Origin of the sequence: Shinella sp. BE166, assembly GCF_051201095.1 — a bacterium.
Lineage (GTDB): Bacteria > Pseudomonadota > Alphaproteobacteria > Rhizobiales > Rhizobiaceae > Shinella > Shinella lacus.
Genome location: NZ_JBPEHL010000006.1, coordinates 1 through 54,121 on the forward strand (window position 1 = coordinate 1; position 54,121 = coordinate 54,121).

Annotated in this window: 55 protein-coding genes, 1 tRNA gene and 2 pseudogenes (1 of these 58 cut by a window edge); 33 read left to right on the forward strand and 25 right to left on the reverse strand. The window is 63.9% G+C overall.

Annotated elements, in window-relative coordinates; translation table 11 throughout:
* Positions 1-464, reverse strand: a pseudogene (locus J2Y63_RS16340) (IS21 family transposase); the annotation flags it as partial.
* A 366-nt stretch (positions 465-830) separates the two neighbouring features.
* Between J2Y63_RS16340 and thyA the strand changes: the two are divergent.
* From thyA to J2Y63_RS16370, 6 genes and pseudogenes are all read left to right on the forward strand, one after another.
* Positions 831-1,112, forward strand: a pseudogene (thyA, locus tag J2Y63_RS16345) (thymidylate synthase); the annotation flags it as partial.
* A gap of 15 nt (positions 1,113-1,127) precedes the next feature.
* Positions 1,128-1,649, forward strand: coding sequence for a dihydrofolate reductase (locus tag J2Y63_RS16350; protein ID WP_435266956.1), 522 nt, complete (start codon positions 1,128-1,130; stop codon positions 1,647-1,649).
* A 267-nt stretch (positions 1,650-1,916) separates the two neighbouring features.
* Positions 1,917-3,053: an FtsH protease activity modulator HflK gene (gene hflK, locus J2Y63_RS16355; protein WP_256117045.1), complete on the forward strand. Its 1,137-nt coding sequence runs from the start codon at positions 1,917-1,919 to the stop codon at positions 3,051-3,053.
* The gene (hflC, locus tag J2Y63_RS16360; RefSeq protein ID WP_435266957.1) at positions 3,053-4,006 is read left to right on the forward strand and encodes a protease modulator HflC; all 954 of its coding nucleotides are present in this window, start codon (positions 3,053-3,055) and stop codon (positions 4,004-4,006) included. Before hflK ends, hflC begins: the two co-directional genes overlap by 1 nt.
* 4 nt (positions 4,007-4,010) lie before the next feature.
* Positions 4,011-4,199 carry a DUF2065 domain-containing protein gene (locus J2Y63_RS16365; RefSeq protein ID WP_327508263.1) on the forward strand — a complete coding sequence of 63 codons (189 nt, stop codon included), beginning with the start codon at positions 4,011-4,013 and terminating at the stop codon, positions 4,197-4,199.
* 178 nt (positions 4,200-4,377) lie between these two features.
* The gene (locus tag J2Y63_RS16370) at positions 4,378-5,859 is read left to right on the forward strand and encodes a DegQ family serine endoprotease (protein ID WP_435267199.1); all 1,482 of its coding nucleotides are present in this window, start codon (positions 4,378-4,380) and stop codon (positions 5,857-5,859) included.
* 246 nt (positions 5,860-6,105) lie between these two features.
* Here J2Y63_RS16370 and serB read toward each other — a convergent pair whose 3' ends face one another.
* Positions 6,106-6,996: a phosphoserine phosphatase SerB gene (gene serB, locus J2Y63_RS16375; RefSeq protein ID WP_435266958.1), complete on the reverse strand. Its 891-nt coding sequence runs from the start codon at positions 6,994-6,996 to the stop codon at positions 6,106-6,108.
* Here serB and miaA point away from each other — a divergent pair.
* Positions 6,995-7,906 carry a tRNA (adenosine(37)-N6)-dimethylallyltransferase MiaA gene (gene miaA / locus J2Y63_RS16380; protein WP_435266959.1) on the forward strand — a complete coding sequence of 304 codons (912 nt, stop codon included), beginning with the start codon at positions 6,995-6,997 and terminating at the stop codon, positions 7,904-7,906. The two genes, serB and miaA, sit on opposite strands and share 2 nt — an antisense overlap.
* On the opposite strand, the gene J2Y63_RS16385 is transcribed toward miaA, so the two are convergent.
* Positions 7,896-9,905 (reverse strand): ATP-binding protein, encoded by a 2,010-nt coding sequence (locus J2Y63_RS16385; protein ID WP_435267200.1) that lies wholly within the window; start codon positions 9,903-9,905, stop codon positions 7,896-7,898. The two genes, miaA and J2Y63_RS16385, sit on opposite strands and share 11 nt — an antisense overlap.
* A 406-nt stretch (positions 9,906-10,311) precedes the next feature.
* Here J2Y63_RS16385 and J2Y63_RS16390 point away from each other — a divergent pair, with 406 nt between their 5' ends.
* The 3 genes from J2Y63_RS16390 to J2Y63_RS16400 are packed head-to-tail and all read left to right on the forward strand — an operon-like array spanning position 10,312 to position 13,393.
* Positions 10,312-12,090, forward strand: coding sequence for an acetolactate synthase 3 large subunit (locus J2Y63_RS16390; RefSeq protein ID WP_435266960.1), 1,779 nt, complete (start codon positions 10,312-10,314; stop codon positions 12,088-12,090).
* Positions 12,091-12,109: 19 nt separating this feature from the next.
* The gene (gene ilvN / locus J2Y63_RS16395; protein WP_256117038.1) at positions 12,110-12,682 is read left to right on the forward strand and encodes an acetolactate synthase small subunit; all 573 of its coding nucleotides are present in this window, start codon (positions 12,110-12,112) and stop codon (positions 12,680-12,682) included.
* A gap of 45 nt (positions 12,683-12,727) precedes the next feature.
* Positions 12,728-13,393: a hypothetical protein gene (locus J2Y63_RS16400; RefSeq protein WP_435266961.1), complete on the forward strand. Its 666-nt coding sequence runs from the start codon at positions 12,728-12,730 to the stop codon at positions 13,391-13,393.
* Position 13,394: 1 nt separating this feature from the next.
* Here the strand turns inward: J2Y63_RS16400 and J2Y63_RS16405 are convergent, their stop codons facing one another.
* The gene (locus J2Y63_RS16405) at positions 13,395-14,240 is read right to left on the reverse strand and encodes an aldo/keto reductase (RefSeq protein ID WP_435266962.1); all 846 of its coding nucleotides are present in this window, start codon (positions 14,238-14,240) and stop codon (positions 13,395-13,397) included.
* 125 nt (positions 14,241-14,365) lie between these two features.
* On the opposite strand from J2Y63_RS16405, the gene J2Y63_RS16410 reads away from it, so the two are divergent.
* From J2Y63_RS16410 to J2Y63_RS16425, 4 genes are all read left to right on the forward strand, one after another.
* Positions 14,366-14,959 carry a LysE family translocator gene (locus tag J2Y63_RS16410; RefSeq protein ID WP_256117034.1) on the forward strand — a complete coding sequence of 198 codons (594 nt, stop codon included), beginning with the start codon at positions 14,366-14,368 and terminating at the stop codon, positions 14,957-14,959.
* Between the two features lie 148 nt (positions 14,960-15,107).
* Positions 15,108-15,683, forward strand: coding sequence for a nitrile hydratase subunit alpha (gene nthA, locus J2Y63_RS16415; protein WP_435267201.1), 576 nt, complete (start codon positions 15,108-15,110; stop codon positions 15,681-15,683).
* Positions 15,680-16,339 (forward strand): nitrile hydratase subunit beta, encoded by a 660-nt coding sequence (gene nthB / locus J2Y63_RS16420; RefSeq protein WP_435266963.1) that lies wholly within the window; start codon positions 15,680-15,682, stop codon positions 16,337-16,339. The genes nthA and nthB overlap by 4 nt, the downstream gene beginning before the upstream one ends.
* Positions 16,326-16,685 carry a nitrile hydratase accessory protein gene (locus J2Y63_RS16425; RefSeq protein ID WP_435266964.1) on the forward strand — a complete coding sequence of 120 codons (360 nt, stop codon included), beginning with the start codon at positions 16,326-16,328 and terminating at the stop codon, positions 16,683-16,685. Before nthB ends, J2Y63_RS16425 begins: the two co-directional genes overlap by 14 nt.
* Here J2Y63_RS16425 and J2Y63_RS16430 read toward each other — a convergent pair.
* Entirely contained in the window at positions 16,682-17,770 is a 1,089-nt protein-coding gene (locus J2Y63_RS16430; RefSeq protein ID WP_435266965.1) for an AbrB family transcriptional regulator, read from the reverse strand. The genes J2Y63_RS16425 and J2Y63_RS16430 overlap by 4 nt on opposite strands.
* Before the next feature lie 149 nt (positions 17,771-17,919).
* Between J2Y63_RS16430 and J2Y63_RS16435 the strand changes: the two genes are divergently transcribed.
* Positions 17,920-19,047: an ATP-dependent DNA helicase gene (locus J2Y63_RS16435; protein WP_435266966.1), complete on the forward strand. Its 1,128-nt coding sequence runs from the start codon at positions 17,920-17,922 to the stop codon at positions 19,045-19,047.
* Positions 19,048-19,125: 78 nt separating this feature from the next.
* On the opposite strand, the gene J2Y63_RS16440 is transcribed toward J2Y63_RS16435, so the two are convergent.
* Together J2Y63_RS16440 and J2Y63_RS16445 are read right to left on the reverse strand one after the other, a co-directional pair.
* On the reverse strand, positions 19,126-19,803 hold the full coding sequence (locus tag J2Y63_RS16440) for a MerR family transcriptional regulator (RefSeq protein WP_435267202.1): 678 nt from the start codon (positions 19,801-19,803) through the stop codon (positions 19,126-19,128).
* A gap of 333 nt (positions 19,804-20,136) precedes the next feature.
* Positions 20,137-21,228, reverse strand: a complete 1,092-nt coding sequence (locus tag J2Y63_RS16445) for a hypothetical protein (protein ID WP_435266967.1) — start codon at positions 21,226-21,228, stop codon at positions 20,137-20,139.
* 246 nt (positions 21,229-21,474) lie between these two features.
* Here J2Y63_RS16445 and J2Y63_RS16450 point away from each other — a divergent pair, with 246 nt between their 5' ends.
* Complete coding sequence (locus tag J2Y63_RS16450; protein WP_435266968.1) at positions 21,475-22,227, forward strand: pyridoxine 5'-phosphate synthase; 753 nt, start codon at positions 21,475-21,477, stop codon at positions 22,225-22,227.
* A gap of 42 nt (positions 22,228-22,269) precedes the next feature.
* Here the strand turns inward: J2Y63_RS16450 and J2Y63_RS16455 are convergent, their stop codons facing one another.
* Positions 22,270-23,157: an SDR family oxidoreductase gene (locus tag J2Y63_RS16455; RefSeq protein ID WP_435266969.1), complete on the reverse strand. Its 888-nt coding sequence runs from the start codon at positions 23,155-23,157 to the stop codon at positions 22,270-22,272.
* Between the two features lie 152 nt (positions 23,158-23,309).
* On the opposite strand from J2Y63_RS16455, the gene J2Y63_RS16460 reads away from it, so the two are divergent.
* A complete protein-coding gene (locus J2Y63_RS16460) occupies positions 23,310-23,717 on the forward strand; it encodes a winged helix-turn-helix transcriptional regulator (protein ID WP_256117024.1) in 408 nt (135 codons plus the stop codon).
* 18 nt (positions 23,718-23,735) lie between these two features.
* Positions 23,736-24,980, forward strand: a complete 1,245-nt coding sequence (locus J2Y63_RS16465; RefSeq protein ID WP_435266970.1) for an FAD-dependent oxidoreductase — start codon at positions 23,736-23,738, stop codon at positions 24,978-24,980.
* Positions 24,981-24,986: 6 nt separating this feature from the next.
* Here J2Y63_RS16465 and J2Y63_RS16470 read toward each other — a convergent pair whose 3' ends face one another.
* Positions 24,987-25,700 carry an aspartate/glutamate racemase family protein gene (locus tag J2Y63_RS16470; protein WP_435266971.1) on the reverse strand — a complete coding sequence of 238 codons (714 nt, stop codon included), beginning with the start codon at positions 25,698-25,700 and terminating at the stop codon, positions 24,987-24,989.
* Positions 25,701-25,868: 168 nt separating this feature from the next.
* Between J2Y63_RS16470 and J2Y63_RS16475 the strand changes: the two genes are divergently transcribed.
* Entirely contained in the window at positions 25,869-26,333 is a 465-nt protein-coding gene (locus J2Y63_RS16475; protein WP_256117020.1) for an Lrp/AsnC family transcriptional regulator, read from the forward strand.
* 58 nt (positions 26,334-26,391) lie between these two features.
* On the opposite strand, the gene J2Y63_RS16480 is transcribed toward J2Y63_RS16475, so the two are convergent.
* From J2Y63_RS16480 to J2Y63_RS16495, 4 genes are all read right to left on the reverse strand, one after another.
* Positions 26,392-26,601 carry a cold-shock protein gene (locus J2Y63_RS16480; protein ID WP_256117019.1) on the reverse strand — a complete coding sequence of 70 codons (210 nt, stop codon included), beginning with the start codon at positions 26,599-26,601 and terminating at the stop codon, positions 26,392-26,394.
* Between the two features lie 199 nt (positions 26,602-26,800).
* Positions 26,801-27,163, reverse strand: a complete 363-nt coding sequence (locus J2Y63_RS16485; RefSeq protein WP_435266972.1) for a DUF4087 domain-containing protein — start codon at positions 27,161-27,163, stop codon at positions 26,801-26,803.
* A 10-nt stretch (positions 27,164-27,173) separates the two neighbouring features.
* Positions 27,174-27,473 carry a hypothetical protein gene (locus J2Y63_RS16490; RefSeq protein WP_256117017.1) on the reverse strand — a complete coding sequence of 100 codons (300 nt, stop codon included), beginning with the start codon at positions 27,471-27,473 and terminating at the stop codon, positions 27,174-27,176.
* A 118-nt stretch (positions 27,474-27,591) separates the two neighbouring features.
* On the reverse strand, positions 27,592-27,972 hold the full coding sequence (locus J2Y63_RS16495; protein ID WP_435266973.1) for a hypothetical protein: 381 nt from the start codon (positions 27,970-27,972) through the stop codon (positions 27,592-27,594).
* A gap of 406 nt (positions 27,973-28,378) precedes the next feature.
* Between J2Y63_RS16495 and J2Y63_RS16500 the strand changes: the two genes are divergently transcribed.
* The 3 genes from J2Y63_RS16500 (at position 28,379) to J2Y63_RS16510 (ending at position 31,882) form a co-directional block, all read left to right on the forward strand.
* Positions 28,379-29,026, forward strand: coding sequence for a TetR/AcrR family transcriptional regulator C-terminal domain-containing protein (locus J2Y63_RS16500; RefSeq protein ID WP_435266974.1), 648 nt, complete (start codon positions 28,379-28,381; stop codon positions 29,024-29,026).
* A 57-nt stretch (positions 29,027-29,083) separates the two neighbouring features.
* Positions 29,084-30,103, forward strand: a complete 1,020-nt coding sequence (ilvC, locus tag J2Y63_RS16505) for a ketol-acid reductoisomerase (protein ID WP_256117012.1) — start codon at positions 29,084-29,086, stop codon at positions 30,101-30,103.
* Positions 30,104-30,658: 555 nt separating this feature from the next.
* Positions 30,659-31,882: a PLP-dependent aminotransferase family protein gene (locus tag J2Y63_RS16510; RefSeq protein ID WP_435266975.1), complete on the forward strand. Its 1,224-nt coding sequence runs from the start codon at positions 30,659-30,661 to the stop codon at positions 31,880-31,882.
* Positions 31,883-32,079: 197 nt separating this feature from the next.
* Here J2Y63_RS16510 and J2Y63_RS16515 read toward each other — a convergent pair whose 3' ends face one another.
* Positions 32,080-33,705: a M20/M25/M40 family metallo-hydrolase gene (locus J2Y63_RS16515; RefSeq protein WP_435266976.1), complete on the reverse strand. Its 1,626-nt coding sequence runs from the start codon at positions 33,703-33,705 to the stop codon at positions 32,080-32,082.
* A 136-nt stretch (positions 33,706-33,841) separates the two neighbouring features.
* Between J2Y63_RS16515 and J2Y63_RS16520 the strand changes: the two genes are divergently transcribed.
* Complete coding sequence (locus J2Y63_RS16520) at positions 33,842-34,258, forward strand: Lrp/AsnC family transcriptional regulator (protein ID WP_319317729.1); 417 nt, start codon at positions 33,842-33,844, stop codon at positions 34,256-34,258.
* A gap of 1 nt (position 34,259) precedes the next feature.
* Here the strand turns inward: J2Y63_RS16520 and J2Y63_RS16525 are convergent, their stop codons facing one another.
* Positions 34,260-35,876, reverse strand: coding sequence for a hypothetical protein (locus J2Y63_RS16525; RefSeq protein ID WP_435266977.1), 1,617 nt, complete (start codon positions 35,874-35,876; stop codon positions 34,260-34,262).
* A 168-nt stretch (positions 35,877-36,044) separates the two neighbouring features.
* On the opposite strand from J2Y63_RS16525, the gene J2Y63_RS16530 reads away from it, so the two are divergent.
* From J2Y63_RS16530 to J2Y63_RS16540, 3 genes are all read left to right on the forward strand, one after another.
* Positions 36,045-37,151, forward strand: coding sequence for an endonuclease/exonuclease/phosphatase family protein (locus J2Y63_RS16530; protein WP_435266978.1), 1,107 nt, complete (start codon positions 36,045-36,047; stop codon positions 37,149-37,151).
* A gap of 80 nt (positions 37,152-37,231) precedes the next feature.
* On the forward strand, positions 37,232-38,149 hold the full coding sequence (locus tag J2Y63_RS16535; protein ID WP_435266979.1) for a PhzF family phenazine biosynthesis protein: 918 nt from the start codon (positions 37,232-37,234) through the stop codon (positions 38,147-38,149).
* Positions 38,150-38,266: 117 nt separating this feature from the next.
* Positions 38,267-38,342, forward strand: a tRNA-Lys gene (locus tag J2Y63_RS16540).
* Positions 38,343-38,450: 108 nt separating this feature from the next.
* Here J2Y63_RS16540 and J2Y63_RS16545 read toward each other — a convergent pair.
* Together J2Y63_RS16545 and J2Y63_RS16550 are read right to left on the reverse strand one after the other, a co-directional pair.
* Positions 38,451-38,810, reverse strand: coding sequence for a DUF3307 domain-containing protein (locus tag J2Y63_RS16545; RefSeq protein ID WP_435266980.1), 360 nt, complete (start codon positions 38,808-38,810; stop codon positions 38,451-38,453).
* Between the two features lie 153 nt (positions 38,811-38,963).
* Complete coding sequence (locus J2Y63_RS16550; protein ID WP_435266981.1) at positions 38,964-40,367, reverse strand: M10 family metallopeptidase C-terminal domain-containing protein; 1,404 nt, start codon at positions 40,365-40,367, stop codon at positions 38,964-38,966.
* A gap of 116 nt (positions 40,368-40,483) precedes the next feature.
* Between J2Y63_RS16550 and J2Y63_RS16555 the strand changes: the two genes are divergently transcribed.
* The 5 genes from J2Y63_RS16555 (at position 40,484) to J2Y63_RS16575 (ending at position 46,581) form a co-directional block, all read left to right on the forward strand.
* Positions 40,484-41,041 carry a DUF924 family protein gene (locus J2Y63_RS16555; protein WP_435266982.1) on the forward strand — a complete coding sequence of 186 codons (558 nt, stop codon included), beginning with the start codon at positions 40,484-40,486 and terminating at the stop codon, positions 41,039-41,041.
* Between the two features lie 154 nt (positions 41,042-41,195).
* On the forward strand, positions 41,196-43,733 hold the full coding sequence (locus J2Y63_RS16560) for a mechanosensitive ion channel domain-containing protein (RefSeq protein WP_435266983.1): 2,538 nt from the start codon (positions 41,196-41,198) through the stop codon (positions 43,731-43,733).
* A 132-nt stretch (positions 43,734-43,865) separates the two neighbouring features.
* Positions 43,866-44,129: a hypothetical protein gene (locus J2Y63_RS16565; RefSeq protein WP_256115442.1), complete on the forward strand. Its 264-nt coding sequence runs from the start codon at positions 43,866-43,868 to the stop codon at positions 44,127-44,129.
* A gap of 157 nt (positions 44,130-44,286) precedes the next feature.
* Positions 44,287-45,114, forward strand: a complete 828-nt coding sequence (locus J2Y63_RS16570; RefSeq protein ID WP_256115443.1) for a response regulator — start codon at positions 44,287-44,289, stop codon at positions 45,112-45,114.
* Between the two features lie 222 nt (positions 45,115-45,336).
* Positions 45,337-46,581 carry a GGDEF domain-containing response regulator gene (locus J2Y63_RS16575; protein WP_256115444.1) on the forward strand — a complete coding sequence of 415 codons (1,245 nt, stop codon included), beginning with the start codon at positions 45,337-45,339 and terminating at the stop codon, positions 46,579-46,581.
* 47 nt (positions 46,582-46,628) lie between these two features.
* On the opposite strand, the gene J2Y63_RS16580 is transcribed toward J2Y63_RS16575, so the two are convergent.
* Complete coding sequence (locus tag J2Y63_RS16580; RefSeq protein ID WP_256115445.1) at positions 46,629-47,636, reverse strand: GlxA family transcriptional regulator; 1,008 nt, start codon at positions 47,634-47,636, stop codon at positions 46,629-46,631.
* 299 nt (positions 47,637-47,935) lie between these two features.
* Between J2Y63_RS16580 and J2Y63_RS16585 the strand changes: the two genes are divergently transcribed.
* Positions 47,936-48,535, forward strand: coding sequence for a GNAT family N-acetyltransferase (locus tag J2Y63_RS16585; RefSeq protein WP_435266984.1), 600 nt, complete (start codon positions 47,936-47,938; stop codon positions 48,533-48,535).
* 88 nt (positions 48,536-48,623) lie between these two features.
* On the opposite strand, the gene J2Y63_RS16590 is transcribed toward J2Y63_RS16585, so the two are convergent.
* Together J2Y63_RS16590 and J2Y63_RS16595 are read right to left on the reverse strand one after the other, a co-directional pair.
* Entirely contained in the window at positions 48,624-48,821 is a 198-nt protein-coding gene (locus tag J2Y63_RS16590; protein WP_256115448.1) for a hypothetical protein, read from the reverse strand.
* Positions 48,822-48,927: 106 nt separating this feature from the next.
* Entirely contained in the window at positions 48,928-49,146 is a 219-nt protein-coding gene (locus J2Y63_RS16595) for a hypothetical protein (RefSeq protein WP_256115449.1), read from the reverse strand.
* Positions 49,147-49,262: 116 nt separating this feature from the next.
* On the opposite strand from J2Y63_RS16595, the gene J2Y63_RS16600 reads away from it, so the two are divergent.
* Positions 49,263-50,180, forward strand: coding sequence for a LysR family transcriptional regulator (locus J2Y63_RS16600; RefSeq protein WP_256115450.1), 918 nt, complete (start codon positions 49,263-49,265; stop codon positions 50,178-50,180).
* 36 nt (positions 50,181-50,216) lie between these two features.
* Here the strand turns inward: J2Y63_RS16600 and J2Y63_RS16605 are convergent, their stop codons facing one another.
* From J2Y63_RS16605 to J2Y63_RS16625, 5 genes are all read right to left on the reverse strand, one after another.
* The gene (locus J2Y63_RS16605; RefSeq protein ID WP_435266985.1) at positions 50,217-50,615 is read right to left on the reverse strand and encodes a hypothetical protein; all 399 of its coding nucleotides are present in this window, start codon (positions 50,613-50,615) and stop codon (positions 50,217-50,219) included.
* Between the two features lie 17 nt (positions 50,616-50,632).
* Complete coding sequence (locus J2Y63_RS16610) at positions 50,633-50,944, reverse strand: hypothetical protein (protein WP_435266986.1); 312 nt, start codon at positions 50,942-50,944, stop codon at positions 50,633-50,635.
* Between the two features lie 163 nt (positions 50,945-51,107).
* The gene (locus J2Y63_RS16615; protein ID WP_435266987.1) at positions 51,108-53,180 is read right to left on the reverse strand and encodes an ASKHA domain-containing protein; all 2,073 of its coding nucleotides are present in this window, start codon (positions 53,178-53,180) and stop codon (positions 51,108-51,110) included.
* Between the two features lie 33 nt (positions 53,181-53,213).
* Positions 53,214-53,537, reverse strand: a complete 324-nt coding sequence (locus J2Y63_RS16620) for a hypothetical protein (protein ID WP_435267203.1) — start codon at positions 53,535-53,537, stop codon at positions 53,214-53,216.
* 1 nt (position 53,538) lies between these two features.
* On the reverse strand, positions 53,539-54,121 hold the 3' portion of the coding sequence (locus tag J2Y63_RS16625) for a methyltetrahydrofolate cobalamin methyltransferase (RefSeq protein ID WP_435266988.1). It continues 380 nt past the right edge of the window; 583 of the gene's 963 nt are visible here — the last part of the coding sequence; its start codon lies off the right edge, out of view; it ends in the stop codon at positions 53,539-53,541.

Here is a 54,121-nt window from a genome sequence, read left to right on the forward strand (position 1 = left end):
TGCGATAGCTTGATGTGTGCGACCTGAAGCTTGGTGCGCTCGCCGCCGATCACGGCATAATCTTCACTCCAATCGAACTGGAATGCCTCGCCTGGGCGGAAAGACAGCGGAACGAATACGCCGCGGCCCGCCGTCTGCTGCTCAACCCGCCACTCACGGGCAAAGGCGGCGACCCGACCATAGGAGCCGGTAAAGCCGAGAACCACCAGATCGGCATGAAGCTGCTTCAGCGTTCGGCGCTGCTTGCGCGACCTCCCGGCCTCGGTCTTCAGCCAGGCCGCCAGTTTGTCGGCAAAAGGATCAAGCTTGCTCGGCCGCTCCGGTACCGTGAACGTCGGCTCGATCGTACCAGCGTTCAAATACTTCGCGATCGTGTTACGCGACAAACCGGTATGCCGACTGATCTCGCGGATCGACTGCTTCTCGCGCAGCTTCATCCGACGGATGATGTTTAAAAGTCCCATGTGGATCACTCCGTTGCCCCCGTCGCTCACCGCGTTGGGGGAAGGTTCACATGGCTCAATTCTCAATGGAAATTATGCGCCTAACCGGCTCAGTTCTGCGTGGAAACCAACACGAAGGGTTAAGTCGATACACAGGTGGCCTTGCGGCTGCCTTTTTTGCGCGCCCCTATACAATTTAAAGTTTAATTTTGTTGCTTTTGGGCAATCATAGATTGCTGGCACCCCTCCGGGGTGCTAAAAAAAGGGGGGAGAAGACAGAAGGGTTAAATCATTAGCTGTGCCGCTGATGTGCTGCTAGTTAACAAGCCGAGATTCCAATGAAACCGAGTCGAAAGTTGGTACCTAATGGATCATAAAACTGTTGATGTCGGAAAACCCTTCAACATCGCCTCATATGCGTTGCTCACCATGATGGTGGCGCAGGTGAGCGGTTTGCAGCCGGGCGATTTCGTGCACACGCTGGGCGACGCGCATATCTATGCCAACCATTTCGAGCAGGCGCGCACGCAATTGACGCGCCGGCCGAAGCCCTTGCCGTTCATGAAGCTCAATCCGGACGTGAAGGACCTTTTCTCCTTTAAATTCGATGACTTCACCCTGATCGGCTACGAAGCCGATTCAACCATCAAGGCGCCCATTGCCGTCTGACTTTCAGGAACCCGCATGACCGAAGCCAAGATCGTCCTCGTCGTGGCCGTCGCGCGAAACGGCGTCATCGGCCGCGATGGCGACCTGCCGTGGCGCCTGCCGTCGGACCTGAAGCGGTTCAAGCAGCTGACGCTCGGCAAGCCGGTGCTGATGGGCCGCAAGACCTGGGATTCGATCGGCAAGCCGCTGCCGGGCCGGCCGAACATAGTCATCACCCGCGATGCCACCTTTGCAGCGCCGGGCGCCCAGGTCGTCTCGTCTCTCGACGAGGGACTGATTGCCGCGCGGCGTGAGGCAAAGGACCTAGGGGTGGACGAAGTCTGCGTCATCGGCGGTGGGCAGATCTATGCTCAGGTCTTCGACCGCGCGGACGTGCTGCATGTCACGCATGTCGAGGCGGATGTGGAGGGCGATACGCGCTTTCCCGAGATCGATCCGGGCGTTTTCGAAAAGACCGTCGAAGAGCCCATCCCGCAGGGCGAGAAGGACAGCCACGCCATGCGCTTCGTCACCTGGCGCCGGAAGATGGCTGCGTAAACCATAAATCGTGCCGATCACGAACTATTTTGCCGCACAAACCCGTCAGGTCACGCGGATTTGTTGAAAGGTGCCGGAGGGATACCTATAACGGGTTCACCTTGCGTAGCGCGGCGAAACATTCCGCGAGATGCGGCCTGGAGCAGTTCCGGCAAAAGTGCGATGCGGTTTTGCATCCGGAACTGCGCATAAACAAGAAATGGAGTGTTTTCGTGTTTCGGAGAAATGCGAACATGCTTCATGGGGATTTGAGAGAAAGAGGTATTGATGCCCTGGAGTAATCAGAACGGCGGCGGCGGCCCTTGGGGCGGCGGCGGCGGCGGTGGCGGAAACAATCAGGGGCCATGGGGGCAGGGACCGAACCGTCCCCGCGGTGGCGGTGGAGGCAGCAATGGCGGCCCGCCGGACCTTGAGGATATCATCCGGCGCGGCCAGGACCGGCTGAAGAGCGTCATGCCCGGCGGCATCAATGGTGGCGCGGTCGTCATCGCGCTGCTTCTCGTCGGCGTCTTCTGGCTGATGAACTCCATCTATACCGTCCAGCCGGACGAGCGCGGCGTTGAACTGCGCTTCGGCAAGCCGAAGCAGGAAATCTCCATGCCCGGCCTGCACTTCCACATGTGGCCGTTCGAGACCGTCGAACTCGTCAAGATCACCGAGCAGCAGCAGAATATCGGCCGCCGCACGGCAGCGTCGAATTCGGATGCCTCCGGCCTGATGCTGACCGGCGACCAGAACATCGTCAACGTGCAGTTCTCGGTGCTCTATTCGGTCACGGATCCGGAAGCCTACCTCTTCAATCTCGAATATCCGGCAGAGACGCTGCAGCAGGTTTCCGAAAGCGCCATGCGCGAAGTCGTCGGCCGCCGTCCTGCCCAGGACATTTTCCGCGACAACCGCCAGGCGATTGCGGAAGGCGTGAAGACGACGATCCAGGCGACCATGGATGCCTATGGCGCCGGCATCTCGATCAACACCGTCGCGATCGAGGATGCGGCCCCGCCGCGCGAAGTCGCCGATGCCTTCGACGAAGTGCAGCGCGCCGAGCAGGACGAAGACCGTTTCCTCGAAGAAGCCAACCAATATGCCAACCAGAAGCTCGGCCTTGCCCGTGGTCAGTCGGCGCAGTTGCGTGAAGAAGCTGCCGCCTACAAGGACCGCGTCGTCAAGGAGGCGGAAGGTGAAGCGTCGCGCTTCCTCTCGGTCTACGAGCAATACAAGCTGGCCCCCGACGTGACCCGCAAGCGTCTCTTCCTCGAAACGATGGAAGGCGTGATGAAGAACTCCAAGAAGGTCATCATCGACGAGAAGCAGGGCGGACAGGGCGTCGTGCCCTTCCTGCCGCTGAACGAACTCGGCCGCGGAACGACCCAGCAACAGCAGAGCACGGGAGGCACTCAGTAATGGGCAACCGTCTACCAGCCATTCTGATCGCCGTCGGCGTTCTCCTGTTCATCGCCTATTCGTCGGTGTTCGTCGTCAACGAGCGCCAGCAGGCGATCGTCATCCGCTTCGGCCAGATCCAGGACGTCAAGGCCGAGCCCGGCCTCTACTTCAAGCTGCCCTTCGGCTTCATGGATGCCGACAGTGTGCAGTACATTCAGGACCAGGCCCTGCGCTTCGATCTCGACGACATCCGCGTCCAGGTCTCGGGCGGCAAGTTCTACGAAGTCGATGCCTTCGTGGTCTACAAGATCACGGATGCCCGCCGCTTCCGCGAAGCCGTCTCGGGTGACCGGGAATCGGCCGAATCGCGCCTGCGCACCCGTCTCGATGCGGCACTTCGCCGGGTCTACGGTCTGCGCGGCTTCGAATCTGCGCTGTCGGAAGAGCGTGCGTCGATGATGCGCGAAGTCCGCGGCGAACTGACGAACGACGCCTCCAACCTGGGCCTCACGATCTCGGACGTGCGTATCCGTCGCACGGACCTCACGCAGGAAGTCTCGCAGCAGACCTTCGAGCGCATGAAGGCCGAGCGTCTTGCCGAAGCCGAACTCATCCGCGCCCGCGGTAACGAAGCCGGCCAGCGCCGCCGCGCCATCGCCGACCGCCAGGTCGTCGAGTTCATTGCCGCGGCCCAGCGCGATTCGGAAATCCTGCGAGGCGAGGGCGAAGGCGAGCGCAACCGCGTCTTCGGCGAAGCCTTCTCGCAGGATCCGGCCTTCTTCGACTTCTATAGGTCGATGAGCGCCTACAGTGCGTCCATGACGTCGTCCGACACCACGCTGGTGCTGTCGCCGCAGTCGGAATTCTTCCGCTACTTCGAGGATGCGGCGGGCACGACGCCCACCACCTCGGGTGCCGCGACGGGAACGACGAACGGCACGGCAACGACGCCGACGACGACGGCAAACTGACGCCGTGGCCGATTTCCTGACGGGAATCGCCTTCTTCATGATCATCGAGGGGCTGGTGTACGCACTGGCCCCTTCGGTTTTGAAGCGCATGGCGGAAATGTTGCCGCAGATTCCGGAAAGCCAGCTGCGCGTCTCGGGCCTCGTTGCCGTGGCGCTCGGCGTGGTCATGGTCTGGTTCATTCGGGGCGGGTGAACGGGACGGCTTGCAGCCGCCCGCGAAGACGGGCAAGACTTCACATCAAATTCAACGCGGCGGACTGATTTTCGCCGTATCCGCGGCAAACACTCGCCACGATGGCCAGGACAAGAGGATGCCGAATATGGCTTTGAAGATGAGGTCCAGCGCAGCGCAAACGGCACTCGCGCTCGCGATGAGTTTTTCGCTGGTCGCGGGTGGGCCGTTCGTGGCGCCGGCGCTAGCACAGGTGAAGCCGGCGGCAGGCCCGGATTCGGTCGCCGATCTCGCCGAAAGCCTGCTTGACGCGGTGGTGAACATTTCCACCTCGCAGAACGTCAAGAGCGACGACAAGGCGCCCGTACCGCAGGTGCCGGAAGGTTCACCCTTCCAGGATTTCTTCGACGAGTTCTTCAAGGGCGAAGGCGGCGAGGGCGGCGGCAACCAGGGGCAGACGGTCAATTCGCTCGGCTCCGGCTTCGTCATCGATCCCTCGGGCTTCATCGCCACGAACAACCACGTCATCGAGGGTGCGGACGATATCGAGGTGAATTTCGCCAACGGTTCCAAGCTGAAGGCGAAGCTGGTCGGCACCGATCCGAAGACGGACCTTGCCCTCCTGAAGGTCGAGCCGAAAGCGCCGCTGAAGGCGGTGCCCTTCGGCGATTCCCGTACCATGCGCATCGGCGACTGGGTGATGGCGATCGGCAACCCGTTCGGCCTCGGCGGCTCGGTGACGGTCGGCATCATTTCCGCCCGCGGCCGTAACATCAATGCCGGCCCCTACGACAACTTCATCCAGACGGATGCCGCGATCAACCGCGGCAATTCCGGCGGCCCGCTGTTCAACATGAAGGGCGAGGTCATCGGCATCAACACGGCGATCATCTCGCCGTCGGGCGGCTCGATCGGCATCGGCTTCTCCGTGCCGACGGAACTGGCGCAGAACATCTTCACGCAGCTGCGCGATTTCGGCGAGACGCGGCGCGGCTGGCTCGGCGTGCGCATCCAGCCGGTCACCGACGACATCGCCGAAAGCCTCAGCATGGCCGAGGCGAAGGGCGCGCTCGTTGCCGGCATCATCAAGGGCGGCCCGGTCGACAACGGTTCGATCGAGACAGGCGACGTCATCATCCGCTTCGACGGCAAGGAGGTCGACGAGATGCGCGACCTGCCGCGCGTCGTGGCCGAAAGCCCGGTCGGCAAGGCGGTCGACGTCGTGCTGCTGCGCGACGGCAAGGAGATGACCGTCAAGGTCACCCTCGGCCGCCTCGAGGACGGCGAGAAGGAGGCCGGCGACGACGCAGTGACCCAGGAGGACACCCCGACCGAAGACGGCACGACGCCGCAGACCGGCGAGCAGGTACAGCCCAGCAAGGCCGGCACGGTCCTCGGCATGGGCATCAGCGACCTCGACGAGCAGGCGCGCAAGACCTTCGAGATCGTCGAAAGCGTCAAGGGCGTCGTGATCACCGAGGTGACGCCCGAATCGGCCGCCTCCGAGCGCGGCATCGTGCCGGGCGATGTGATCGTCGAGGTCGGCCAGGAAGCCGTGACGACCGCCGAAGAGGTGAAGACCCGCGTCGCCAAGCTGAAATCGGAAGACCGGCGCAACGCGCTCCTGATGATCGCCAACCGCACCGGCGCGCTGCGCTACATCACGGTGCGCATCGACTGAAGGCGAGTCCGTTCAGGGGCTTGCCGGCGAAAATTGCCGGATAGAATCGGGCCGCTGGAGCACTGCTTCAGCGGCCAGTCCGCCACACCTCTCCTCCGTCATCCTCGGGCTTGACCCGAGGATCCACGTCCCGCGGCACGCCTTGAGCTCTGGGCATGGGTCCTCGGGTCAAGCCCGAGGATGACGGAGGAGAGGTGTGTGCCCAAGGATGGCGGAGCGCGCGGAGCGAGGTTTTTGGCGACCGGCTTACGTCGTCACGAAATCCGATTTGCGATATCCCTGGAGATAGAGCAGCGCGGTGAGGTCGCCGTGGTCGATGCGGATTTTTGCTTCCGCCGCGACGGCGGGCTTGGCGTGCAGGGCGACGCCGGCGCCGGAGAGGTGCAGCATGCCGAGGTCGTTGGCGCCGTCGCCGACGGCCATTGCCTCTTCCGGCGAGATGCCGAGGCGCTCGGAAATCTCGATGAGGGCATCCACCTTCGCTTGCTTGCCGAGGATCGGTTCGGCCACTTCGCCGGTGAGCTTTCCGTCGGCATCGAGCAGCAGGTTGGCGCGGTTTTCGTCGAAGCCGAGCATGGCGGCGATGCGGCTGGTGAAGACGGTGAAGCCGCCGGAGACGAGGGCGGTGTAGAAGCCCTTGGCCTTCATGGTCGCGATCAGTTCGCGCCCGCCGGGCGTCAGCGTGATGCGCTTGGCGATGACCTCGTCGATGACGGAGACGGGCAGGCCCTTCAGCAGCGCGACACGCTCGCGAAGGGCGGGCTCGAAGGCGATCTCGCCGTTCATGGCGCGCGCGGTGATGGTTGCCACGCGGTCCTTGAGGCCGACTTCGGCGGCAAGCTCGTCGATGCATTCCTGGCCGATCATGGTGGAATCCATGTCGGCGATCAGGAGCTTCTTGCGCCGCGTTTCCGCTTCCTGAATGGCGAGATCGATTGGCGCGTTGCCGATTGCCGCGGAGATTTTGTCGCGCGCGGCGGCGATATCGCTGTCGTCGCGCAGCGCGATGTCGCAGGCGATGCCGTCGGCGAGCCAGTACAGGCCGGAGGCCTTGACCTGATCGGCGGCCTTTTCGGCGAGCGCTGGGGTCAGGACAGGATTTGACGGATTGGCGACAAGCGTGGCAACGAAAGCCATGATGAGAAACCTTGATCGAAAGCAGGACGCGATCCTGATAACCGGCCCGACGGCCAGCGGCAAGTCCGCGCTCGCCGTGCGGCTGGCGCGCGAGCACGATGGCGTGGTGGTCAATGCCGACAGCATGCAGGTCTACGACACGCTGAACATCCTCACCGCCCGGCCGCAGCCGGAGGATATGGGTGGCATCGACCACCGCCTCTACGGCCATGTGCCGGCGGGTGCCGCCTATTCCACCGGCGACTGGCAGCGCGAGGCGACGGGCCTCGTGGGGGAGTTCAGGGCGCGCGGCAAACTGCCGGTCTTCGTCGGCGGCACCGGCCTTTATTTTCGTGCGCTGACCGGCGGGCTGGCGGATATGCCCGTTATTCCAGACGATGTTCGCGAGCGCGTTCGCGGTAGGCTCGCCGCCGAGGGGGCAGAGGCTCTGCACCGGGACCTCACGGAGCGCGACCCGCGGACGGCCGCCCGCCTGAAAGCGGGCGACGGCCAGCGCATTCTCCGCGCGCTGGAGGTACTGGAGACGACGGGGCGGTCGATCTCGACGTTCCAGGCCGCGGCGGGGCCGGCGGTGATCGATCCGGCGCGGGCGGAAAAGATCGTCGTGCTGCCGGATCGCGCGGTGCTCGCCACGCGCATCAACCGGCGGTTCGCCACGATGCTGACATCCGGCGCGGTGGAGGAGGTGAAGGCGCTGCTGGCGCTCGATCTGTCGCCCGCCATGCCGGTCATGAAGGCGATCGGCGTGCCGCAGATCGCGGCGATGCTGGCAGGCGAGATGAGCGAGGCCGAGGTCATCGAACGCGGCGCGGCGGCGACCCGGCAATATGCCAAGCGCCAGATGACCTGGTTCCGCAACCAGCTCGATGACAGCTGGCAGCGGATCGATCCGCTATCCTCTAGCGCCTGATCAGACTGCTTAGCGGTTTCTTCAGAAGCTGCTCGCGGATCGAGGAGCCTTCGCGCCGGGGCTCCTGTTGCTCGCCGAAGGCCGGCGCCGGGCGTGCCGGCTGGCGGTAGGGATCGGCGGCCGGGCGTGGCGGCTCGGAGGTGAGTTCGCGGCGGATCGACTCGAAACGTTCCTGCGTCGACGGTTCATAGGCGCCCTGGGCGCCGGGCAGCATGTCCGGGCGGTAAGGTTCCGGCGCGGGCGGCGTTGCCGGTCGCGCTGCGGCGGTGGCAGCGGCGGCCTGGAGCGTGTCGATATAGTCTTCCTCGTCCTCGTAGGGCGCATCCTCGTAGCCGGTTGGCAGGGCGCCCTGGGGCTGCGAGGCGAGGTAGGAATTCTGGAAGCCGGAAATATCCGGCCCGGAGATCGCGCGCATGCGCGACACGATCGAGCGCAGGTCGACGCTTTGCGGCGTTTCGTCGGAGACCTTGACGCTGGTGCCGTTGGTCTTCGGCAGGCGGTCCGCCTCGACGCGCGTGAAACGCATGCGCATGGGCACCGCGACGGCCTCGCCGAACGCGATCGCCTCGCCATTGCCGATCGAGGAGATGAAGCTCGTCGTCGAGGAGGAGGAATTGGGGATCGCCGAGCGGATGATCTCCTGGTCATGCTCGTTGGCAAGGCGCATGGCGAAGATCGTCGAGCACTGAGAGAGGATGGTCGGGTCGAGTTCGCCGGGGCGCTGCGTGATGATGCCGAGCGAGACGCCGTATTTGCGGCCTTCCTTGGCGATGCGGGCGATCGCCTGGCGCGTCGGCGTGAAGCCGAGCTTGGGATCGGCCGGCACGTAGCGATGCGCCTCTTCGCAAACCACCAGCATATGCACGCCGCCATTGCTCCACAGGCCGATTTCGAAGGCCATGCGGCAGAGCACTGACGCAACCGAATTGACGACTTCCGACGGAATTCCGGCGAGCTGGAAGGTCGTCACCGGCTTGCCTTCGCCGGGAATGCGGAAGATGCGGGCGATCGTGTCGAGGATCGTGTCGGTGATCGTGTTCGAGGAGAACATGAAATGATAGCGCGGGTCGTTGATCGCCGACATGATCTTGACCTTGAGCGAACGCAGGTGCGGCTTTTCCGAGCGGCCTTCGAGCCTGCCGATGCGCTCGTCGACGAGCGCCAGCAGGTCGGCGATGCGGAAGGGGACCGGCGTGTCGGCCGTCACCGAGCTCTTCTCGGTCGCGCGGCGCATCAGGCCGTTTTCGCTCGTGCCGCGGAAGGCGCGTTTGGCTTCCGGGATCAGGTCGCGGAGAATGTCCATCTCCTCCGGCACCGGCGGGCGGCCGCGGAAGACGACTTCGGCGAATTCCTCCAGCCGGAACAGCCAGAAGGGCAAGTCGAGCGTATCGGTATCGATGACGACGGCGAGGTCGCCGAAGGCGGAGGCGAATTCATTGTGCGGGTCGAGGATCAAAACGCGCAGGCGCGGATCCGCCTGGATCGCCTTGTGCAGCAGCAGCGTGACGGAGGTGGACTTGCCGACGCCGGTCGTGCCGACGATGGCGAAATGTTTCTCCAGCATGGAGGGCACATGGATCGTCGCGTCGAGGGTCTCGTCCTGCGTCAGCTTGCCGATCGTGCAGACGTCGTTCTTGCCGGTGTCATAGACCTTGGCGAGGTCGGAGGCGCGGATGCGGTGGGCGATCGCGCCGAGATGGGGATAGTCCGTGATGCCGGCGGAAAAAGTCTCGCGTCCGTCCGCGCTGACATTCACTTCACCAAGAAGCTCGACCTCGATGCGGAAGACCGTGTCGTGGTTCTCCACCCAGCTCTGCTGGTCGGTGGACATGGAGTAGACCAGCGCCACGACGCGGTTGCGACCGACGGAGATGGAGATGAGGCGGCCGACCGCCCAGAGTTCCGTGAGCGCCGTCTGGCCGCCTTCGGCGACAGCGCTGATCGTGGCACGGGACCCGTTGCAGGCGACGATGCGCCCGAGCAGACGGTTGCCCACCATGCCATCCCGGCGCTCCTGCTCGCCGGCGACGATCGAATTTTGGAAATCATTGTTCAGCAATCACGGCACTCCTTGCCATCAAAGAGTGACCTTATCGGCTGCCGCTTAATAAGACGTTTCGGCGCGATACATCCTTTGGTTGTAATTTCTCAAATATGCGGGAATCCGTGCCGTTTCGAAACAGATGGAAAGGGCGTTGACGTGCGTTGGCTTTGTGGCTAACACTTCGCCCCATGAAAAATCTGACGGCAAACATTCTTGTGGTGAGAACGCGCATGGGCAGGATGGTGTAACCATCCGGCGAAAGCACCCATGCGCGGTAAGCAGGCTCCTCCAAGGGGCCTTTTTTTATGCCCAGAAATTCGATAATCACCCCGAAATACGAATAGAGACGGACGGGAATCCGATGAGCGGAACAGAAAACCAGATGACGGGCGCGGAAATTGTCTTGCAGGCGCTGCGGGACAATGGCGTAGAACATATCTTCGGCTATCCGGGCGGTGCCGTCCTGCCGATCTATGACGAGATCTTCCAGCAGGACGACATCGAGCATATCCTCGTGCGCCACGAGCAGGGCGCCGGCCACATGGCCGAAGGCTATGCCCGCTCCACCGGCAAGGTCGGCGTCATGCTCGTCACCTCCGGCCCGGGCGCGACCAATGCCGTCACGCCCCTGCAGGACGCGCTGATGGATTCGATCCCGCTCGTCTGCCTCACCGGCCAGGTCCCGACCACGCTCATCGGCTCGGATGCCTTCCAGGAATGCGACACGGTCGGCATCACGCGGCCCTGCACCAAGCACAACTGGCTGGTCAAGGACGTCAACGATCTCGCCCGGATCATCCACGAGGCCTTCCGCGTCGCCCAGTCCGGCCGTCCGGGTCCGGTCGTCGTCGATATCCCGAAGGACGTCCAGTTTGCGACCGGCACCTATACGCCGCCGTCCGCAGCACCCATTCAGAAGAGCTACCAGCCGAAATTGCAGGGCGATGCCCGCCAGATCGAGGCGGCCGTCCACCTGATGAAGACGGCGCGTCGTCCGGTCATCTATTCCGGCGGCGGCGTCATCAATTCCGGCCCGGAGGCCTCGCGGCTGCTGCGCGAACTGGTCGAGATCACCGGCTTCCCGATCACCTCGACCCTGATGGGCCTTGGCGCCTATCCGCATTCCGGCAAGAACTGGCTGGGCATGCTCGGCATGCACGGCTCCTACGAGGCGAACATGGCGATGCATGATTGCGACGTCATGATCTGCATCGGCGCGCGCTTCGACGACCGCATCACCGGCCGCCTGAACGCGTTTTCGCCGAACTCGAAGAAGATCCACATCGATATCGACCCGTCCTCGATCAACAAGAACGTCCGCGTCGACGTTCCGATCCTCGGCGATGTCGGTAATATCCTCGAAGACATGGTCCGGCTGTGGCGCGCGGGCGCCAAGGATTACGACAAGGCGATCCAGGGTGACTGGTGGTCGTCGATCGCCCGGTGGCGGGCGCGCAATTCCTTTGCCTACAAGCAGAGCAACGACGTCATCATGCCGCAATATGCGATCCAGCGGCTCTATGAGCTGACCAAGGACCGCGACACCTACATCACGACGGAAGTGGGCCAGCACCAGATGTGGGCGGCGCAGTTCTATGGCTTCGAGCAGCCGAACCGCTGGATGACCTCGGGCGGCCTCGGCACGATGGGCTACGGCTTCCCGGCAGCGATCGGCGTGCAGGTCGCGCATCGCGACAGCCTCGTCATCGACATTGCCGGCGATGCCTCGATCCAGATGTGCATTCAGGAAATGAGCTGTGCGGTTCAGTATAACCTGCCGGTCAAGATCTTCATCCTGAACAACCAGTACATGGGCATGGTGCGCCAGTGGCAGCAGCTCCTGCACGGCAACCGACTGTCGAATTCCTACACGGAAGCGATGCCGGACTTCGTCAAGCTTGCGGATGCCTATGGCGGCGTCGGCATTTCCTGCGACAAGCCGGGCGATCTCGACGGCGCGATCCAGGAAATGATCGACGTCAAGCGTCCGGTCATCTTCGATTGCCGCGTCGCCAACCTCGCCAACTGCTTCCCGATGATCCCGTCCGGCAAAGCGCATAACGAAATGCTGCTTCCCGACGAGGCCACGGATGAAGCGGTCGCCAATGCGATCGACGCCAAGGGCCGCCAGCTCGTTTGATGAAAAGGTAGAGAAGATTATGAACGCACACCTACAGCCCACGGGCTCTGCCTATTTCATCGCCAAGGAAACCCAGGTCGCGGAGAGCCACACGCTCTCCGTGCTCGTCGACAACGAGCCGGGCGTGCTTGCGCGCGTCATCGGCCTGTTTTCCGGCCGCGGCTACAATATCGAAAGCCTCACGGTCTCCGAGACCGAGCATGAATCGCACCTGTCGCGCATCACCATCGTGACGCGCGGCACGCCGGGCGTGCTGGAACAGATCAAGTCGCAGCTGGAGCGCATCGTGCCGGTGCACCGGGTCGTCGATCTCACCGTCCGCGCCAAGATCATGGGGCAGGAGCGGCCGATCGAGCGCGAAGTGGCGCTGGTCAAGGTCACCGGCTCCGGCGAGATGCGGGCGGAAACGCTGCGCCTGGCGGATGCCTTCCACGCCAAGGTGGTCGATGCGACAGTCGATCACTTCATCTTCGAGATCACCGGCAAATCCTCCAAGGTCGACCAGTTCGTGGCCGTCATGAAGCCGCTCGGCCTCTCCGAAGTCTGCCGTACCGGCATCGCGGCGATGAACCGCGGCCCGCAGGGCATGTAATTGGCGGCGGCGCGGCATAGCCTGCTTGCCGCCGGGGCCATCGCCGTGATGCTTGCATCACCGGCGGCCCGGGCGGAGGGTGACGATGCCGCGCCACCTGTCGTCAGCAGCTACGATGCCGTCGGCGCTCTGGTTCGCGATAGCGCCGAAATCCAGTCGCATTACAAGGTCTGCCCTGCCGATATCGCAAAGACGGCGCGTCCGCTCTGGAAGGGCGTTTGGGCGAGCGCGGACTGGTCGGAAGAACGCTGCGAGCGTGATCTCGACGCCTGCCACCGCGACTGCATGGAATGGCGCAACGAGAAGGCCTGTTTCGCGCTCGGGCGCGTCTTCGAGGATGCGAAACCCGCCGTCTCGCCGCATCTGGCGCAGATGCTGTTTGCCGAGGCCTGCGCGCTCGGCAGCCGCGGCGGCTGCACAAACCGCGCTTCCGGCATTCGCAACGGGCAATATGACGGCGATCCGATGGGGGAGGCCGCGCCCGAGGCGCTGTCATCCTGCTATTTCCGGACCTTTTCCATCAGCTGCGGCGATGGCGACGCCTGGGGCTGCACCATGCTCGGGCAATCCTACCAGATCGGCGAGGGCGTCGGCCGGGATGCCGGCGCGGCACGCCGGCATTATCTGCAATCCTGCGAGATCAACCCGGATTTCGCTGCCTGCGATTTTGCCAAGAGCCTGATGCAGGACCTCGACAGCAAGGAGCAGTAGGCTAGATCATCTCCAGCGGCCGCTTGCGGGTCGGCGGCGGGAAGGCTTCGTCGAGGAGGCGGAGATCCTCCGAGGTCAGCCGGATTTCCGAGGCGCGGAAATTTTCGCTTACGCGCTCCGGCGAGCCGGATTTCGGGATGGCGATGACGCCCGGCTTCGTCAGCAGGAAGGCGAGCGCCACCTGTGCGGAGCTCGCATGGTGGATGCCGCCGATTTCCTCCAGCACCGGATGGCCGACCAGGCGGCCTTCGTCGAGCGGCGAATAGGCCATGATCGGCACGCCCTGCACCTGGCTCCAGCGCAACAGATCATATTCGATGCCGCGGCGGGCGAGGTTGTAGAGCACCTGGTTGGCGAGCGGGCGCGCCGGCTCCGCCACGTCGAGCAGTTCCACCATGTCGTCCTGGTCGAAGTTGGAAACGCCCCAGGCGCCGATCTTGCCTTGCGCCTTCAGCGCTTCGAAGGCGTCGACGGTTTCCGCGAGCGGATGGTTGCCGCGCCAATGCAGCAGGTAGAGTTCGATATGGTCGGTGCCGAGGCGCTTCAGGCTTGCCTCGCAGGCGGCGATCGTGCCGGTGCGGCTGGCATTGTAGGGCAGCACCTTGCTGACGACGAAAACCCCGTCGCGGCGGCCCCTGATCGCTTCGCCGACCACCGTCTCCGCGCCGCCGTCGGCATACATTTCCGCCGTGTCGATCAGCGTCATGCCGAGGTCGAGCCCGGCGCGCAGGCTTGCGGCTTCCTCGGCCAGCGATGACCCGCTCTCGCCCATGTGCCAGGTGCCGAGGCCGAGCGCCGGCACCTGCCGTCCGCCGGGGAAGGTGACTGCGGGAAGTTCCGCTTTCATGTTTCTACTCCGTTCAGGCGCCATGCATCAGCGATACGAATTGTATGCATGACAAGAATTGGCTGGTCGTCGCAAAGAGATGGACTATCAATCGCAAAAAACAACTGGAATATGCGAGAACCTGCATGCAGATCGAAATCTTTCTGGCGCTGCTGGTCTTCGCCTTCACCACGTCCATCACCCCCGGCCCGAACAATATGATGCTCTTCGCCTCGGGCGTGAACTTCGGTTTCGTGCGCACCATTCCGCATATGTGCGGCATCGGCGTCGGTTTCCTCGTGCTGCTGCTTGCCGTCGGCTTCGGCCTCGGCGCGCTGCTGGAGGCCGTGCCACTGGTCTATACGGTGCTGAAATTCGCAGGTGGCGCCTATCTCCTATGGATCGCCTGGAAGATCGCCATGTCGCGCACGCTCTCAGAAGGCAAGGCGGGGGCACGGCCGATGAGCTTTCTCCAGGCCGCCGCCTTCCAATGGGTCAACCCCAAGGCCTGGGTCATGGCCGTCTCCGCCATGGCGACCTATACCAATGCGGCGAACTATACGCTGAGCGTGCTCATCGTCGGCGTCGCCTTCGCGCTGGTCAATTTCCCGAGCGTTTCCACCTGGGCCGGCTTCGGCTCGGCGCTGCGCCAGTGGCTGTCGGACCCCGTACGGCTCAAGTGGTTCAACATCACCATGGCGCTGCTGCTCGTCGCCAGCCTCTGGCCGATGCTGCGCTAGAGTTTGTCAGGGAAAAGTGGAAACCGGTTTTCCCGAAAGACAAACGAGCACAAAAGGGTCTAGCGTATGAAGGACAAGCCAAGCCGGAGGGACCGCCTTGTCTCATGACTATGACGACCACCATCACAACGACAACCATTTTTCGCCGATGGAAGCGCGGGTGCGTGCGCTCGAAACCATCCTGACGCAGAAGGGGCTGATCGATCCGCAGGCGATCGACGCCATCGTCGAGACCTACGAGACGAAGATCGGCCCGCGCAACGGCGCGCGTGTCGTCGCCAAGGCCTGGGCGGAACCGGACTTCGCCGACTGGCTGCGGCGGGACGCGACGGAGGCGATCGCCAGCCTCAGCTATACCGGCCGGCAGGGCGAGCATATGCGGGCGGTGTTCAACGATGCGCAGACGCACAACCTCGTCGTCTGCACGCTCTGCTCCTGTTATCCCTGGTCCGTGCTCGGCCTGCCGCCCGTCTGGTACAAGGCGCCGGCCTATCGGTCACGCGCGGTGATCGATCCGCGCGGCGTGCTGGAGGAATTCGGCGTAGCGCTTTCGCCGGACAAGAAAATCCGCGTCTGGGACTCGACCGCGGAACTGCGCTACCTCGTCATTCCCGAGCGGCCCGCGGGCACGGAAGGGCTCGACCAGGCAGCACTTGCCGATCTCGTGACGCGCGACGCCATGATCGGCACCGGGCTGGCGCTTGCGCCGGAGGCACGGCCATGAACGGACCGCACGACCTTGGCGGCCAGCATGGCATGGGGCCGGTCGCCCCCGAGCCCAACGAGCCGTATTTCCACGCCGAATGGGAGCGGCAGGCGCTGGGCGTGACGATTTCCTGCGGCGCCTTCGGCGCCTGGACGCTCGATGAAAGCCGCCATGCGCGCGAAAACATCCCGCCCGCCACCTATCTCGCTGCGAGCTATTACGAGATCTGGATCCGCGCGCTGGAGGTGCTGCTTCAGCGGCACGGTTTCGTCAGCGCGGCGGAACTGGCCGAGGGGAGGATGCTGGAAAAGGGTGCGGCGCCGAAGCGCGTGCTGAAGGCCGACATGGTGGCCGCCGTCCTGGCGAAGGGCGGGCCGTGCGACCGCCCGCTCGACACCACGCCGCGCTTTGCTGCCGGCGAGCGGGTGCGCACGCGCAACTTCAATCCGACGACGCATACCCGCCTGCCGCGCTATGCGCGCGACAAGGTCGGCGTGGTCGAGACCGTGCAGGGCTCCTTCGTCTTCCCCGACGACAACGCGCATGGCCGGGGTGAAAATCCGCAATGGGTCTATACCGTCGTCTTTGACGGCGGGGAGATCTGGGGCGAGGGCGCGGCACCGGGCCTTACCGTGTCGATCGATGCGTGGGAGAGCTATCTTGAGCCGGTGTGAGACGCCGGCCGATTCTCCCGGCCTGCCGAAATCCGCCGAGGGTGATCCGGTTTTCGCAGAACCCTGGCAGGCGCAGGCCTTTGCCATGACGGTGCGCCTGCACGAGCAGGGCGTGTTCACCTGGGCGGAGTGGGCGGCGGCGTTGTCGCACGAGGTGCATCGTCCCGGTCGCGCCGACGATGGCCGCGACTATTTCGATTGCTGGGTCGCCGCCCTTTCGTCGCTCGTTTCGGAGCATGGCGTGGCGAGCGAGGCAGAGCAGGATGCGCTGTCCCACCGCTGGGAGCGCGCCGCCGAGGCGACGCCGCATGGCAAGCCGATCCTGCTGGAGAATGCGCCGGATTAAGACCGGTCGGCGACGAATCGGGCGAGCCACGGCCCGATCAGCGTGACGAGAATCAGCCGTGCCGTTTGCAGCGTCATGACGAAGGCGATGTCGACATTGCTCGATGCCGCGATGACGGCAATCGAGTCGAGCCCGCCGGGGCTGGTCGAGAGATAGGCGGTGAGCGGATCGACGCCGAGGACGAGGATCAGCAGGCCGGCGAGCAGGCCGGAAAAGCTGATCAGCGCCAGGATCGAGACGACGGTCGGTAGAAGCGCGCGGCGCGCATGCATGAGGATGGCGCGGGTGAAGCCGAGGCCGATGTTCCAGCCGAGCAGGGTGAAGGCGATGACCAGCAGCCATTGCGGCAACTGGATCGTCACCGTGCCGGAGGAGTTCAGCACCGCGGCGAGCGCGAAGGGCAGCAGGAAGGCGCCGGCCGGGATGCGCAGCTTCTGACCGAGGAGGCCGGCGGTGACGCCGATCACCAGCATGGCGGCCAGCGGCAGCATCGGCACCGGCTCGAACCAGGCATGCGGCGGTATCACGGCGCCGTCATGGCCGCCGAAATGGGCGACCAGCGTCGCAACGCTCGCGACGAAGACGACCCGCAGATATTGCATGAAGGCGACGAGCCGCGCATCCGCGCCATAGGCTTCCGCCATCATCAGCATGGTGGAGGCGGCACCGGGGGACGATCCCCAGATCGCCGTGGTGCCCGGCAGGAGGCCGGTGCGGGCGATCATCCAGCCGGAGAACGCGCTCATGCCGATGACAGAGAGCACGACGAACATCATCAGCAGCCAGTTTTCCGTAAACGTGCCGACGAAATCCTGAGACACCATGGTGGCGATCATCAGCGCCAGCACGACCTGCACGAAAAAGAAGAAGATGCGCGGCAGGCGGATCGTGCCGCCGGCAAGCGCCACGGCGATGCCGGCGAGCATCGGCCCCATCAGGAGGGCGGCGGGAAAGCCGGCGATCTCCAGCGGCACCGTGGTGAAGAGCGACAGGCAGCCGACAAGGCCCCATTGCAGCCAGGCCGGCAACCGGCCGGCGCCGCTTGGTGCGCTCGTTTCGTCGTTCGGATTTCGGGAGGCGGGCAAATCATCGCTCCGGAAGGTTCGCGTCTCAATACAGGCAAGCGCGCGCGGCGAACAGGGTCAAATCAGGGGGTAGGCGATTCCTTCGGCACTCTTGTGAACTCGGCGTCCCGCCCCTTGCTTCGCGGGCGCGAATCCTGCCAAGTCCGGGCATGGAATTTGCACCCCAACAGGATGAAGCGCTGAAGGCCGTCGCACGATGGCTGAAGGAAGGGCGCGCACCGCTGTTCCGGCTGTTCGGTTATGCCGGCACGGGCAAGACGACGCTGGCGCGTCACTTTGCCGAAAATGTCGATGGCGAGGTGCTGTTTGCCGCCTTCACCGGCAAGGCGGCGCAGGTGCTGCGCTCGAAGGGTGCCACCAATGCCCGCACGATCCATTCGCTGATCTATCGTTCGCGCGGCGAGGAAGAGGTGTCGGACGAGGAGACGGGCAAAACCTCGATCTCGCCGATGTTCACGATCAACCGCCAGAGCCCCGTCAGCAAGGCCGCGCTCGTCGTCGTGGACGAGTGCTCGATGGTCGACGAGGCGCTCGGCAAGGACCTGATGAGCTTCGGCACGCCGATCCTCGTGCTCGGCGATCCCGGCCAGCTTCCACCGGTCTCCGGCGGCGGCTACTTTACCAACCAGGAGCCGGACTACCTGCTGACGGATATTCATCGGCAGGCGCGCGATAACCCGATTCTTCATCTCGCCATGCAGATCCGCGAGGGCGGCGATATCGCTTACGGCGATTATGGCGCAGCGCGCGTCATCGGGCGCAACGAGGTCGATCAGTCGCTGGTTCTTGATGCCGACCAGGTGCTTGTCGGCACCAACAAGACGCGGCGGCGCTACAACCAGCGGCTTCGCGAACTCAAGGGGTTTACGACCGAATACCCGCAATCCGGCGACAAGCTGGTCTGCCTGCGCAACGATCCTGCCAAGGGCCTGCTTAACGGTTCGCTCTGGCAGGTGATGAGTTCGTCCAAGGAGACTGTGAAGCCCGGTATCAACCTGATGATCCGGCCGGAAGACGACGACATGGATCGCGGCGCGGCCAAGATCAAGCTGCTGAAGGCCGCCTTCGAGAATGTCACCGAGGAAATTCCCTGGACGACGCGCAAGCGCTACGACGACTTCGATTTCGGCTATGCGCTGACCGTGCACAAGGCGCAGGGTTCGCAGTGGAACAATGTCGTGCTGTTCGATGAAAGTTTTGCTTTCCGCGACACGCGCGAACGCTGGCTCTACACCGCCATCACGCGCGCCGCGGAAACGCTCACCATCGTCCGGTAGCCAGGACCCCGTACGACGGACCGCCCATCGGGGAGCGGATAGAAGGGCCGGTCGTCATGTCCGGCCCGTTCGCTGGCCTTAGTGGCCCACGATGCCCAGCATGACCGCCTTGGCGACGGCCTGGAAACGGTTGTTGCTGTTGAACTTGGCGATGATGTTCTTTTCCATCACCTGCACTTCGCCGGGCTCGATTTCGAGTGCGCGGGCGATGCGGCTCGTCGGGTAACCTTCCGCCATCAGGGTGAGGCAACGCAGCTCCGCCGCCGCGAGGCTCGCGCTGGGCGTGTTGTCGTTGGTCTCGCTCTCGTGGGCGGCGCTGAAATCGAGCAGCTCGTTGATCTGCTGCATCTGCCGGCGGATCGTCGATTGCTGTGCGGCGAGTTCGCGCTTGCGGGCGGTCATGGCGTTGCGGAAGACGCCGTCGGCTTCCTCCTGGCTTTCGGCCGCCGAGAGGTGTTCCAGCAGTTCCTGGATCACGGCGACGGGCATGCCCGTCTCGCGGCAGGTGTTGACCACCGCCATCTGCTGGATTTCTTCCGGGCCGTAGACCCGCATGGGGCCGACGCGGGCCGCCGTCAGCAAGCCCTTTTCCTCGTAGAAATGCAGCGTGCGATGGGTCACGCCGAAGGCGTTCGCCATGTCGGCAATGGCAAGGCGCCCTTCCGGCAGGTTTTCCGGCAAGGGTGCGACGGGCAGGAAACGAATGGATTTGCGCGCGCCCGTCCGGCTGTCGGCCTTCTTCGACTCATTGGTCATCATGAAAGCGGCCCGCAAATAAGAAATCTGGTCATGTGCTTAACCCCCGGTCGCCGGCAAAAATCCTCTTCCCCGTGAAGTCTGGATCTAGAGCCGGCGGACAATGCCCACCATTCCTCCGGCTGTGCAGGCCGGTGGAACTGTATACGATCGCGCAAAGGTCTCCGATCCGTTTCGCGACGCGATTGTGCAGGATCATGAACCCGAGCGGCACACATTACCAATCCGCCCAGCATCGTAAAATAAACCCAAGGCTTGGGCGTGCCTATCGTTATATCTAGGGATGTATTTTCTGGTGGCGCGGGCGCGCGGGCTGCAAGGAAAAGGCGAGTGCTACCGGGTCAGGCTGAAGCTCGTTCCGTCCGGAATCGGTGCTTCGGCCAAGGCCGCGGATGGCTGCAGCGTGCAGGCGGACGGCCGGCCGAGCGGGGGCGTGCCGCGCGGCGGGCCTTGTTCGCTGTGCGCAAGACATTCCATCGTGCCGCTTGCCGTGCCCGTGCGCATCGCGTGGCGATAGAGCGGTCCGGTCGCCGACAGGGTGCGGGCGGCGAAATTGACGGCCTCGTAGGCGATGCCCGCCTTGCTGCGCAGCTGCTCGGGGGAGAAATGCCGCGCATAGACCGTGTCGCCGGATTGTTCGTGGATCAGGCGCGCATAGATGCCGTGGCCGTCCGACCGATTCTCGATGCGGATCGAATATGAGAGCGGATGCGTGTCGGCCGCCTCGCGCTTGTCGACGAGATGCACGGTCCGGTGATAGCCGGCGGAGCCGGCGATGGCGCGGGCAAGCGCATTGCATTCGCCGCCCGACGGCCAGCATTGCACGATGTGCAGGCTCGGAAGGGCCTGGGCGCGGCCGGCAAGCCGGTTCTGCACCGAAAGCACGAGCTGCGCCTTGGCGATCGCCGCGTTGGTCGCCTCCGGGTAGACGGAAGGGGCCAGGAAGAACAGCGGCAACAGCGAGAACAGGGCGATCGGCGAGGAGATCGGCGCCGGCAGCCAGGAGCGGCGCGGCGCGGGCTTCTGCCGCACCACCGGACGCGCGATGGCCGCCACGGGCGGGGCCGGTTCCGGGCGGTCCTTGAGGATGCTGTATTCGGGAACGTAGCTGCCGAGCGGAACGCGAATGCGCAGGTGATCCGCCGCACCTTCCGTCTCGTAATAGTGTTCGAGAAGCTTCCTGAGCTTGCCGGCCTGCACGCGTACCAGCGGATCGTTGCCGGCGTCGAATCCCGATGGACGGGCGAAGACGTCGATGCCGATGCTGTAGCCCTTCAATTGGGCCGCCTTGCCGGACAGTTCGTTCTCGACGATGTAGGAGAGGAACGAGCGCAGCCGCTCGGAACGGGCGAAAGTCTCGCTGGTGATGACGGCGTTGAGCGCGCGCCGCACGAGATCGCACGCCGGCCTGTCGGTCCTGCTCATGGTGTTGCCACAGAGGAGGCCATCTTCGCTGCCTGGTTTCCTTCCCGTTCCGATATAGAGGCGCAAGAGCGCGCTATCCCCAAAATTCTGGGGGAGTTTATCGGTGATTCTTGATGATGGGCAAGGGGCGAGGCGATCCCTCCCGGCCAAATCGCGTGCGCGGCCTGTTCCTGCGGCTCTTGCGGCGATTGCCCTTGTGGAAACAACAGGCTAGACCTGTCTCCTGCAACAGGAGCCCGCTTCGTCATGCCTGCGAAACTGTCGGTCAATCTCAACGCCATCGCCATGCTGCGCAACCGCCGGGACCTGCCCTGGCCGAGCGTCACGAGCCTTGGCCGGATCGCCCTTCAGGCCGGCGCCAGCGGCCTTACCGTGCATCCGCGGCCCGACCAGCGCCATGTGCGCTTCTCCGACCTTGCGCCGATCCGTAACCTCATCGACAGCGAATTCGCCAGCCTGGAATTCAACATCGAAGGCTTTCCGGAAGAGGGGTTCATGCGCCTCGTCGAGGAGCATCGCCCCGAGCAGGTGACGCTGGTGCCGGACGATCCGTCGCAGGCGACCTCGGACCATGGCTGGGATTTTCGCAGGAGCCACAATCTTCTCGGCAATATCGTCGGCCGGCTGAAGAAGCTTGGCCTTCGTGTCTCGGTTTTTGCCGATGGCGCGCCGGACCGCGAGGCGTTGACGATCGCGAAAGAGGTCGGCGCCGACCGGATCGAGCTTTATACCGGCCCCTATGGCGGCTGCTACGACGATCCGGCGCAAGCCCAGCGCATTGCCGACGTGCTCGGCGAGACGGCGGATATCGCCTTCGATCTCGGCCTCGACGTCAATGCCGGCCATGACCTGACGGTCGCCAACCTGCCGATGCTGGTGGCGCGGATTCCGCGCCTTGCCGAAGTGTCGATCGGCCACGGCCTGACTGCCGATGCGCTGGAATATGGCATGGCGGAATCGGTGCGCCGCTTCTGCCGCGCCTGCGGCCAGGACGTCTGACGGCAGCGCGGCGCCCTTTATGAGCGCCGCACCAAAAAATCATCAGCCGAGAAACGCTGCCTTGCTGGCGGCGACGAAGTCCTCGAACGGGGTCAGCGGGCGGCCGGAGAGCGTTTCGGCATCGCTGGTGACCACCGCGATCTTGCCCTCGCGCGTGTTGGCGTCGAAGGAGACGATGGTTGGGATGAAGCCTTCCGGCAGTCCGGCGCCCTTCAGGCCCTCGGCAAGCTGGGCATCCGTCACATGCACGACATTAAGCGGCTTGCCGGTTGCAGCGGAAACGATGGCGGCGATCTCTTCCGCCGTGTGGGTCTGCGGGCCGGTCAGCGTGTAGGTTTTGCTTTCGTCGCCGGCCTTCAGCACCGCGCCGGTGATGGCGGCGGCGGTGTCGTCGCGGGTGATATGGGCGATCTTGCCCTCACCGGTGGCGGTGTACCAGGAGCCGGTCTGAAGTGCGTGCGGCAGCGACATGAAGAGGTTTTCCGCATACCAGCCGTCGCGCAGGATCGTGTAGGGGATGCCGGTCGCCTTGATCGCCTGTTCGGTGCCGAGATGGTCGGGGGCGAAGGTGACGAGCGAATCGTCCGGCTGCGGCATGGAAGTGTAGAGAATGTGCTTCGCGCCGGCCTTCTTTGCGGCGGCGACCGCGGCCTTGTGCTGGGCGAGGCGGCGGCCCGGCTTGTCGAGCGCGTCCGTCGAGATGATCAGCACCTTGCCGGCACCGGCGAAGGCGGCGTCGAGCGAGGCCTCATCGTCGAAATCGGCGGCGCGGACCGTGACGCCCTTGGCGGCATAGGCCTCCAGCTTGGAGACGTCGCGCGTCGTGGCGATGAGGTTTGCGGGCGCGATCTTGCCGGAGGCGATGAGCTTGTCGAGGACGAGGCGGCCGAGCTGGCCGGAGGCGCCGGTAACGAGAACTGTGTCGGTCATGTCTATGGCCTTTCTGGCAGGGCTGGCGGGGAGGCGCCTACGGTTCCTGCTGAGGGTTGGTCTCTTATTGAGACTTGCTCTTATCTGGTGATCTGCTAGAGCCTGTAAAGGAGGCAGTTTTTTCTGCGGTGGTTACCTGGAGGGAACCTTCTATGAACAAGATCGTCGAGCGCGCCGAGGGCGAACGCGTCATGCTGATCGATGGCATCGCCATGTCAATGGACGATTGCCCGGTGCGCGACGTGCTGGACAGCGTTGGTGGCAAGTGGACCTCGCTGATGATCCTCGGCCTTGCCGACGGGCCGCGCCGCTTTTCGCAACTCCGCCGTTTCATTCCGGACATTTCGCAGCGCATGCTGACCCAAACACTGCGCGACCTCCAGCGCGACGGTTACCTGACGCGCACCGTCTATCCCACCCAGCCGCCCAGCGTCGAATATGGGCTGACGCCGCTCGGCCACTCCTTCCTTGCGCTTCTGCGCTCCCTCGTGCAGTGGTCTACGGAGAACCACGGCGCGATCCGGGCTGCACGCCTGGTCTATGACGCGGCGAAGGACTGACGCACCGGGGAAGGCGGCATGAAGCGACTGGATATCGGCATTGCCGGCGCGGGGCCTGCGGGGCTTGCGGCCGCGCTCTTCCTGGCGCGCGCTGGCCATCGGGTGGAACTCATCGAGCGTTTCGACCAGCCGTCGCCCGTCGGCTCCGGCCTGCTGATGCAGCCGACCGGGCTCACCGTGCTCGACGCCCTCGGCCTGTCGTCGGCGATCCACGCGCTCGGCAACCGCATCGACCGGCTGCACGGCGCGGATGCCCGCAGCGGCCGGACCGTGCTCGACGTGCGCTACGACGCGCTTTCCGGCGGCCGTTATGGCCTAGCCGTGCACCGGGCGGCGCTGTTTTCCGTGCTGCATGATGCGGTGGTGGCCGAGGGGCTGCCCATCCGCACCGGCATCACGCTGGCCAAGGCGGAAACCCGCCAGGCCCGCACGGCACTGCACGATCCTGATGGCGAGATCGTCGGCGATTACGACCTGGTGATCGATGCGACCGGCGCGCGCTCGCAGCTTGTCGCGGCCTCCATCGTCTCGCCGCGTGTTCGGGAGCTGCCCTGGGGCGCCTTCTGGGCGACGCTCGATTGCGACGGCATCGCGCATGATGCGCGCGCACTTGCCCAAAGGTATGACGCCGCGAAGGTGATGATCGGCGTGCTGCCGGTCGGGCGGGCGCATGCGGGCGAGGGGCGCAAGGCCGCCTTCTTCTGGAGCCTCAAGACGGCGGTGGCGGAGGCGGTGAAACAGGCGGGGCTGGAGCGCTGGAAGGCCGGCATTCGCGGCTATTGGCCGGAGACGGTGCCCTTCCTCGACCAGATCACGGATTGGGAGCAACTGACGCTCGCCCGCTACGCCCACCGCACCACGCTGCCGCCCTATGCGGATGGCATCGTCTTCATCGGCGACAGCGCCCATTCGACGAGCCCGCAGCTCGGGCAGGGGGCGAACATGGCGCTGCTCGACGCGGCCGCGCTGGCGCATGCTTTGTCATCGGCAGCTTCGCTGGAGGAGGGGCTGGCGGCCTATGCGGCCGCCCGGCGCAACCATGTGCGGCTGTTCCAGCTTCTCTCCTATGTCTTCACGCCGTTCTACCAGTCAGATTCGCAGGCGATCGCCTGGCTGCGTGACCGGCTGGTCGCGACCGTCGCGAAAATTCCGCCGGCGCCGCAGATTCTCGCGGCGATCGTCTCCGGTACGCTGGCCGACCCGTTCGCACGGGCCGGGCTGGAGGAATGCCGCTGGCAGGAGAAGGCGCTACGCGAGGCCTGAGCGGCCTCAGGCCGCCTTGCTGGCAACGATTGGGCCAAGTGCGAAATCGACGGCGGCCCTGGCATGGATCGCGGTCGAATCGAAGCCCGGCAGCGGCAGGTTTTCGGGATCGAGCAGCAGGCAGATTTCCGTGCAGCCGAGGATGACGCAGTCCGCACCCTGTTCGCGTGCCGCCTCGATCAGGGCGAGCACGCGCTCGCGGGAGGTTTCAAGCACCTTGCCCTGGCAGAGCTCGTTGAAGATCACGTCGTGGATCAGCGTGCGGCCGGCGTCATCCGGCACGATAACGTCGAGGCCGGCCGCCTTCATGCGGTCCGCGTAAAAACCGTGTTCCATCGTGTAGCGCGTGGCGAGCAGCAGCGGGCGGCGCTTGTCGGCCGCGAAAATTTCGCGTGCGGTCTCGTCGATGATGTTGAGGAGCGGCGCCTTGACGGCGGCCTGAACCGCATCGGCGACGAGATGCATGGTGTTGGTGCAGATCAGCACGCAGTCCGCGCCGGCCTTTTCGAGACCGGCGGCCACGGCGCCGAGGCGCTCGCCGGCGGCATCCCAGCGGCCCGCCTTCTGAAGATCGACGATCGACTGGAAATCCACCGAATGCACCAGCACATCCGCCGAATGCAGGCCGCCCAGCCGCGCACGCACCGCCTCGTTGATCATGCGGTAATAGACCGCCGTGCTCTCAAAGCTCATGCCGCCGATAAGGCCGATCGTCTTCATGCTCGTCTCCCGCTGGTGATGTCCATGACGACCAGAATGCCGCGCCCTTTGCGGCGATTGTTCGCAAAGTTTCGATCGATTTGGCGTTATGGCGCCAATTATTCTTGCAAAATTGGTCATCTGCGCGCTTTCATTGCTCCATCTTTGAATTGAACGGAGAATCTCGGCGTGCTGGATGAGCGGGACCGGAAATTGCTGGCGCTGTTGCAGGAGGATGCGGGCGCGCCTGTGGCCGTGCTGGCGGAGAAGGTAAACCTGTCGCTCTCGGCCTGCGCGCGCCGCATCCAGCGGCTGGAGGAAAGCGGGCATATCGCGGGGCGGGTGGCGCTGCTCGACCGCGACAAGATGGGCGTGCCGACGACGGTTTTTGCGCTGATCAAGACGGCACATCACAGCGACGACTGGATCGCGCTGTTTTCCCGGGCGATCGCCGATATTCCCGAGGTCGTCGAGGCGCATCGGCTGACGGGCAACTACGACTATATTCTCAAGATCGTGCTGCCGCGCGTCGAGCATTACGACGTGGTCTACAAGCGCATCGTGCGCAAGGTCGAGCTTTTCGACGTTTCCGCCTCGATCTCGATGGAGGTGCTGAAGAGCGGATCGCGCCTGCCGGTCGATCACGCCGAATAGGGGGCATAAAAAAAGGCCGGTCGAAACCGGCCCTTCCATTTCAGTGCCGTGGCGGCGATCAGGCTGCGGCGAGCTGATCAGCCGACATCTTGCCGGACTTGCGGTCGCGGACCAGCTCGAAGCTGACCTTCTGACCTTCGTCCAGACCCGTGAGGCCGGCGCGCTGAACGGCGGAGATGTGGACGAAAACGTCCGGCTCACCGCTGTCCTGCTGAATGAAGCCGTAGCCCTTGGTCGTGTTGAACCACTTTACGGTACCAGTTGCCATGACGAAACCTTTCTAAGCCGTCAAATCAATCTTCGGTCGCCGGATTGGCAACCATGGGAGGTCGAATTTGAAGGGTAGGTTCGTACTGCAGGCGGGTACGCCTGCAAATGCAGAAGTCAACGTTCAAATCTCGATGCGGGAGAAATAAGTGCTTCGACGCCCCGGGTCAAGACAGGAGCGCGCCGGCTTTTGTGCTTGATCAATCCGGCGGTGAGAGGGCCGGATCGTTCGCGCATTTCGCGATCGGCAACTGGCGGAAGGAATGGATGGCGAGGATGCGGCCGTCGGCATCGTCGGTGTCGACGCTCATGCAGGCGCAGGCATAACCATAATTGCCGTTGGTGCGCACATAGTCGCCGGCGGAAATGTCCGGGATGATGTCGATGCCGTCAGGCTCCTCGCCGCCACCCTGCGTCATCAATGTCCAGCTTCCGTCGGCATCGTTCAGCCACCAGTTCGCCGGCGTGGGATTGTGCAGCCAGCCGCAGCGGTTTTCGGCGGCTTCAGCGGCCGTGCCGGCGGCAAGAACCGTAAGGAGGGCACCCAACAGCAGTCTTTTCATCGCCATACCCTCACTTCACGATCTTCTTGCAGTGAAACATGTCGCCGCTCGCTTCCGAGGCCCAGTCCATCTCGCTGTCGGTGATGTTGGCAAGGCCGATGCGGTAGTCGTCGGCAAAGGTCAGCGTATAGGCGCCGCCGTCCTTTTCGCTTTTGACGATTGGCATGGGGCCTTCGCCCGAATCATAGGTGTCTGCTGTGAAGGTGAAGGTCGCGACCTCGCAATTCCAGGTGCCGACATAGGGCGGCTCCTCGGCGGCGATTGCGGGCAGGGCGGAGAGAAGAAGAGCGGCAGCGGCGAGGCGAAACATGGCGGGAATCCGTCGCAGGAGGGCAGGCACTCCCATAACGGGTAGCACCTGTTCCTTATTCCCGTATTCCCATGCGATGAAAAGAAAAAGTCCCGTCAGGAACGGGACTCTCTCTGGATCAGGCAGGACGCCGCTTGTCGACGCGGTGATGGTCGAGGAAGGAGGCGATGGCAGCCTCGCCGTAGAGGCGGCGCTGTTCGACGAGAGCCACGGCCAGCCGGGCGGCATCGCCGAAGGTGAGGATGTCCGCGCCGGCGGTGGCCGGATTGCGGGCAAGGGTATCGGCAACGATCTCCGCCATGGTGCGTGGCAGGATATCCGTGCACTCGCGCATGCTTTCGAAGACGATGCCGATGGGAATGATCTGGTCTTCGTAGATCACCATCGGTTCGGCGCGTTCGTCTTCCCAGGCGTCAAAGGCTTCCAGGGCGTCGCCGAACACTTGCTGCAGAGTGATGGGAGCATGTCCTTCGTGAAGGTCTGGCAGGAAATTCAACATTTTCTGTCTCCTTGGCGTAAGGGCGTTTCGCTTCGTACTCCTGATACTCAGGCCTCGATGCCGGCACGGCCGCGCTTGTCCAGAACGGCCTGCTGCACCGCAGGTCTCACAAATCTTAACAATCGGAAACGTCTTGGGAAGCGAAAAATTTTGTGCGCGCTGTGGTGCCTGAACGATTTGGAAGGACTTCTGTTTCAAATCAGCGACATAGCGGAATAAAAATTTCTTCGTCGTTGTGCATTGCAGCGATTATTGCGTGGTGCAGCAGGTCCTGGAAGCAGGATTTGACCCTGCAAATCACCCGCTTTCCCTCCCTTGCAAGAAGGTTGTTGACCGGGCCGGCGGAGATCGCTAGAAGATGCCGAACCGTACGGTACGGTACGCAAGAATTCGACAGGGGATCATCGTGCATTTCGTGGAGCAGGGCAGAGCGGGCGCAGCCGCCGCGGGACTGACGGAACGTCAGGGCGCGGTGCTGGAGCGTGCGCTCGGCCTGCTGGTCGAGGGCGGCGAGCGGGCGCTGACCACGGCCGGTGTGGCGCGTGCGGCGAATTGCTCGAAGGAAAGCCTCTACAAGTGGTTTGGCGACCGCGACGGGCTGATCTCCGCGATGATTACCTACCAGGCCGGCAAGGTGCGCACGGTCGAGGTGAGCGCCGGTGCGCTGACGGCGGAAACGCTGCGCAAACATCTCTTCGCTTTTGCCTGCGACCTGATCGACGTGCTTTCGGGCGATGTGTCGCTGGCGCTGAACCGCCTCGCCATCGGCCAGGCGAGCCGCGAGGGCGCCGGGCTCGGCCGCCTGTTGCAGGAGCGTGGCCGCCGGCAGATCGGCAAGCGCGCCGCAGCGCTGCTCGAAGCCGGCCGCAAGGCAAAGCTGCTTGCCTTCGACAGTGCAGACGAGGCATACGGCACGCTCTACGGGCTTATCGTCTCCGACATGCATCTGCGCATGCTGCTCGGGGAAGATGCCGGTGCATTGAAAAAGGAATTCTCGCCGCGAGCGGAGAAGGCGGTGGATGCCTTCCTGACGCTCTACGGCGCGAAAAGGTAAGACCGGCCGGACGAACCGCCGGTTCAATTTAACAGACAGCAAGGGAAGGAAACATCGATGCGCGTCTATTACGATCGTGATGCCGATCTCAACCTCATCAAGGCGAAGAATGTCGTCATCGTCGGCTACGGCTCCCAGGGCCGCGCCCACGCCCTCAACCTCAAGGATTCCGGCGCCAAGAACGTCGTGATCGCGCTCAAGGCCGGCTCGCCGACCGTCAAGAAGGCCGAAGCCGACGGCTTCAAGGTCATGACCGTCGCCGACGCTGCCAAGTGGGGCGACCTCCTGATGATGGCGACGCCGGACGAGCTCCAGGCCGACATCTACAAGGCCGACATCGCCGGCAACATCCGCGACGGCGCAGCCATCGCCTTCGCACACGGCCTCAACGTGCATTTCGGCCTCATCGAGCCGAAGTCCTCGGTCGACGTCGTCATGATCGCGCCGAAGGGTCCGGGCCACACGGTTCGCGGCGAATACCAGAAGGGCGGCGGCGTTCCCTGCCTCGTTGCCGTTCACCAGAACGCTTCGGGCAACGCGCTTGACCTCGCGCTCTCCTACGCCTGCGGCGTCGGCGGCGGCCGTTCGGGCATCATCGAGACCAACTTCAAGGAAGAGTGCGAAACCGACCTCTTCGGCGAACAGGTCGTTCTGTGCGGCGGTCTCGTCGAACTGATCCGCGCCGGCTTCGAAACGCTGGTCGAAGGCGGCTATGCGCCGGAAATGGCCTATTTCGAATGCCTGCACGAAGTGAAGCTGATTGTCGACCTGATCTATGAAGGCGGCATCGCCAACATGAACTACTCGATCTCCAACACTGCCGAGTGGGGCGAATACGTCTCCGGCCCGCGCATCATCACTGCCGAAACGAAGGCCGAGATGAAGCGCGTCCTGACGGACATCCAGACCGGCAAGTTCACCTCCGAGTGGATGCAGGAATGGAAGGCCGGCGGCGCACGCTTCAAGGGCATCCGCCGCAACAACGACTCGCACCAGATCGAAGAAGTCGGCGCGAAGCTGCGCGGCATGATGCCGTGGATCGGCAAGAACAAGCTGGTCGACAAGGCCGTCAACTAAGCGGCTCGCCGATCCCCGTTCTTTGCTTGCATGCCTGCGGCAATGCGGTGATCGGCAGGAACAAGCTGGTCGACAAGGCGGTCAACTAAGCGCATCTGCCCCTTCCGGGCGTGCAAAGCCGGGCGGCCTCCGCCCGGCTTTTTTATTTCAGTAAAGCTGAAATAGTGCAGTGCATCCTTCCGCGGCGCTGCGGTGCAGCAAGTAATAAACTTGCGCGAAGCGCCGAACAGGAACAAAATACAGTAGTGTTTCGTTCCGCTGTCAGGAGGATAGTGCGATGACCACGATTATCCAATACTTCGCTTGGTTCGATCTCTTGATCCTGGGCAGTATAGCCACGCTGGTGCTGCTCAGCCTCTACAGCGACCGGGCGACCTGAGCGCGTCCGCCGCGTGAAAAGGCTGCCGGGGCGACGCCGCTCCGGCGAGATTAAATCCGCACGAAACCTCGGTCGCGTGCGCATGTCTTCTTGGTGCGAATATTTAGGTCAGCATTATTGACATAAAAACGGCGCCGTGATGAGGTGCGTTCAAACAACAGACCGAGGAAACCCCTATGTTCAAATGGGAACAGGCCTTCGCGACGCGTGCGTCGCGCATGAAGGCGTCCGAAATCCGTGAGCTGCTGAAACTGCTCGAACGGCCCGACATCATCTCGTTCGCCGGCGGCATTCCGGATCCGGCGCTGTTTCCGAAGGAAGCCTTCTCCGCCGCCTATACGGACGTGCTCTCGGGCGAGGGGGCCGCGGCCGGCCTGCAATATTCCGTCAGCGAAGGCTACAGGCCGCTGCGCGACTGGCTTGCCGGCGAGATGGGCAAGCTCGGCATTCCCTGTTCGGCCGACAATGTCTTCATCGTCTCCGGCTCGCAGCAGGGCCTCGATTATCTCGGAAAGCTCTTCCTGTCGCCGAACGACACGGCGCTTGTGACCTGGCCGACCTATCTCGGCGCGCTCCAGGCCTTCAATGCCTATGAGCCGACCTATGACCGGCTGAACCTTTCCGGCAACCGCACGCCGGACGCCTATCGCGCGACGGCGGCGGACGCGGGCGGGCGGGTAAAGTTTGCCTATCTCTCCGCCGACTTCGCCAACCCGACCGGAGAGACGGTCGACCGTGCCGGTCGTGAAAAGCTGCTGACGCTCGCCGAAGAGCTGGATATCCCGATCATCGAGGATGCCGCCTATCAGTCGCTGCGTTACGACGGCGAGGCCGTGCCGCCGATCCTGGCGCTGGAAATCGCCGCCAAGGGCGATATCGACGCCGCCCGCACCATCTATTGCGGCAGCTTTTCCAAGACTCTGGCTCCGGGCCTGCGCGTCGGCTATATCGTCGCGGCGGCCCCCGTCATTCGCAAGCTCCTCTTGATGAAGCAGGCGGCGGACCTGCATTCCTCCACCATCAACCAGATGGCGATCGCCCATGTCGCCGAGCGCGGTTTCGACGCGCAGGTCGAAAAGATCCGTGCCGCCTACAGCGTGCGCCGCAACGCCATGCTGGCCGCCCTTCAGAAATACATGCCCGAAGGCGTCAGCTGGACGAAACCCGAGGGCGGCATGTTCGTTTGGGTCACGCTGCCGGCCGGCATGGACGGCGCGGCGCTGCTCGCCCGCTCCATCGAGACGGAAAAGGTCGCCTTCGTGCCCGGCCAGGCGTTCCACGCCGACGGCAGCGGCGCCAACACGCTGCGCCTCAGCTTCTCCTGCGCCGACGCCGCGACGATCGAGGAAGGCATCTCCCGCCTCGGTCGCCTGCTCGGCAAAGAACGCTTGGCTGCCTGATCCGGGCGTTCGCTGGAGAGAAAAGAAGCGCCAGCGCCGCTGCACCCCCCTCTGCCCTGCCGGGCATCCCCCCCTCAAGGGGGAAGATTGGATGGAGCGACGTCTCGCTCATCTCTAACGTCTCTTTTTGAGTAGGGATCATGCATCTTGCCGATCTCCCCCCTTGAGGGGGAGATGCCCGGCAGGGCAGAGGGGGGTTATTCTGCGAGGCAGGCCACAGCCGACTCGAACACTAGATCCGGCAGCACTTCGAACGTATAGGGCGCGTGCATGCGCTCCCATTTCTGGTGATAGTCGCGGCCCCATGGTCCGATGTTGACTGTGGGGAACGACAGCAGGCCGTCCGGCGCATGGTCGGTGAAGGCTGCCGATGGGGTGTTGGTGGCGAGCAAGCCGGTCTCGCCTGCTTCCGGCCGGTGGCCGAAGAAGCTCATGTCGGAAATGCCGGCGAAGATCTGCTTGAACTTGATCGAGGTGCCGTGCCGATTTGCGGCCTCGGTCATCACGTGCTGTAGCCGCTCCTGGATCTGCCGGCCGGCCTCGGCCTGCGCCAGATGCACCAGCGGATAGTGCAGGCTACCGAAGCCGATGATCACGGCCGGGCCTTCGATGCCTGCCTCGGTCGCCGCCGCCGCGACGATCTCGCGGCTGACTTTCAGGGGATCCGTGCCTCCCGAAAGCGAGCGGTCGAGCGCCTCCAGCCGCGCAAGAGCCGCGGCATCGAGCCGTGCGAGCAGTTCCGCGTAGGTGAGCACGGTGCCCTGCGTTTTCGCCGCATCGCGCTTGCGGTAGCGGGCGGCGTGGGCGTCCTGGGTGTCGAGGGCGGTTTGCAGCGCGCCGGCGACGATGGTGCGGAAATCGCCGAGGATGGTGCTGGCGCTGCGGCTGTGCGTCAGCCAGTTGAAGGAGAGCCAGACGCGGTCTGGCGTCGTCACGTCATAGCCGTCGCGGATGTCGCGGGCTTCCAGGCAGACGGGCGGCGGCGAGCGCTCGCCAAAAGCCTCGTCGCTAAGCTCTGGCACCGTATCCATGGCGCGGGTGATCTCGGCGCTGATGCGGTGGGCGCTGGTGCCGTTGAAGGGATAACCGGCATGGGTCGGCCGGCCGATGACGAAGGCGAAGGGGGCGAATTTGCCGATCGAGCCGAGATAGATCGCGCGGCCTTCCTCGCCGTCGCGCTCGCAGCTCGACGCGTCGAGATTGATGCCGCCGACAATGTCGAGGTCGAAGCGGCGGGCGATCTCCGGCAGCGCATTGCGCAGGCTACGCATGCCGCGCGAGCGGTTTTCCTCGTCCGGCGTCGCTACGAAGAGGAGGTTGCCCTCCGGCGCCTCCAGCCCGGCAAAACGCTCCAGCACCGCGATGCCCGCCGCAAGGCCGCTCTTCATGTCGAGCAGGCCGCGCCCGGCAATGAAATCGCCGCTCTCGAAATCTTTCAGCGCCTTCGTCTCTGCTGCGTTCAGCGGCCGGCTTCGGAGTTCCTTCAGCAGCGCCTGCGTCAGCGGTTCCGGATCGCAGGCGAGCGGTGCGAGCGTGCCGTAGTTGGCGATGGAGACCGTGTCGAAATGGCCGGCCAGCACGATCGTCCTGCGCCCGGTGCCGCGCACCAGCGCCACGACATTCTGCGTCATCGGCTCGCCATGGCTGTCAACGGTGAAGAGCCGGTCGGGGTGCTGCCGGAAATAGGGTGTTTCGGCCAGATGCGCCCGGAGTTTTTCGGAGAAGCTCGCCTCGTCCGGCGATCCCGTCACGCTCGGCCAGCGGGTCATCAGCAGGGAGAGTTCGCGGGCACGTCGAGCGGAGATTTCATTCGTGAGGGACATGGGCCTGCCGAAAGCGGTTGCGTTGAGGGAAGCGCAAGGCTAGCCAAGGACGATGGCAAGCGAAACGGCAATCTTTTGGGAAAATTGCAGGGCCGATTGCCATTTTGCCATCACAAACTGACATTTCGGCAGGGCCATGGACACAATTGACCGGAAACTTCTCGCCTTGCTGCGCAAGGACGGCCGCGCCTCGCTTTCCGCGCTTGCGGCGGAATTGAAGGTCTCGCGCGGTACGGTGCAGAACCGCATCGAGCGCCTGACGCGCGACGGCGTCATCGCCGGCTTTTCCGTACGCGTGACGGAAGCCGACGACCCGCATGCCGTGCGCGCCATAACGATGATCGAGATCACGGGCCAGAAGACGCTCGCCGCCATCCAGACCTTGCGCGGCATTCCGGAAGTGCGGGCGCTGCACACGACGAACGGCGCCTGGGACCTCGTCGCGGAAATCCATACGGAAAACCTCGTCGAGTTCGAGCGGGTGCTGCGCGGCATCCGAGCCATGGACGGCGTGTCTAAATCGGAGACGAGTCTGCTTTTGACAACGCTCTAAGCTAAGGCATCACGATATCGATTTCCTCGCCCGTCGAGGAATAGGTGACGCGGCCGCCCTTCCAGCCGTCCGGGCTTTCCAGCCGGATTTCCAGCGTCACCTTGCCATCCGGCGAGGGCACCATGAAGCTGCCGTCGGGCGACATCAACTGGCCGATCGAGAAGGTATAGCGCGAGAGCGGCATTTCCGAGCCGACCTGGAGCCGCGAGAAGGTCCGCGCCGTCAGTTCGTTGAGCTTGGCTGCGGAGAAGAAGGCGATGTCGCTCATGCGGAAAAGCCGTTCCGGCCGGAATTCCGAATCCCAGGGCATCATCATGCTCGACGCCGTGACGCCGCGGTCGTTGACGTTGTAGTCGCGCATGGTGCCGGGCGTATCCGGCACTTCGGCGAGAATACGCATCGAATCCCTGCTGACGCTGATTTCGGCGAAGCGGGCGTTCTTGCCGAATTGCTCGGCCATCACGCCCAGCGTCTTCTCGGTCATGTCGGGATCGAGCCAGTTGCGCTTCGGCTTGCGGGCATCGGGCAGGTTGGCGACGCGCACCGTGCCGTCCGTCGTCACTTCCACAGTTCCGCTGGCGGTGAACAGCGTCATTTCCCCGGGCTCGCCGAGATCCGTGAAATGCACCACCCAGCGCAGTTCCGGTTTTCCCGGTCCGTCGGTGGAGAGCTTCAGCATCATGTAGCTCATCGTCGATTTGTCGTTCTGCCAGGCCTCCTTCGCCTTGTCGCGGATCATGGCAAGCCGCGACAGATCGACATCAGCGAGCGAAAAGCCGGGCAGGGCCGAGGTGCCGGGGAACATCGGCGAGGTGATGGGCGAGCGCGTAACACCGGAGATATCCCAGGAATAACCGACCGTGGTTTCCGCCATGCTGGGGTGGTCGGCCTTTACCTGCACGGATTTCGGATAGACCGTCAGGTCGCGGATGATCGGCTTGCTGCCGATGACGGAGGTGAGGCTTTCCAGCGCCTGCTCCTTCGGCCAGTCGTCGTCCTTGAAGAAATCCATCAGCCGCGCGCGGGCGGTGTTGGAAAGGTCGCCGCCGATGATCGTGCCCTCGGCATCCGCATAGACGGTGGCGCTTTCGCGCGGCGAGGCGACGTAGATCGTCCAGCGGATCGGGCCGTAGGAGGGCGTCGGCAGCAGGTTCACGCGCTTGGAGATCTCGATAGACTGCACCGTGCCGCCGCCTTCCAGTCGGGCATAGCCGATGGCGCGGGTGGCGATCTGGTCAACCTTTGCCAGCGGGATCGCGTCCAGCGGGAAGAGGCCGCTCGTTATATCGGCCACCATGGCTGGGGCGGAGCGCGCCGCGGGGCCGCTGACGACTTCCGATTGGAAGAAGAGCAGGCGGGTCGCCTGGCGCACCCGCCATTCGTCCGCGTCGCCCGCTTTCGTGCCGCGCAGGATGAGGTTCACTTCCTTCTCGGTGATGCGGATCGTGTGCGCTTCCGGCGTCCTGCCGAGCGCTTCGCTGACGCGGCCTGCGGCCCGCGCGGCTTCGCCCGGGCTGGTAATGTAGCTTTCGGCGGCGCGGGCGGGCATGCAGGCGAGGAAGCTCAAGGCCAGCCATGCCGCCAGGAACGCCCGCCATCTACCGGATAAAAATCCCATGAGCGATCCCTCCGCCCGCCTCGGAGCACGTATCATCCGTGGTGGGTAACGGCATGGCAAGCCGGTTTATTCCGGTCCGGTCGGCGGGCATGGCGAAAAGGCGCTTTCCATTGCCGGTCAGCCGGTTACACTCCGCCTGCCCATACGCATTCCTGCCGAAAGTGCCCCATGTCGCTGCGCCTCGCCACGTTCAACATCGAAAACCTCATGACCCGTTTCGACTTCACGGGTTTTCGCAACCAGGTTCGCCAGGATCGCGTGCTGCGCCTCTTCGACATCCGCAACGAGGCGGAATACCAGCGGCTGGAGGAGGCGCGCGCCATCGCGTATACGGACGACGCCCGCCAGCATTCCGCGCTCGCCATAGCGGATGCCGATGCCGATATCCTCTGCCTGCAGGAGACCGACAACATGGCGGCGCTGCAGGCCTTCGAATATGGCTATCTCTTCCGCATGGTCGGCAACGGTTACCGCCAGAAATACCTGATCGAGGGCAATGACAGCCGCGGCATCGACGTGTCGGTGCTGATGCGCGAGGAGACCCGCGACGGCCAGCGCATCGAATGCGTCGATATCCGCAGCCATGCCGCCGTCACCTATCGCGACTTCGACCTCTTCACGCCGGATCTCGGCCAGGGCCTCAAGGCCGACGACAGGGTCTTCAAGCGCGATTGCCTGGAGATGGACCTGCGCATCGGCGGGCGGCCGCTGACGCTCTATGTCGTGCATTTCAAGTCGATGGGGCCGGGGCGCGAAGGCATGGACGGCCGCCAGTCGACCATGCCGGTGCGCACCGCCGAGGCGCGCGCGGTGCGCCGGATCATCGAGAACCGTTTCGGCGTCGGCCGCACGGCGAACAAGGCTTTCGCCATCTGCGGCGACATGAACGACTACCAGGAGAAGCTGGCGATCGAGGGCGATCGGCGCACCGGCTATCGCTTCGTGCCGCAGAAGGAGGCGGCGAGCGCGCTCGACGTGTTCAGCGCGGATGGCTTTGCGGTCAACCCCATGCTGCGCCGGCCGGTCGACGACCGCTGGACGCTCTACCACAGCCGCGGGCCGGAGGAGCGCCATCTCTGCCAGCTCGACTATATCTGGCTGTCGCCCTCGCTTGCCGAGCGCAACGCCCATCAGGTGCCGGAGATCATTCGCGCCGGCCAGCCTTTTCGCACGATCTTTCCGCCGGGGCAGGAGGTGGAGCGCTATCCGCGTGTCGGCTGGGACCGGCCGAAGGCCTCCGACCATTGCCCCGTGGTGATGAGCCTGGATCTCTAATACGTGGGCGGTTTCATTTCCGCTTGCCCGCGGCGGAGCGCTCGGGCAGGTTTAGGCAAAAGCTGAATACGGAGAATATCTTGTCCCGTCGCTATGCCATCTATGACGTCTTCACCGACACGCGGCTCGCCGGCAATCCGCTGGCCGTCGTCTTCGATGCCGATGGTCTCGATGACGGCACGATGCAGCGCATTGCCCGCGAGTTCAATCTCTCCGAAACGGTCTTCGTGAAGCGGCCGGAAAACCCGGCGCACACCGCGCGCCTGCGCATCTTCACGCCGGGCCGCGAACTGCCCTTCGCCGGCCACCCGACGGTGGGGGCGGCGATTGCGATTGCCGAAGCGGCCGAGGACGTCGCCACGCAGCCGCGCGACCTGGTAAGCATGCTGGAGGAAAATGTCGGCCCGGTGCGCTGTGCGGTGAAGCTCGGCGTGCGCGAGGCGGCTTTTGCCGAGTTCGACGTGCCGCGCAAATCGGCGCGCCTGGAGGCGACCTTCGACCGGCAGGCGCTGGCGGATGCCTTCAGCCTGAAACCCGGCCAGGTCGGTTTCGAGAACCACGTGCCCTCTTTATGGAGCGCCGGCGTCGCCTTCGTGATGATCCCGGTGCACGACGTTGCGGCGGCGGCCGCGGTGGAGTTCGACCCGACGCTCTGGGAGCGCTGTGCGCCCTTCGCAGAAGGCCGGCTCGCCTCCGCCTATCTCTATTGCCGCGGCGGCGTGAACCACAATGCGCGGTTCCATACGCGCATGTTCGCGCCCGACATGGGCATTTCCGAGGACCCGGCGACGGGGGCTGCAGTCGCAGCGCTTTCCGGCGCGATCCATTTCTTCGACAAGCTGGTGGATGGCCACCACCCGTTCCTGATCGAGCAGGGCGTCGAAATGGGCCGCCCGTCCTCGATCCACCTGCATCTCGATATTTCCGGCGGCGCGGTCGCCCGCGCGCGCATCGGTGGACAGGCCGTACGGCTTGCCGCGGGAATGCTGGATTTGTGACGGTTATTTTGCGCTGCGAAAGAAATTCGCCCCGGAAAGCATCTTTTTTCGGGGCGGGTATAGACAAGCCCGGAGAACGCCATTATACGCCGCTCCAGACCGCACAAACGGTCTTGTGGGTGATTAGCTCAGTTGGTAGAGCAGCTGACTCTTAATCAGCGGGTCCACGGTTCGAGCCCGTGATCACCCACCAAATACAACTACTTAGCGGTTTTCTACCAACCCGCATTTTACACTAGACACTGGATTTTACAGTTTCATTTCCGGTTCGCTGCGCGCCAGTCGACTTGGCGTTTCCGCGTCAGGTTTTCAGGATGCTGAAGCTTGCGACCAGCCACAGCAGCTTGCACAGGAGATGCAGCGCCTGGTCCTGGGCAAAGCTGATCTTTCCCTTCGTTTTGCCTTCGTCGATCACGGCATGGAGCACCCACTCGGCAAGCGCGAGGACGGGGCTTTTTGTGATGAGCAGCACCATGGTGGCGTGGATGCCGGCATGCGCGATCAGGTGATAGACACGCAGCGGACCCTCGATCTTCGCCTTCACCAGGAAGTCCGGCTGCAGGGGATAGTCGGCCAGCCAGTGCGCGCCGCACAACAGAAGCCCCATCGTCAGAATGTCATGGATCATCGAATGAACGGTGCGGTTGCGCGTTATCGTCATGCCGCCGGAGACTGGTTTCGTGCAATCGGCGGGGCGAACCGCTGTTCTAATAAACCGACCACCCCGTGCTGTTCCCTGGGGAACAGCCGCGCTAGGTTTTTGTTTTTCCGCATTGTCCGACGCCGAAGCGATGCCGCTTTGGCTGGAAATGCTTTAGAGCAAGAAGTCCCCCTTACCGAGCGCCAGCTTGCCGTCCAGCTCCAGGCGGAAGTCGGCCGCCTTGTCGCCGTCTATGTCGCCCTCGACCACGGTGATGGCCTTGCCGCTGCTTGTCGTCGTGTACCAGCGCAGGTCGCCGGCATCGCCCGTGAAGGCTTTCGCCTTGGCGAGAAGGGTGAAGCTGTGGCCGGTCTCGGAGCCGTTGGCGTCGATGGCGGAGAGGTCGATCCCGTCGCGGCCGGGCTCGAAGTCGGTGATGCGGTCGCGCGTGCCGGCGGCAAGGCCGATATCGGCGGCGCTGCGGAAGACGAAGGTGTCGGCGCCGCTGCCGCCGGTCAGGATGTCGGCGCCGGTGCCGCCGTCGAGCCAGTCGTTGCCCGCGCCGCCATTGAGCCTGTCCTTGCCGGCCAAGCCGACGAGGGCGTCGTTGCCGGCGCCTCCGGACAGCGTGTTGGCGTGGGACGAACCGATGAGCAGGTCCGCATCGTTCCCGGTCGAATCATGGGCCGTGCCGTCGCCGGAGAGGGTGCGGGTGGTGGCGGAGGCGACCTGGAGCTCTTCCAGCGCCATGCTTTTGCTGATGCCGTAGGCGGCCTTCAGGCGGGCGATGGCCGGGGCATATTCCTCGGAGATCGCATCGATGCCGGCAAAGCCCTTGATGCGGCCGGCATCGTCGGCGTCGAAGCGGCTTTCGTAGGACAGGATCTTTTCCCGGTGCGCGGTGTACATCAGGCCGGCATCCAGCGCTTCCGCCGTCGTCGCCGTGCCCTCCTTGGCGAAGAGCTTGAAATGTTCGGCTTCCACATAACGCCGGTTGGCGATGCCGGCATGGCCGCTGCCGTTGGAATTGTAGCGGAGCTCGTACCAGGCTTCCGCCCGGTCTCCGTCGAGGATCGCGGCCTTCAGCTTCGGGCCGAGCAGCGCGGGCGCGTTATAGGCCATGCTGAACAGCACGGCGCGTTCCGTCGAATTCGGGATGCCGGAGAGCCATTTGTCGATGACCGCTTCGTAGCGGGGCGATATGGCGGTGAGGGCGGCCTGGATCTGCATGTCGGAGGTAAAGCCGAAAGTTTTGGGCACGCCCGGATCGCGCGTCGCGTTCCAGTCGGCCATCACCTTGTCCAGCCGGCTGTTGAGCAGCGCGGTCTCGCCCTTGGCGTAGCTGTCGTCGATGACCGTCTTCAGCCGCGCTTGCAGCGTCGCGTTCCAGCCGCTGCCGGCGATCGCCTTCAGCACGGGTTCGAGATTGTAGCGCAGATTGAAGCCGATGCCGATCGTCGGCGCGGGATCGGCCGCGGTGTCGAGATAGGCGCGACGCGTCGAGCCCTCCAGGTTGAGCAGCAGGTCGAAACCGGTCTTGCGATAGGCGGACGTCGACAGTCCGGTGAATTTCAGCATGGCATGTCCCTCGATCGCCGAGAGCCTAGCGCAGGCGGGGTAAAGCTTTGCTAACGCCCCCTTGCAACCCGGTCGCACCCCGCCATATTGCGGCTCAGACGAATGGAGGGAGCGGCATGAGCGAGGACAGGATCAGGACACCGGAAGAGGTCGTCGCCTATTGGTGCGAGACGCTGACGGCCAGGGACTGGTGGCAGCCGACGCCGGAGCTCGATGCCGGCATCCGCCAGCAATTCGCGGCGACGCATTTCGCCCTGTCGCAGGATGTCACGCCGGAATGGCGCGCAAGCCCCGAGGCGCGGCTTGCGGCGATCATCGTGCTCGACCAGTTCCCCCGCAACATGTACCGCGCGTCGCCCATGGCCTTCGCGACGGACTGGATCGCGCGGCGCGAGGCACGCCTGGCGCTGGACGCGGGCGCCGACAAGTTGGTCGACCACGGCCGGCGCCATTTCTTCTACATGCCGCTCGAACATTCCGAGGATCTTGCCGACCAGGACCTTTCAGTCTCGCTTTTCGAGGCGCATGACGATGAAATGTATCTTGGTTATGCGCAGCGGCATCGCGACGTCATCGTCGATTACGGCCGTTTCCCGCATCGCAATGTCTTTCTCGGCCGGGTTTCGACGGCGAAAGAGCAGGCCTATCTCGCCGAACCCGGCGCTGGATTTTAGAGCATTTCCGGTTGACCGGAAATGCTCTAATCCTTTTGTCTTTGCCGCATTGTCCGACGCCGAAGCGATGCCGCTTCGGCTGGAAATGCTCTAGCTGAACGGCGATGCCGGTTTAAAATGGCCGCATTCATGGCTAGAAGGGGTGCGGAATCGCATGTTTGCGATGCGTCGTCGTCTGTCTCTGTTCAACGAGGATGGCCTGTTGCCGATCTTCCGCCTTCTGCCCGTTCTTCTGGTCCTTCTTCTCGTCGCGGCTCCGCCCGTGCGGGCGCAGACGGCGGCCGTGCCGGCCACCGCCGACGTCACCCAGCTCGAACAGGCCAACAGTGATCTTGACCGCGCCAGCGGCCAGCTCAATGCCATCCGCGAGCGCGTGGAGCGCGACAAGGACGACGATGCGCGCCTCGTCGATTTGAAGGTCGAGGCGGAGGCGCTGAACCGGACGATCCTGTCCATTTCGGTCGCCACACGGCCGCGGCTGGAAGCCATCAAGGCGCGCCAGACCGAACTCGGCGATCCGCCGGCGGACGGCGCGCCGGCCGAGGCCGCCGTCGTCGTCGAGGAGCGCAAGAAGCTTGCCACGGAGCGCAACGAGATAAACGCGCTGACGGGGGAGGCGGAAAACCTCTCGATCGAGGCGACGAAGCTTTCCAACCGCATCACGGAAATCCGCCGCCGGCTCTTCAGCGATGCCATCCTGAAACGCACCGAGATCAACACGGAACTCTTCACCGAGGCCTCCGGCGCGCTTGTCGAAGAGACGCAGACGCTGAACCGCACGGTGGCGGCGTGGCTGCAATTCGTCTGGAAGTTCAAGCGCATGCAGCTTCTGGGCGCCGTCGGCCTGTCGCTGCTGGCAGCCCTCGTGCTGCACACCGGCAGCTACCGCCTCTTCGCGCCCTTCATCACGCGCGGGGTCCAGGAGGAGAAGCCGCACTATATCACGCGCCTGTCCGTCGCCTTCTGGTCGACGATCCTGCCCACCATGGCGGCGGCGGCCTTTGCCGGCGCCAGCTACTTCTTCCTCGACACGTTCAATGTGCTGCGCGCCGATATCGCGCCGATCGTCACGGTGGCGCTCGGCGTGATGGTGGCGATCTATTTCGTCGCGCAACTGGCCAATGCGGTCCTGTCGCCGGTCGACGGGCATTGGCGGCTGGTGCGGGTGTCCGATCGCGGCGCGCAGCTTCTGTGGCTGCTGATCTTCGGCATGGCGATCGTCAACGGCGGCGACTATTTCCTCGGCACCATTAGCGAGGTTTTGGGCTCGCCGGTGGTGCTGACGGTGGTGAAGAGCTTCATCGCCTCGATCATCATCGGCGCGCTGCTCGTCGTCACCGCCTTCATCAAGCCGGTGCTGCGCCAGGGCGAAAAGCCGGATACGCAGGGTCGTCCCTGGCCGCGCTCGGTGTTCATCCTGCTGGTGCTGACGGGGCTCGGCCTCGTCTTCGCGTCGCTGCTCGGTTATGTCGGCATGGCGCGCTTCATCGCCACGCAGATCGTCGTCACCGGCGCCGTCGTGGTGACCATGTATATCGGCTTCCTCTCCGGCCGCGCCGTCTCGGCGCCCAACGCCTTTGCGGAAACCACTGTCGGCAAGCGGCTGGAGGAGCGTTTCGGCCTCGGTCAGGTGGCGCTCGATCAGGTCGGGCTTGCGGCTGGGCTCGGCGTCTATCTCCTGATCTTCGTCTGCTTCGTGCCGCTGATCCTGCTGCAATGGGGTTTCCAGGTCGCCGATATCGAATCCTGGGCCTATCGCATCTTTACCGAGATCCGCATCGGCAGCATCACCATTTCGCTCGTCGGCATCCTTGCGGGCATCCTGCTTTTTGCCGCAGGCCTCGTCATCACGCGCTGGTTCCAGAAGTGGGTGGACGGCAACGTGCTGGCGCGAAGCCAGGTGGATGCGGGCGTGCGCAATTCCGTGCGCACGGCGGTGGGTTATGCGGGCGTGGCGCTTGCCGGCCTCGTCGGCATATCGGCGGCGGGCATCAACCTTTCCAGCCTCGCGCTCGTCGCCGGTGCCCTCTCGCTCGGTATCGGTTTCGGCCTCCAGAACATCGTGTCGAACTTCGTCTCGGGCCTCATCCTGCTCGCCGAGCGGCCCTTCAAGGTGGGCGATTGGGTGGTGGCCGGCACGACGGAAGGCTTCGTGCGCCGCATCTCCGTGCGCGCCACCGAAATCGAGACCTTCCAGCGACAGACCGTGATCGTGCCGAATTCCCTGCTGATCAACGGCCAGGTCGGCAACTGGACGCACCGCAACAAGCTCGGCCGCGTCGATCTGGCGATCAGCGTGCACGGCAGCAACGATCCCCGCCAGGTGCAGGAGATGCTTGTCGAGGTCGTGCGCGGGCAGCAGGGCCTGCTGCGCAATCCCGAGCCGATGGTCGTCTTCCTGGCCTTCTCGGCCTCGTCGCTGGATTTCGAGATCCGCGCTTTCCTCGCCGATATTCTGAACGGCACGACCGTGAAATCGGAACTCCGCGCCGCCATCCTCGAACGGTTCCGCCAGGAGGAGATCGCCATCGGCGGGCCGGCGGCGCCCGAAGTGCCGGTCAAGATTTCGCCGGAAGGGGCGGAGCTCATCTCGGCGCTTCTCGACCAGGCGACGGAAAAACTGCGCCCGCCGACCACCAGCCGGCGGCGCAAGCCGGCCGACGAGGCGCCCGAAGCCGACCCCGCCGCCTGATTTGCGGCACATGAACGCCGCATTCACGCTCCATTCAGCCGTCCCCGCATAAAACGTGATGCAAATCCGATCGAGGAACGATAGTGTTCCTCAGGGCTTGCAAGAGGGGCGGTGCTCAGGCGCCGGGCGAAGATGAAGCGAATGATCATGATGCTGCTGGTGTCGGTCGCGATGTCCGCCCCGGCAATGGCCGCCTCCGTCACCAACAAGGACGGCGATACCCAGGTTCTCGTCATCGTCGAGGACGGCAGCCGCATGGAGGTCGCGCTGGAGCCCGGTTCCACCGAGACGATCTGCCCCTCCGGCTGCTTCGTCACCCTGCCGAACGGCGACCGCATCGCGCTCAACGGCGGCGAGGAAGTCGAAATCCAGGGCGGCGCTGCTTCGGTCAAGTAAGTTTTTGTTGAGGATTTGGTGCGGCGCGGAAGAACAACCGCGCCGTTGTTCTTTGCGTGCGCCTACCGCGTTTTCATGCCTTCTAAATTTAACGCTTTCGCAAAGGGTTGCCGTTACCCATTAAGCTGGGGAAACATCTTTTCAACGAAGGCAGATCATGGCGTTTATCGGCATTTCCGGAATGCAGTATTCCGGCGCGTCTCTCTCGCATCACCGTATTCTTGTTGCCGAGGACTCGAATGTCTTCACCTCCATGATCTCGAAGCGGCTGAAAGAGCTTTTCGACCTCAATGTCGAGATCTGCCGGAGTTTCGAGGAGCTGGAACTTGCCTATGACAAGTCCAGCGACAAGATCACGCTGGCGATTTCCAATATCAATCTGCCGGGCGCCGAGAATGGCGAGGCGTTGAACTATCTTGTCGACCTCAGCATTCCGACGATCGTCTTCACCGGAACTTTCCAGCAGACGACGCGCGACCAGCTTCTTTCCAAGGAAATCGTCGACTATATCCTGAAGGACAACATCTTCGCGGTCGACATGCTGGCGGAATCGGTCTGCCGCTTTTTGACCAATCACCAGCACCATGTGTTGATCGTCGACGACAGCGCGACGGCGCGCGCTTTGCTCACGACGCGCCTCAAGCGCTACAATTTCCGCGTCAGCGTCGCGGAGAACGGCAGGAGCGCGCTCGAACTCCTCAAGGCAAACCCCGATATCGCGCTGATGATCACCGACTACAACATGCCCGATATCGACGGTTTCGAGCTGACGCGGCGCATTCGCGGCACCGTCGGATCGCACCAGCTGCGCATCATCGGCGTCTCGTCCTCGACGGACCGGCTGCTCTCGGCGCGCTTCCTTAAGGCGGGCGGCAACGACTTCATCATGCGGCCGTTCATCGACGAGGAATTCTACTGCCGCGTTAACCAGAACCTCGACACGCTGACCCAGATCAGGACAGCGCAGCGACGGCTTTCTGCCTGACTTTTCAGCGATTTTCACGATCCACCCGGATATGTCCCTTACGTAACGTGAGATATTTCTCGGCGGATTAACCACTTGGTAAAACCGGTGGTTTGTAATGCGTGCCAGACGGGAACATCATCGAGGGTACTGGAAGACGTGGGAGTGGATTCAAATCCGCAACGAGGGCCTGCATTTCTGCGCCACTCCGGCCAGCAGGTTTTGCTCGTGGAAGACTCTCGCATGTTCTCCACTGCTCTCAAGTATCGGCTGGAAAAGGAACTCGGCCTTATCGTCACCCATTGTTCCAGCATGGCGGCGGTCCGGGCGATCTTCCAGTCCGACGCGGCGGAATTCGCGCTTGCCGTTCTCGACCTCAACCTGCCGGATGCGCCCAACTGCGAGGCGCTCGACTATGTGATCTCCAAGGGCATCGCGCCTCTGGTCTTCACCGGCTCCTTCAGCGATGCCACCCGCGACCAGATCCTTGCCAAGAACGTGCTCGACTATGTCGTCAAGGACAATCCGGCGGCGATCCAGCAGCTCGTGCTCGCCGTCGACCGGATTCTCACGAGCGGCAAGACCCAGGTGCTCGTCGTCGATTCGGATCCGGAGAGCCTGCAGCGCCAGGTGAGCCTGATCGCCAAGCAGCGTTTCCAGATCATCGCCGTCGAAAGCGGTGCCGCCGCCCTCGATGCGCTCGATGCGCATGGTGGCATCGACATGGTGGTCTGCGATCTTGCGCTCGCCGACATGGACGGCTTTGCGCTGCTCGACGAAATCCGCCAGCGCCACGGCGACGATGCGGTGCGCGTCGTCGGCCTTTCGACCTCGGAAGACCGTATGGTCGCGGCCCGTTTCCTGCGCGCCGGCGGCGACGAATATATCCAGAAGCCCTTCCTCGTCGAAGAGTTCAACAGCCGCATCTTCCACGTCGCGGCGATCCAGAAGCGCGTGCAGTCGCTGCACCGCATCGCGGCGCGGGATTATCTGACCGACATCTACAACCGCCGCTACTTTTTCGAGGCCGGCCCGCGGCTTGTGGACCAGGCGGTGCGCCGTGGCGATCCCATGTCGATCGCCATCCTCGACATCGACCATTTCAAGCGCCTGAACGACACCTACGGCCACGAAGTCGGCGACGTGGTGCTGAAGGCGATCTCCCGGCGACTGAAGCACCGGGTCAACGACAAGCACCTGCTCGCGCGCCTTGGCGGCGAGGAGTTCGGCATCATCTTCAACGGTCTCTCACTGGACGAGGCACTCGATTACTGCGAGCGTCTGCGTTCGGAGCTTGCCGCCCAGCCGATCGATGCGGACGGCGAGGCGCTGACCGTCACGGTCTCCGTCGGCCTTGCGGTCATTGCCGGCCGGGAAACCTTCGACAATTACCTGAATGCCGCCGACCAGTTCCTCTACATGGCCAAACATGCCGGCCGGAACCGGGTCTTCTCCGAGCTTTCGCTGATGAGCGCGCTCGCGAGCTAAAAAAATCCCCGCCATAGGGACGGGGACTTTCATTTCCTGAAGTTTGATCAGCGCGCGATGGCCGAGAGCGTCAGCTTGCGCTCGGCGCGCTCCTGCTGCGGAGAGCGGTTGTAGAGTTCGCGGTAGCACTTGGAAAAGTGCGAGGCGGAGACGAAGCCGCAGGCGACGGCCACTTCCACGACCGGCATGGAGGACTGGACGAGCAGGTGGCGCGCCCGGTCGAGCCGGATTTCGAGATAATAGCGGGCGGGCGAGCGGCCCATTTCCTGACGGAACAGCCGTTCGATCTGGCGGCGCGACAGGTCCGCGCCATCGGCGATCTCCAAGAGCGACAGCGGCTCGGAAAGGTTGCCTTCCATCAGCTCGATGATCGACAGCACCTTGGCGTTCTGTACGCCGAGACGGGCGCGCAGCGGCAGGCGCTGGCGGTCATGCGGGCCGCGCACGCGGTCGGTCAGCGCCTGTTCGCAGACGCGGTTGACGAGGTTCTCGCCGAAATCCTGGTCGATCAGGTTCAGCATCATGTCGAGCGAGGCGGTGCCGCCGGCGCAGGTGTAGATGTTGCTGTCGATTTCGTAGAGGTCGGCATAGACGTCGGCCTGCGGGAAGGCTTCGGCGAAGCCGGGCAGGTTCTCCCAGTGGATGGCGCAGCGTTTTCCCGAGAGCAGGCCTGCCTGGGCGAGCACATGGGCGCCGGTACAGAGCGAGCCGACCGCGATGCCGCGGTTATAAACTTCGCGCAGCCAGGCATTGACCGACTTGTTGGAGAAATCCTCGACATAGATGCCGGAACAGACCAGCACCATGGAAGGGCGGTTCTCGCCGCCGAGATATTTGCGCTCGTCGGCGAGCGAGGAATTCACCTCGATGCCGATGCCGCTGGAGGAGAGCACCTGCTGGCCGTCCGTCGAGGAGAGGCGCCAGGTATAGGCCTCGTAACCGAGCATGCGGTTGGCAATACGCAGGGTCTCGATTGCCGCCGAGAAGGGCAGCATGGAGAAGTTGGGCACGAGGAAGAAAACGAGGGAGCGCTTCTTGACGTTCTGCTTGTTCATCGGAGTGTCCATGCTGGGGGCGGAATGTCGCAATGGTCGCAGGGAGAGTGGCGGCGATGCTAGCATTTTTGCGACACTGAAAAGGATGGTTACGACTGAAACAGGCCGCGCATCACTGGAATGTCAGTGCCTTCCGGCGGAATTATGACATTTCCTTCGCACTTGCACATTTGCGACCCGGCCAAAAGCATTGTCCGATTGCGACAGGCAGTTTTTGCGGCGTGAAATCCGGCCGTTCCGGTTTGACAAGCCGGCGCGCTCCGGCCACATACGGTCGCGGATTTGTGAGGGAATGATCGATGCTGCCAGACGGATATTCGGATGTACCGGCGGGAAAACTTGCCGCCGTGGTGACCTGCCTCGAAATGCGGGCGCCGCCGGACCGGCGCGACGATCCCGAGCAGCCCGGCATCACGCTCGACCGCATGGCGACGCCCGATCTGGCTTGGTATCGCGACCTCTACAGCCGCATCGGCACGGAATGGCTCTGGGCCTCGCGCCTCGCCATGGCCGATGCCGATCTCGCGGCGGTCCTCCATCACCCCGATGTCGAGGTCTACGGCGTAATGAAAGAGGGCCGGGCCGAGGGGCTGCTGGAACTCGATTTTCGCGAGGAGGGGGTCTGCGAGCTCGCCTTCTTCGGCCTGACGCCGGGGACGATCGGCGGGGGCACGGGCCGCTGGCTGATGAACCGGGCAATCGCGCGCGCCTGGTCGCGGGAGGCGTTGCAGTGCTTCTGGGTGCACACCTGCACGCTCGATTCGCCGCAGGCGCTGAATTTCTACATCCGCTCGGGCTTCACGCCGGTAAAGCGGCAGGTCGAGGTCTTCGACGACCCGCGGCTGGCGGGCATCCTGCCGGAGACCGCGGCCCCGGTGGTGCCGATCATCCGGACATAAATGAAAACCGCCGAAGAGACTTTTGAAGGTCAGCTCCGGCGGTTTTTGGCGTCGTCTTCTTTCGGCGGTGCGCCGCAACAGTCATTCATCATCGCGTGTTCTTCGAACGGAAGCCGATGTCCTTGCGCAGGTCGTAAGGCATGCTTTCCAGTTCGCGTTCGGCGCGGTGACGCTCCCAGGCGGAGACGATCCGTTCGGCGATGTGGCGTAGGGTATAAGACAGGCTGCCGGCGTGATGGGCGCCAGAGGCGCGCCGTACCGGGCGATGTTCCAATGCAAGTGCCATTTCAGGGTTCCTTTCGAGCTTGGGAGGTTTCGAAAGGTCGCGACCTTGATCGTGACTATGTCGCAACCTTATGCATCAATCAAACGAATATATTTGATTGGATAGATCAGCGTTCTTCATGTTTGATGATGCCGGGCCAGTTGATGTCCTGCTGCAGGTAGTCCGGCAGCTGGGCGAGTTCATCGGCCGTGTGACGGGCAACGTTGCGCCGGCGGCGGGCTTCGATGGCGTCGCCTACGAAGCGCCGTATTGCGTAGTAGAATCCGTTTCCGCGGGCACGAACGGCGAGATCGGCGCCGTCAGCGTACGATTTCTGCGTTTTCATGGCGTTTTTCCTTCTGTTCTCCGTTCTGATAGGTTGACTATCCGCCCGTCTCGGTTTTCAATCAAACGAAATGAAGTGACGTTATGCTTCAGAAATTCTGATCCATGGAGGCAAGCATGAACCTGCTGATGCGCCAGACGCTCCCCCTCTTGGAGCTCGATATTCTCAAGACCTTCGTGGCGATCGCCGAGACCGGCAACTTCACCACCGCGGCCGAGACGGTGCATCGCACGCCGTCCGCCGTCTCCATGCAGATCAAGAAGCTGGAAGAACTGCTCGGCTGCTCGCTGTTCCGGCGCGATGCGCGCTCCGTCGTGCTGACGCATCATGGCGAAGTGCTGCTTTCCTATGCGCGCCGCCTGATCGCGCTCAGCAACGAGGCGGTGTCGCGCTTCATGATGCCGGAGATGAACGGCGTCGTGCGGCTCGGTGCGCCCGACGACGTGGGCGAGCTCATCCTGCCGGAAGTGCTGAAGCGTTTTGCCGAGACCTATCCGTCGATCGCGGTCAATGTGTCGATCGAGACGAGCGGCCGCCTGCGCCGCGCCGTCGCCGAGCGCCGCCTCGACCTTGCAATCTTCAACGCCACCGACGGCACGATCCCGATCCCCGGCGAAATCCTCCTGAAGGAACAGCTCGTCTGGGCCGGCAAGAGCTGCGGCAACGCGCATCTGAAGAACCCGCTGCCGGTCTCCGTCTGGGAAGAGGGCTGCATCTGGCGCGAGCGGGCGCTCGAAGAACTGAGCCGTTCGGGCCGCGATTTCCGCGTCGCCTATTTCTGCGCCCACCATATGGGCCAGCGTGCCGCGATCCGCGCCGATCTTGCCGTCGCCCCGCTGGCACGTTTCCTCGTCGGCGACGATATGGTGGCGCTCAGCCCGAAGGACGGCCTGCCGGATCTCGGCCATTACCTGATCGGCCTCGTCGTCAACGAGGAAGCCGACACGCCGGCGCTGGCCGTGGCGGACTATATCCGCGCCGCCTTCGCCCGCATCGAGCGCCGGCCGATGGAAATTCTGCAGGTCGCCTGCTGAGGATTGGCGGGCCGGGCGTGAGCCCGGCCTTGCCCGTTATTCGTAGGTATAGGGCGCGCACATGTCCGCGTCGCTCTGCGGCACATCCTGCGTCGAGAAGACGGCCACCGTCGTCGTGTCGGCGTCGCCCCAGGAGGCGACATAGGTGACGGGCTCGCCGCACAGGCGGTTGCCGTTCAGCAGCACCGGATCCTTCGGCTCGGAGACGCTGTAGACCGAGCCATTCACCGTCTCTCCGCCCACCACGAACGTATCGCCGACAAGCTCGTCGAACACGATCTGCTTGCCGTTTTCGAAGGTGATGCCGAAGTCGTCGAACTCGATGTCGCCGGTGATCGCCATCGCCGTCTTGCTGATCGCCGCATAGGTGTCGGCGAGGGCGGGTGAGGTGATGGCGAACGAAAGGGCGAGGGCGAGAATGCGGGCGCGATTCATCAAAATATCTTTCAATATCAATAGCGGCGGCAGCTAAGCGTGCGGTCGCTTTCGGAGGAGGAGAAGTCGAGCGTGTCCGCCGTGATGCCGGAAAGGTAGATATAGACCTCGTCCGACAGGAAGAGCGAGTAGGAGCCGTCCGTTCCCTCCTGCACCTCCTGGACGTTATATGTGTCGTCGCCGATGCTGTAGGTCGTCGAGGTGAAGACGAAGGGCGCGCCGTCGCATTCCCATTCTCCGGTGAAGGGATAGTCCTCCTGGGCGCGCGCCGTCAGGCCGCTGGTGGAAAGAAGCATCAGCGTGAGCGCTGCAAGGCGGGCAAAAGGCATGGCGGGACTTTCTTGAGCGGGAGGGGAGCAGAGGGGCGCGCGGATCGCTGCGCCATCAACGCGCCACGACCCCGTCCTATTCTCCCACCATGCCGATAAACCGCAGAAAACAAAACGGAATTTTTTGGAGGTGGTTTATCCGTATGGTAACTGCGGCCGCCCCTTACTCGCGGCTGCGGCGCCTGCGGCGTCCGCCACCGTCGCCGCCGCCATCGTCGGCAGGCGCCTTGCGCTCGGGCAGCGTCACGACCTTGGCGAGTTCCGGGAAGGGGTCGACCTTGTTCGGCAGCGCCATGGCATTGACGAAGAGCTGCTGGAAGTTCGGCTCCAGCGCGGTCTCGATCTTCTCGATGCGGTTGACGGTCTGCTCGATCTCGCGGCGGTGGTCGCGGTTGAGCAGCGCCATCAGCGCGCCGGTGCCGGCGGCATTGCCGACTGCCTTCACCTCGTTGAGGTCGCAATCGGGAATGAGGCCGAGCACCATGGCGTATTTCGGATCGATGAAGGAGCCGAAGGCGCCGGCGAAGCGGATCGTGTCGACATGGTCGACGCCCTGCTTTTCCATCAGCAGCTTGATGCCGGCATAGAGCGCGGACTTGGCGAGCTGGATGGCGCGGATGTCGTTCTGCGTCACCGTGATGCGCTGCTCGCCGTCATGCAGCAGGTAGGAGAAGGTGCGGCCGTTCTGGAGGATGCGCGCGCTGCGCTCCGCCATCGCGCCATCGACCACGCCGTCTTCCGAGATGAGGCCGGAGAGATACATTTCGGCCACGACCTCGATGATCGCCGAGCCGCAGATGCCGGTGACGCCGACGCTGGCGGCGGCTTCGGCAAAACCCTCTTCGTCCGACCATTTTTCCACGCCGATGACGCGGAATTTCGGCTCCAGCGTCTGCGGGTCGATGCGCACGCGCTCGATGGCGCCGGGGGCGGCGCGCTGGCCGGAGGAGATTTCGGCGCCTTCGAAGGCGGGGCCTGTCGGAGACGAGGCGGCGACGACGCGCTGGCGGTTGCCAAGCACGATTTCCGCATTGGTGCCGACGTCGACGAGCAGCATCATGCGATCCTGCCGGTACGGACCCTCGGCCAGCGTCGCGCCCGCCGCATCCGCGCCGACATGGCCGGCGATGCAGGGGAGCGTATAGAGCCGGGCGCCGCGGTTGACGTCGATCTCCAGCTCGTGCGCCCAGTACTGCAGCGCGCCGGAGACGGCGAGTGCGAAGGGTGCCTGGCCGAGTTCCGTCGGGTCGATGCCGAGGAACAGGTGGTGCATGATGGGGTTGGCGACAAAAACCATATCGAGGATATCGTGCCGATCGACCTCGCCCTCGGCGCAGACCTTGCCGATCAGCCCGTTGACGGCCTCGCGCACGGCCTTGGTCATGGCTTCCCGGCCATCCGGGTTCATCATGACGTAGGAGACGCGGCTCATCAGGTCTTCGCCGAAGCGGATCTGCGGGTTGGACGTGCCGGAGGAGGCGACGATGCGGCCGGAGAGCAGCGAGACGAGATGCATGGCTATCGTCGTCGAGCCGATGTCGCAGGCGACACCGTAGGCCTCGTTCTTGAGGCCCGGCCAAAGGCCGACGATGAAGGGGCGCGATGAATCCATGTCGCGGTGGATGGCGGCGGTGACGCCCCAGTTGCCCTTGCGCAGGATCGACTGCACCTGCGGAATGAGGTGCGGCGCGATCAGGAGATCCTTCCAGCCCCAGTCCTTTTCGAGCATCACCTTCAAGCGGTCGAGATCGCCGAGCGGCTTGTGCATGTCGGGCTCGTCCACCTCGACATAGCACAGCTGGATGGCGGCATTGCGCTCGATGACACGGTCCGACGCGGCCTTGCGCACGACCTGCGCGTTGATCACCGTGTCCTGCGGCACGTCGACCACGAGATCACCGAGGATCTGGGCGGAGCAGGAGAGGCGACGGCCATCCGGCAGGCCGCGGATCTTCTCGTAGCGCTCTTCCTTCGGCCCTTTTTCGGAAATGTGGTCCAGCGAAGAGACGATCTTGTGCTTGGCGAAATTGCCTTCCTGCACCTCGATCTGACAGCGCCCGCAGGTCGCCCGCCCCCCGCACACGCTCTCGACATAGACGCCGAGTTTGCGCGCGGCTTCGAGCACGGGCGTGCCGACCGGGAAACGGCCGCGTTTGCCCGAGGGCATGAAGAGGACCAGCGGTTCTTTTGCCGAAGCTTCGGTCATGTTGGTCTCGGTCTCACCTTCGTAGCGCATCAGTCGTACTTTCCTGTGGGCAAAAAATGCCCGTCAGCGTTTCTTGGCGGTAAGGCGCTTTACGTTGCGCCGCACCCGCTTGCCATAGGGTTTTATCGCGGCCTCGGAGACGGCGCGGGCCGTGGCGGAGGGCGACGCGGCTGTCATCATGGCCTTTGCAACAGCAAAATTGGCCGCCACGACGCTCTCCGCCGTGGCAGCCATCTTTTCGGTGACCATCTTGGTCATTTCCGCGGTGTTCTGCGTCGATCCTGTCAGTGCCGCAAAGCCCATCTCGTGGCAGCGCATGGCGATGACGAGCGGCGCCTCCAGCCAGAGGCTGAAGGCATCACGACGAAACTGGCGCCCGCCCGTCATCCTATTCACGCACCGCGCCGGCACCGGCGCGGGCTGCACGACCGCCGCGGCGGCCACCGGCGGCCGGGCCCGAAGCGGCGGCAGCCACTGCGCCGCCTTCGGCCGGCTTGTGGTCGCGGTAGGTCATGATCCAGTTGGTGCAGTTCGGGTCGGTGCCATTAAGCACGTTGGCGGCGCGCACGGCTTCCATTTCCTGCGGGCGGCAGGGGTTCATGATGGCCGACGTCATGCCGGCGCCGATGACCATCGGGATGAAGCCGGCATTGATGCCGTGGCGGTGCGGCAGGCCGAAGGAGATGTTGGAAAGGCCGCAGGTCGTGTTGACCTTCAGTTCGTTGCGCAGGCGATAGAGCAACTGGAACACCTGGCGGCCGGCATCGCCCAGCGCGCCGATCGGCATGACGAGCGGGTCGACGACGATGTCATGCGGCTTGATGCCGTGGTCCATGGCGCGCTCGACGATCTTCTTGGCGACGGCGAAGCGCACGTCCGGATCCATGGAGATGCCGGTCTCGTCATTCGAGATCGCGACGACCGGCACGTCGTATTTCTTGACGAGCGGCAGGATGGCTTCGAGCTTTTCT

What these genes read in the sequence shown, in the direction of transcription:
- J2Y63_RS16350 (WP_435266956.1), top strand. Translation starts at nt 1,128, where the DNA reads ATGACCGAAGCCAAGATCGTCCTCGTCGTGGCCGTCGCGCGAAACGGC.
- J2Y63_RS16470 (WP_435266971.1), bottom strand. Translation starts at nt 25,700, where the DNA reads ATGAAGACGATCGGCCTTATCGGCGGCATGAGCTTTGAGAGCACGGCG.
- J2Y63_RS16510 (WP_435266975.1), top strand. Translation starts at nt 30,659, where the DNA reads ATGTTCAAATGGGAACAGGCCTTCGCGACGCGTGCGTCGCGCATGAAG.
- ilvC (WP_256117012.1), top strand. Translation starts at nt 29,084, where the DNA reads ATGCGCGTCTATTACGATCGTGATGCCGATCTCAACCTCATCAAGGCG.
- J2Y63_RS16585 (WP_435266984.1), top strand. Translation starts at nt 47,936, where the DNA reads ATGCTGCCAGACGGATATTCGGATGTACCGGCGGGAAAACTTGCCGCC.
- J2Y63_RS16390 (WP_435266960.1), top strand. Translation starts at nt 10,312, where the DNA reads ATGAGCGGAACAGAAAACCAGATGACGGGCGCGGAAATTGTCTTGCAG.
- J2Y63_RS16615 (WP_435266987.1), bottom strand. Translation starts at nt 53,180, where the DNA reads ATGCGCTACGAAGGTGAGACCGAGACCAACATGACCGAAGCTTCGGCA.
- nthA (WP_435267201.1), top strand. Translation starts at nt 15,108, where the DNA reads ATGGAAGCGCGGGTGCGTGCGCTCGAAACCATCCTGACGCAGAAGGGG.
- J2Y63_RS16460 (WP_256117024.1), top strand. Translation starts at nt 23,310, where the DNA reads ATGAACAAGATCGTCGAGCGCGCCGAGGGCGAACGCGTCATGCTGATC.
- J2Y63_RS16445 (WP_435266967.1), bottom strand. Translation starts at nt 21,228, where the DNA reads ATGAGCAGGACCGACAGGCCGGCGTGCGATCTCGTGCGGCGCGCGCTC.
- J2Y63_RS16580 (WP_256115445.1), bottom strand. Translation starts at nt 47,636, where the DNA reads ATGAACAAGCAGAACGTCAAGAAGCGCTCCCTCGTTTTCTTCCTCGTG.
- miaA (WP_435266959.1), top strand. Translation starts at nt 6,995, where the DNA reads ATGATGAGAAACCTTGATCGAAAGCAGGACGCGATCCTGATAACCGGC.
- J2Y63_RS16545 (WP_435266980.1), bottom strand. Translation starts at nt 38,810, where the DNA reads ATGACGATAACGCGCAACCGCACCGTTCATTCGATGATCCATGACATT.
- serB (WP_435266958.1), bottom strand. Translation starts at nt 6,996, where the DNA reads ATGGCTTTCGTTGCCACGCTTGTCGCCAATCCGTCAAATCCTGTCCTG.
- J2Y63_RS16565 (WP_256115442.1), top strand. Translation starts at nt 43,866, where the DNA reads ATGAAGCGAATGATCATGATGCTGCTGGTGTCGGTCGCGATGTCCGCC.
- J2Y63_RS16570 (WP_256115443.1), top strand. Translation starts at nt 44,287, where the DNA reads ATGGCGTTTATCGGCATTTCCGGAATGCAGTATTCCGGCGCGTCTCTC.
- hflK (WP_256117045.1), top strand. Translation starts at nt 1,917, where the DNA reads ATGCCCTGGAGTAATCAGAACGGCGGCGGCGGCCCTTGGGGCGGCGGC.
- J2Y63_RS16515 (WP_435266976.1), bottom strand. Translation starts at nt 33,705, where the DNA reads ATGTCCCTCACGAATGAAATCTCCGCTCGACGTGCCCGCGAACTCTCC.
- J2Y63_RS16560 (WP_435266983.1), top strand. Translation starts at nt 41,196, where the DNA reads ATGTTTGCGATGCGTCGTCGTCTGTCTCTGTTCAACGAGGATGGCCTG.
- J2Y63_RS16620 (WP_435267203.1), bottom strand. Translation starts at nt 53,537, where the DNA reads ATGACGGGCGGGCGCCAGTTTCGTCGTGATGCCTTCAGCCTCTGGCTG.
- J2Y63_RS16385 (WP_435267200.1), bottom strand. Translation starts at nt 9,905, where the DNA reads ATGGTGGGCAACCGTCTGCTCGGGCGCATCGTCGCCTGCAACGGGTCC.
- J2Y63_RS16405 (WP_435266962.1), bottom strand. Translation starts at nt 14,240, where the DNA reads ATGAAAGCGGAACTTCCCGCAGTCACCTTCCCCGGCGGACGGCAGGTG.
- ilvN (WP_256117038.1), top strand. Translation starts at nt 12,110, where the DNA reads ATGAACGCACACCTACAGCCCACGGGCTCTGCCTATTTCATCGCCAAG.
- J2Y63_RS16525 (WP_435266977.1), bottom strand. Translation starts at nt 35,876, where the DNA reads ATGGGATTTTTATCCGGTAGATGGCGGGCGTTCCTGGCGGCATGGCTG.
- J2Y63_RS16435 (WP_435266966.1), top strand. Translation starts at nt 17,920, where the DNA reads ATGGAATTTGCACCCCAACAGGATGAAGCGCTGAAGGCCGTCGCACGA.
- hflC (WP_435266957.1), top strand. Translation starts at nt 3,053, where the DNA reads ATGGGCAACCGTCTACCAGCCATTCTGATCGCCGTCGGCGTTCTCCTG.
- J2Y63_RS16555 (WP_435266982.1), top strand. Translation starts at nt 40,484, where the DNA reads ATGAGCGAGGACAGGATCAGGACACCGGAAGAGGTCGTCGCCTATTGG.
- J2Y63_RS16595 (WP_256115449.1), bottom strand. Translation starts at nt 49,146, where the DNA reads ATGAAAACGCAGAAATCGTACGCTGACGGCGCCGATCTCGCCGTTCGT.
- J2Y63_RS16590 (WP_256115448.1), bottom strand. Translation starts at nt 48,821, where the DNA reads ATGGCACTTGCATTGGAACATCGCCCGGTACGGCGCGCCTCTGGCGCC.
- J2Y63_RS16610 (WP_435266986.1), bottom strand. Translation starts at nt 50,944, where the DNA reads ATGCCTTTTGCCCGCCTTGCAGCGCTCACGCTGATGCTTCTTTCCACC.
- J2Y63_RS16495 (WP_435266973.1), bottom strand. Translation starts at nt 27,972, where the DNA reads ATGTTGAATTTCCTGCCAGACCTTCACGAAGGACATGCTCCCATCACT.
- J2Y63_RS16575 (WP_256115444.1), top strand. Translation starts at nt 45,337, where the DNA reads ATGTTCTCCACTGCTCTCAAGTATCGGCTGGAAAAGGAACTCGGCCTT.
- J2Y63_RS16485 (WP_435266972.1), bottom strand. Translation starts at nt 27,163, where the DNA reads ATGAAAAGACTGCTGTTGGGTGCCCTCCTTACGGTTCTTGCCGCCGGC.
- J2Y63_RS16520 (WP_319317729.1), top strand. Translation starts at nt 33,842, where the DNA reads ATGGACACAATTGACCGGAAACTTCTCGCCTTGCTGCGCAAGGACGGC.
- J2Y63_RS16605 (WP_435266985.1), bottom strand. Translation starts at nt 50,615, where the DNA reads ATGAATCGCGCCCGCATTCTCGCCCTCGCCCTTTCGTTCGCCATCACC.
- J2Y63_RS16490 (WP_256117017.1), bottom strand. Translation starts at nt 27,473, where the DNA reads ATGTTTCGCCTCGCCGCTGCCGCTCTTCTTCTCTCCGCCCTGCCCGCA.
- J2Y63_RS16450 (WP_435266968.1), top strand. Translation starts at nt 21,475, where the DNA reads ATGCCTGCGAAACTGTCGGTCAATCTCAACGCCATCGCCATGCTGCGC.
- J2Y63_RS16410 (WP_256117034.1), top strand. Translation starts at nt 14,366, where the DNA reads ATGCAGATCGAAATCTTTCTGGCGCTGCTGGTCTTCGCCTTCACCACG.
- J2Y63_RS16600 (WP_256115450.1), top strand. Translation starts at nt 49,263, where the DNA reads ATGAACCTGCTGATGCGCCAGACGCTCCCCCTCTTGGAGCTCGATATT.
- nthB (WP_435266963.1), top strand. Translation starts at nt 15,680, where the DNA reads ATGAACGGACCGCACGACCTTGGCGGCCAGCATGGCATGGGGCCGGTC.
- J2Y63_RS16455 (WP_435266969.1), bottom strand. Translation starts at nt 23,157, where the DNA reads ATGACCGACACAGTTCTCGTTACCGGCGCCTCCGGCCAGCTCGGCCGC.
- J2Y63_RS16530 (WP_435266978.1), top strand. Translation starts at nt 36,045, where the DNA reads ATGTCGCTGCGCCTCGCCACGTTCAACATCGAAAACCTCATGACCCGT.
- J2Y63_RS16480 (WP_256117019.1), bottom strand. Translation starts at nt 26,601, where the DNA reads ATGGCAACTGGTACCGTAAAGTGGTTCAACACGACCAAGGGCTACGGC.
- J2Y63_RS16550 (WP_435266981.1), bottom strand. Translation starts at nt 40,367, where the DNA reads ATGCTGAAATTCACCGGACTGTCGACGTCCGCCTATCGCAAGACCGGT.
- J2Y63_RS16440 (WP_435267202.1), bottom strand. Translation starts at nt 19,803, where the DNA reads ATGACCAATGAGTCGAAGAAGGCCGACAGCCGGACGGGCGCGCGCAAA.
- J2Y63_RS16370 (WP_435267199.1), top strand. Translation starts at nt 4,378, where the DNA reads ATGAGTTTTTCGCTGGTCGCGGGTGGGCCGTTCGTGGCGCCGGCGCTA.
- J2Y63_RS16465 (WP_435266970.1), top strand. Translation starts at nt 23,736, where the DNA reads ATGAAGCGACTGGATATCGGCATTGCCGGCGCGGGGCCTGCGGGGCTT.